Origin of the sequence: Nostoc sp. (assembly GCF_036917275.1) — a bacterium.
Taxonomy (GTDB): domain Bacteria; phylum Cyanobacteriota; class Cyanobacteriia; order Cyanobacteriales; family Nostocaceae; genus Nostoc.
Map to the genome: position 1 here is coordinate 57,672 of NZ_JBALDF010000059.1, position 57,671 is coordinate 115,342.

Annotated in this window: 48 protein-coding genes and 4 pseudogenes (1 of these 52 only partly in view); 19 read left to right on the top strand and 33 right to left on the bottom strand. The window is 41.8% G+C overall.

Annotated features, from left to right (window positions below):
• Positions 1-588, top strand: the 3' end of a protein-coding gene (locus tag V7K35_RS22545) for an HlyD family efflux transporter periplasmic adaptor subunit (RefSeq protein ID WP_335081786.1). 996 nt of this gene lie to the left of the window's left edge; 588 of the gene's 1,584 nt are visible here — the last part of the coding sequence; the start codon falls outside the window, past its left edge; its stop codon occupies positions 586-588.
• A 42-nt stretch (positions 589-630) separates the two neighbouring features.
• Entirely contained in the window at positions 631-1,128 is a 498-nt protein-coding gene (locus V7K35_RS22550; RefSeq protein ID WP_335081788.1) for a DUF427 domain-containing protein, read from the top strand.
• 284 nt (positions 1,129-1,412) lie between these two features.
• Here V7K35_RS22550 and purQ read toward each other — a convergent pair whose 3' ends face one another.
• Together purQ and purS are read right to left on the bottom strand one after the other, a co-directional pair.
• Complete coding sequence (gene purQ, locus V7K35_RS22555) at positions 1,413-2,087, bottom strand: phosphoribosylformylglycinamidine synthase subunit PurQ (protein ID WP_334795214.1); 675 nt, start codon at positions 2,085-2,087, stop codon at positions 1,413-1,415.
• Positions 2,088-2,182: 95 nt separating this feature from the next.
• Positions 2,183-2,461, bottom strand: coding sequence for a phosphoribosylformylglycinamidine synthase subunit PurS (gene purS, locus V7K35_RS22560; protein WP_273767735.1), 279 nt, complete (start codon positions 2,459-2,461; stop codon positions 2,183-2,185).
• A 144-nt stretch (positions 2,462-2,605) separates the two neighbouring features.
• On the opposite strand from purS, the gene V7K35_RS22565 reads away from it, so the two are divergent.
• Complete coding sequence (locus V7K35_RS22565; RefSeq protein ID WP_298912765.1) at positions 2,606-3,010, top strand: Fur family transcriptional regulator; 405 nt, start codon at positions 2,606-2,608, stop codon at positions 3,008-3,010.
• 279 nt (positions 3,011-3,289) lie between these two features.
• Here the strand turns inward: V7K35_RS22565 and V7K35_RS22570 are convergent.
• The 4 genes and pseudogenes from V7K35_RS22570 to V7K35_RS22585 all read right to left on the bottom strand — a co-directional run bounded on the left by V7K35_RS22570 (position 3,290) and on the right by V7K35_RS22585 (position 5,973).
• Positions 3,290-3,859 (bottom strand): annotated as a pseudogene (locus V7K35_RS22570) (Uma2 family endonuclease).
• Positions 3,860-3,894: 35 nt separating this feature from the next.
• A complete protein-coding gene (locus V7K35_RS22575) occupies positions 3,895-4,053 on the bottom strand; it encodes a hypothetical protein (RefSeq protein ID WP_335081790.1) in 159 nt (52 codons plus the stop codon).
• A 390-nt stretch (positions 4,054-4,443) separates the two neighbouring features.
• Complete coding sequence (locus V7K35_RS22580) at positions 4,444-5,451, bottom strand: SPFH domain-containing protein (RefSeq protein WP_334795211.1); 1,008 nt, start codon at positions 5,449-5,451, stop codon at positions 4,444-4,446.
• An 87-nt stretch (positions 5,452-5,538) separates the two neighbouring features.
• Entirely contained in the window at positions 5,539-5,973 is a 435-nt protein-coding gene (locus V7K35_RS22585; protein ID WP_334722522.1) for an NfeD family protein, read from the bottom strand.
• A gap of 233 nt (positions 5,974-6,206) precedes the next feature.
• Here V7K35_RS22585 and V7K35_RS22590 point away from each other — a divergent pair, with 233 nt between their 5' ends.
• The 4 genes and pseudogenes from V7K35_RS22590 (at position 6,207) to V7K35_RS22605 (ending at position 9,189) form a co-directional block, all read left to right on the top strand.
• The gene (locus V7K35_RS22590; protein ID WP_335081792.1) at positions 6,207-8,186 is read left to right on the top strand and encodes a protein phosphatase 2C domain-containing protein; all 1,980 of its coding nucleotides are present in this window, start codon (positions 6,207-6,209) and stop codon (positions 8,184-8,186) included.
• A gap of 114 nt (positions 8,187-8,300) precedes the next feature.
• Positions 8,301-8,579, top strand: a pseudogene (locus V7K35_RS22595) (2-oxoglutarate and iron-dependent oxygenase domain-containing protein); the annotation flags it as partial.
• A 31-nt stretch (positions 8,580-8,610) separates the two neighbouring features.
• Entirely contained in the window at positions 8,611-8,871 is a 261-nt protein-coding gene (locus tag V7K35_RS22600) for a hypothetical protein (protein WP_335082046.1), read from the top strand.
• 54 nt (positions 8,872-8,925) lie between these two features.
• Positions 8,926-9,189 (top strand): hypothetical protein, encoded by a 264-nt coding sequence (locus tag V7K35_RS22605; protein WP_335081794.1) that lies wholly within the window; start codon positions 8,926-8,928, stop codon positions 9,187-9,189.
• Between the two features lie 64 nt (positions 9,190-9,253).
• Here V7K35_RS22605 and V7K35_RS22610 read toward each other — a convergent pair whose 3' ends face one another.
• A complete protein-coding gene (locus V7K35_RS22610) occupies positions 9,254-9,577 on the bottom strand; it encodes a type II toxin-antitoxin system death-on-curing family toxin (protein WP_335081796.1) in 324 nt (107 codons plus the stop codon).
• Positions 9,564-10,193 carry a hypothetical protein gene (locus V7K35_RS22615; RefSeq protein ID WP_335081798.1) on the bottom strand — a complete coding sequence of 210 codons (630 nt, stop codon included), beginning with the start codon at positions 10,191-10,193 and terminating at the stop codon, positions 9,564-9,566. Before V7K35_RS22615 ends, V7K35_RS22610 begins: the two co-directional genes overlap by 14 nt.
• A gap of 779 nt (positions 10,194-10,972) precedes the next feature.
• Between V7K35_RS22615 and V7K35_RS22620 the strand changes: the two genes are divergently transcribed.
• The gene (locus V7K35_RS22620) at positions 10,973-11,860 is read left to right on the top strand and encodes an NAD(P)-dependent oxidoreductase (protein WP_335081800.1); all 888 of its coding nucleotides are present in this window, start codon (positions 10,973-10,975) and stop codon (positions 11,858-11,860) included.
• Positions 11,861-11,893: 33 nt separating this feature from the next.
• Positions 11,894-12,565 (top strand): O-methyltransferase, encoded by a 672-nt coding sequence (locus V7K35_RS22625; RefSeq protein WP_335081802.1) that lies wholly within the window; start codon positions 11,894-11,896, stop codon positions 12,563-12,565.
• A 458-nt stretch (positions 12,566-13,023) separates the two neighbouring features.
• Here the strand turns inward: V7K35_RS22625 and V7K35_RS22630 are convergent, their stop codons facing one another.
• From V7K35_RS22630 to V7K35_RS22655, 6 genes are all read right to left on the bottom strand, one after another.
• Positions 13,024-14,112: a sensor histidine kinase gene (locus V7K35_RS22630; protein ID WP_273767760.1), complete on the bottom strand. Its 1,089-nt coding sequence runs from the start codon at positions 14,110-14,112 to the stop codon at positions 13,024-13,026.
• A gap of 5 nt (positions 14,113-14,117) precedes the next feature.
• A complete protein-coding gene (locus tag V7K35_RS22635) occupies positions 14,118-14,828 on the bottom strand; it encodes a response regulator transcription factor (protein ID WP_334722529.1) in 711 nt (236 codons plus the stop codon).
• A gap of 281 nt (positions 14,829-15,109) precedes the next feature.
• Positions 15,110-15,805 (bottom strand): LabA-like NYN domain-containing protein, encoded by a 696-nt coding sequence (locus V7K35_RS22640; protein WP_335081805.1) that lies wholly within the window; start codon positions 15,803-15,805, stop codon positions 15,110-15,112.
• Between the two features lie 559 nt (positions 15,806-16,364).
• Positions 16,365-17,444 carry a fatty acid desaturase gene (locus V7K35_RS22645; protein ID WP_335081807.1) on the bottom strand — a complete coding sequence of 360 codons (1,080 nt, stop codon included), beginning with the start codon at positions 17,442-17,444 and terminating at the stop codon, positions 16,365-16,367.
• A gap of 218 nt (positions 17,445-17,662) precedes the next feature.
• On the bottom strand, positions 17,663-18,715 hold the full coding sequence (locus V7K35_RS22650; protein ID WP_335082032.1) for a fatty acid desaturase: 1,053 nt from the start codon (positions 18,713-18,715) through the stop codon (positions 17,663-17,665).
• Between the two features lie 180 nt (positions 18,716-18,895).
• Positions 18,896-19,717 (bottom strand): acyl-CoA desaturase, encoded by an 822-nt coding sequence (locus V7K35_RS22655; RefSeq protein WP_335081810.1) that lies wholly within the window; start codon positions 19,715-19,717, stop codon positions 18,896-18,898.
• An 85-nt stretch (positions 19,718-19,802) separates the two neighbouring features.
• Between V7K35_RS22655 and V7K35_RS22660 the strand changes: the two genes are divergently transcribed.
• Entirely contained in the window at positions 19,803-21,035 is a 1,233-nt protein-coding gene (locus tag V7K35_RS22660) for a methionine gamma-lyase family protein (RefSeq protein ID WP_335081813.1), read from the top strand.
• A 656-nt stretch (positions 21,036-21,691) separates the two neighbouring features.
• Here V7K35_RS22660 and V7K35_RS22665 read toward each other — a convergent pair.
• The 6 genes and pseudogenes from V7K35_RS22665 to V7K35_RS22685 all read right to left on the bottom strand — a co-directional run bounded on the left by V7K35_RS22665 (position 21,692) and on the right by V7K35_RS22685 (position 25,554).
• Positions 21,692-22,042, bottom strand: a complete 351-nt coding sequence (locus V7K35_RS22665; protein ID WP_334795198.1) for a cupin domain-containing protein — start codon at positions 22,040-22,042, stop codon at positions 21,692-21,694.
• Positions 22,043-22,129: 87 nt separating this feature from the next.
• Positions 22,130-22,243 (bottom strand): annotated as a pseudogene (locus V7K35_RS29805) (alcohol dehydrogenase catalytic domain-containing protein); the annotation flags it as partial.
• A 305-nt stretch (positions 22,244-22,548) separates the two neighbouring features.
• Positions 22,549-22,866: a hypothetical protein gene (locus V7K35_RS22670; protein WP_335081816.1), complete on the bottom strand. Its 318-nt coding sequence runs from the start codon at positions 22,864-22,866 to the stop codon at positions 22,549-22,551.
• 243 nt (positions 22,867-23,109) lie between these two features.
• The gene (locus tag V7K35_RS22675; protein WP_335081817.1) at positions 23,110-23,556 is read right to left on the bottom strand and encodes a hypothetical protein; all 447 of its coding nucleotides are present in this window, start codon (positions 23,554-23,556) and stop codon (positions 23,110-23,112) included.
• A 24-nt stretch (positions 23,557-23,580) separates the two neighbouring features.
• On the bottom strand, positions 23,581-24,276 hold the full coding sequence (locus tag V7K35_RS22680) for an SRPBCC family protein (RefSeq protein ID WP_335081819.1): 696 nt from the start codon (positions 24,274-24,276) through the stop codon (positions 23,581-23,583).
• A 180-nt stretch (positions 24,277-24,456) separates the two neighbouring features.
• Entirely contained in the window at positions 24,457-25,554 is a 1,098-nt protein-coding gene (locus tag V7K35_RS22685; protein ID WP_335081821.1) for a DJ-1/PfpI/YhbO family deglycase/protease, read from the bottom strand.
• 292 nt (positions 25,555-25,846) lie between these two features.
• Between V7K35_RS22685 and V7K35_RS22690 the strand changes: the two genes are divergently transcribed.
• Positions 25,847-26,245, top strand: a complete 399-nt coding sequence (locus V7K35_RS22690) for a DUF6335 family protein (RefSeq protein ID WP_335082034.1) — start codon at positions 25,847-25,849, stop codon at positions 26,243-26,245.
• A gap of 374 nt (positions 26,246-26,619) precedes the next feature.
• Positions 26,620-27,108, top strand: coding sequence for an orange carotenoid protein N-terminal domain-containing protein (locus V7K35_RS22695; protein ID WP_335081823.1), 489 nt, complete (start codon positions 26,620-26,622; stop codon positions 27,106-27,108).
• 548 nt (positions 27,109-27,656) lie between these two features.
• Here V7K35_RS22695 and V7K35_RS22700 read toward each other — a convergent pair.
• Together V7K35_RS22700 and shc are read right to left on the bottom strand one after the other, a co-directional pair.
• Positions 27,657-28,958, bottom strand: a complete 1,302-nt coding sequence (locus tag V7K35_RS22700; protein WP_335081826.1) for an FAD-dependent oxidoreductase — start codon at positions 28,956-28,958, stop codon at positions 27,657-27,659.
• Positions 28,959-29,077: 119 nt separating this feature from the next.
• A complete protein-coding gene (gene shc, locus V7K35_RS22705; protein ID WP_335081829.1) occupies positions 29,078-30,997 on the bottom strand; it encodes a squalene--hopene cyclase in 1,920 nt (639 codons plus the stop codon).
• A 122-nt stretch (positions 30,998-31,119) separates the two neighbouring features.
• Between shc and V7K35_RS22710 the strand changes: the two genes are divergently transcribed.
• Together V7K35_RS22710 and V7K35_RS22715 are read left to right on the top strand one after the other, a co-directional pair.
• Positions 31,120-32,325: a glycosyltransferase gene (locus V7K35_RS22710; protein WP_335081832.1), complete on the top strand. Its 1,206-nt coding sequence runs from the start codon at positions 31,120-31,122 to the stop codon at positions 32,323-32,325.
• A 511-nt stretch (positions 32,326-32,836) separates the two neighbouring features.
• Entirely contained in the window at positions 32,837-34,390 is a 1,554-nt protein-coding gene (locus V7K35_RS22715; RefSeq protein ID WP_335081834.1) for a cation:proton antiporter, read from the top strand.
• A gap of 291 nt (positions 34,391-34,681) precedes the next feature.
• On the opposite strand, the gene V7K35_RS22720 is transcribed toward V7K35_RS22715, so the two are convergent.
• The 8 genes from V7K35_RS22720 to V7K35_RS22755 form a co-directional block, all read right to left on the bottom strand.
• On the bottom strand, positions 34,682-36,271 hold the full coding sequence (locus tag V7K35_RS22720; protein WP_335081838.1) for an FAD-dependent oxidoreductase: 1,590 nt from the start codon (positions 36,269-36,271) through the stop codon (positions 34,682-34,684).
• A gap of 571 nt (positions 36,272-36,842) precedes the next feature.
• Positions 36,843-37,889, bottom strand: a complete 1,047-nt coding sequence (speB, locus tag V7K35_RS22725) for an agmatinase SpeB (protein WP_335081840.1) — start codon at positions 37,887-37,889, stop codon at positions 36,843-36,845.
• 128 nt (positions 37,890-38,017) lie between these two features.
• Entirely contained in the window at positions 38,018-39,058 is a 1,041-nt protein-coding gene (locus V7K35_RS22730) for a hypothetical protein (RefSeq protein WP_335081843.1), read from the bottom strand.
• A gap of 187 nt (positions 39,059-39,245) precedes the next feature.
• Positions 39,246-40,103, bottom strand: coding sequence for a nitrate ABC transporter ATP-binding protein (locus tag V7K35_RS22735; RefSeq protein ID WP_335081845.1), 858 nt, complete (start codon positions 40,101-40,103; stop codon positions 39,246-39,248).
• A gap of 651 nt (positions 40,104-40,754) precedes the next feature.
• Positions 40,755-42,755, bottom strand: a complete 2,001-nt coding sequence (locus tag V7K35_RS22740) for an ABC transporter ATP-binding/substrate-binding protein (RefSeq protein ID WP_335081847.1) — start codon at positions 42,753-42,755, stop codon at positions 40,755-40,757.
• A 108-nt stretch (positions 42,756-42,863) separates the two neighbouring features.
• Complete coding sequence (gene ntrB, locus V7K35_RS22745) at positions 42,864-43,703, bottom strand: nitrate ABC transporter permease (RefSeq protein ID WP_335081849.1); 840 nt, start codon at positions 43,701-43,703, stop codon at positions 42,864-42,866.
• A 70-nt stretch (positions 43,704-43,773) separates the two neighbouring features.
• The gene (locus V7K35_RS22750) at positions 43,774-45,156 is read right to left on the bottom strand and encodes a CmpA/NrtA family ABC transporter substrate-binding protein (RefSeq protein ID WP_335081851.1); all 1,383 of its coding nucleotides are present in this window, start codon (positions 45,154-45,156) and stop codon (positions 43,774-43,776) included.
• Positions 45,157-46,171: 1,015 nt separating this feature from the next.
• Entirely contained in the window at positions 46,172-48,421 is a 2,250-nt protein-coding gene (locus V7K35_RS22755; RefSeq protein ID WP_335081854.1) for a glycoside hydrolase family 65 protein, read from the bottom strand.
• 1,132 nt (positions 48,422-49,553) lie between these two features.
• Between V7K35_RS22755 and V7K35_RS22760 the strand changes: the two genes are divergently transcribed.
• Entirely contained in the window at positions 49,554-50,300 is a 747-nt protein-coding gene (locus tag V7K35_RS22760; RefSeq protein WP_335081857.1) for a cache domain-containing protein, read from the top strand.
• Positions 50,301-50,420: 120 nt separating this feature from the next.
• A complete protein-coding gene (locus tag V7K35_RS22765; RefSeq protein ID WP_335081860.1) occupies positions 50,421-51,656 on the top strand; it encodes an ATP-binding protein in 1,236 nt (411 codons plus the stop codon).
• Positions 51,657-51,853: 197 nt separating this feature from the next.
• Here V7K35_RS22765 and V7K35_RS22770 read toward each other — a convergent pair whose 3' ends face one another.
• The 3 genes from V7K35_RS22770 to V7K35_RS22780 form a co-directional block, all read right to left on the bottom strand.
• Entirely contained in the window at positions 51,854-52,555 is a 702-nt protein-coding gene (locus tag V7K35_RS22770; RefSeq protein WP_335081862.1) for a helix-hairpin-helix domain-containing protein, read from the bottom strand.
• A gap of 23 nt (positions 52,556-52,578) precedes the next feature.
• The gene (locus V7K35_RS22775) at positions 52,579-52,920 is read right to left on the bottom strand and encodes an NINE protein (RefSeq protein WP_335081864.1); all 342 of its coding nucleotides are present in this window, start codon (positions 52,918-52,920) and stop codon (positions 52,579-52,581) included.
• Between the two features lie 623 nt (positions 52,921-53,543).
• Positions 53,544-53,939 (bottom strand): hypothetical protein, encoded by a 396-nt coding sequence (locus tag V7K35_RS22780; RefSeq protein WP_335081867.1) that lies wholly within the window; start codon positions 53,937-53,939, stop codon positions 53,544-53,546.
• Between the two features lie 612 nt (positions 53,940-54,551).
• Here V7K35_RS22780 and V7K35_RS22785 point away from each other — a divergent pair.
• From V7K35_RS22785 to V7K35_RS29810, 3 genes and pseudogenes are all read left to right on the top strand, one after another.
• Positions 54,552-55,388, top strand: a complete 837-nt coding sequence (locus V7K35_RS22785) for an alpha/beta fold hydrolase (RefSeq protein ID WP_335081871.1) — start codon at positions 54,552-54,554, stop codon at positions 55,386-55,388.
• A 119-nt stretch (positions 55,389-55,507) separates the two neighbouring features.
• On the top strand, positions 55,508-57,229 hold the full coding sequence (locus V7K35_RS22790; protein WP_335081873.1) for a serine/threonine-protein kinase: 1,722 nt from the start codon (positions 55,508-55,510) through the stop codon (positions 57,227-57,229).
• A 19-nt stretch (positions 57,230-57,248) separates the two neighbouring features.
• Positions 57,249-57,340: pseudogene (locus V7K35_RS29810) on the top strand (transposase); the annotation flags it as partial.
• Positions 57,341-57,671: the final 331 nt, after the last annotated feature.

Below are 57,671 nucleotides of genomic sequence, written 5' to 3' on the forward strand. Positions count from 1 at the left end.
ATAGCTGAGAACAAACAGCACATTGCCGAAATCGATAGCCAATTCATGAAAGTTGTACTGGATAATGAGCAGCATTTGGCAGATGTCAATAGTAAAATCTCTCAAGCACAGTTAAATGTTAAATATGAAGAACTCCGTGCGCCTGTAGCTGGAACAGTTTTCGATTTACAAGCAAAAAACCCTGGATTTGTAGCGACTCCGACTACAAAACTGATGCAAATTGTCCCAAATGAAAACTATATAGCTGAAGTTTTCATCACTAACAAAGATATTGGTTTTGTGCGAAAAGGCATGAAGGTAGATGTCAGAATTGACTCCTTTCCTTACAGCGAGTTTGGCGATATCAAAGGGGAAGTGATTGGGATAGGGTCAGACGCATTACCGCCAGACCAAACACATCAGTTTTATAGATTTCCGGCAAAGCTATCATTGGATAAACAATCCTTAGTAATTAAGGGTAAAAACGTCACCTTGCAATCAGGTATGTCCATCAGTGCCAATATAAAAGTCCGCGAAAACCGGACTGTGCTTAGTTTATTCACTGAGTTGTTTACCAAGCAAATTGATACTCTTAAAGAGGTACGTTAATTTGTTAATTTGGAAAAGTGATGTCTACAACGGACTGTGACGATGGTTAATTCTCAACGCATCGAACCCGCTCCCGGACAAGAATCAGTTTGGGATTACCCTCGTCCTCCTCGTCTGGAGGACACAAGTAAACATATCCAAATAATCTTTAACGGAGTAATAATTGCGGATACCCACAACGCCAAACGTGTTTTAGAAACTAGTCATCCTCCTTCTTACTACATTCCCCCTGCGGATATCAAAATGGAATATTTGCAGCTGGCACCGCAGTCTAGCTTTTGCGAGTGGAAAGGAAGTGCTGGTTACTACACAATTCGAGTTGGTGAAAAAGAAGTTCATAATGCTGCCTGGTTCTACCCTAACCCTACACCAGCGTTTGAAATTATGAAGGACTATGTAGCTTTTTACGCTCATATAATGGATAAATGCTACGTGAATGGCGAAGAGGTACAACCACAACCTGGTAACTTCTACGGCGGTTGGATTACCAGTGATATTGTTGGGCCATTCAAAGGCGCTTCTGGTACTTGGGGATGGTGAGCCAATTTGAGATTTTGCGTAAAGTTAGAGCGGCGGCTCTCCAAGACAGATTTTGGATTAACCAGATGCGATATTAACCCAAGTTGGTAGTTATTCATTCGAGCGATCGCTATCTAAAGAAGAATCTTCATTAGGACTTACGCAAAAATTGCCAAAAAGCTTAATTTATCGAACCGCCAAGACGCCAAGAGCGCCGAGAATTCGTAAAGTGTGCGTAAGTCCTATTCATTTATCTTTCAGACAGCGATCGCTCTGTGGCCTAACATACTCGCCCGATATTTGCTCTACGCTAATGCTGTTATTTTCTCTATTAAGCCCTGAAATAACCTTAAGCCATCGCTACCCCCTAGCATCGCGTCTGACGCCCTTTCAGGGTGCGGCATTATCCCCAACACATTGCCCTGACGATCGCAAATCCCGGCAATGTTGTTCAGTGAACCGTTAGGATTCTCCCCTTCATAGCGAAACACAACTTGCCCGTGATCTTCAATTTCTGCGAGAGTGGCTTTATCAGCGTAGAATCGCCCCTCTCCGTGGGCAATGGGCAAAGTGATAACTTCACCATTGGTATAAGCTTGCGTCCATAAGAGATTAGTCCGCTCAACTTTCAAGGGAACGCGATCGCAAATAAAATGCAAATCCCGATTTCTAGTCAACACCCCTGGCAAAAGTCCAGCTTCAGTTAATACCTGAAAACCATTGCAAATACCGAGGACAAACTTACCTTTTCGGGCGTGTTCCACAACCTGCTGCATCACAGGTGAAAACCGGGCGATCGCACCACAGCGTAAATAATCTCCGTAACTAAAGCCACCAGGGATGATCACGACATCTAAATCAGCAATATCTGTTTCTTGATGCCAAACCATGCGAGTCGGTTGTAAGAGCAAATCTCTAGTTACATAAGCAACATCGCGATCGCAATTAGAACCTGGAAAAACAACAACACCAAATTTCATGATTAGTCAAGAGAGTGGGGAGTAGGGGGAGCAAGGGAGGCAGGGGGAGCAGGGGAAGAACTATTAATTCTTGACCAATGCCCCATGCCCAATCCCTAAAATACCCCAGTCTGTGTTTCGACCTCAATCAAATCAAAGCGGTAATTTTCAATTACGGGATTTGCTAGCATTTGGTCACAAATGCGATCAAGGTCTTGACGGGCTTTCTTCTCATCAGTCGAGGTGATGGTGAGTTCAATGTACTTGCCAATCCGCACCTGGTCAACGTTTTCGTATCCCAGTTGCTTAAGACCGGATTGTACAGCCACACCAGCGGGGTCTAATACTGAAGGACGAAGCGTCACGAAAATTTTGGCTAAATACTTGGTTTGCACGGGCTTTTGGTGAATGCTGCGATCGCTATACTATAACTTTCTGTTCCAACTGAGTGAAAATAAGATTACGAAGCGGTTAAAGTTAATTGATCAATTAGCCCATCTAACAGCTTCAACTACAGTGGCATATTTAAATAATTGTCTATGAGAGCCATACGCACCCGCAGTCAAGAGCGTATTTTCAACCTACTGAAAACCGTCAAAAAAGGCATTTCCGCCCAAGATATTTACGTAGAACTACGTAACACTAATCAAAGTATGGGTTTAGCAACAGTTTACCGCTCCCTAGAAGCCTTAAAACTCGAAGGCATGGTACAAGTGCGGAATTTAGCTAACGGTGAAGCCCTCTACAGCCTAGCGCAGCAAGACAAGCACCACCTTACTTGCTTGCAATGCGGTGTCTCAATTCCGATTAATCAATGCCCCGTTCATGACCTAGAAGACCAGTTAGAATCCAGCCATAAGTTTAAGGTTTTTTACCACACCCTAGAGTTTTTTGGGTTGTGCAGTCAATGCCAGGTAAATCAATCTACTGCAATTGGTCAATAGTTATATCAATTCTATGTGATGTTGCACTTGATTTTCCCACAGACTAAAGTCCGGGGCTACCAGAACGAAGCCTGCTTAGGCAGGCTAATTATGTGCATTTTCATAAATATAGGACTTACGCAAAAATTGCCAACTTCGCTTAATTTATCGAACCGCCAAGACGAGGCAGTGCGTTGGGCGGCTCTGCCGACTTGAAGCAACTGCCGTGCCAAGAGCGCCGAGAATTCGTAGAGTGTGCGTAAGTCCTAAAATAAATGGTATCAGGTAGTTGAACTTTTTTTAAGCAAAATTTAACCAACTAAATACATCTGCAACTGTTAATTGCCAATTTTCCAAAACACTCAAAACGGGTAAAATATCTTGTTTTTCTTTTAATTCGGGTAATTTATTGGGTTCAAAAATCATGATTGACTCATCAGCCGAATCGAGTAACCAACCTAGCTTTGCTCCATTTTGAATAGAAAATGTAATTTTGCGGATAACTCGGTTTGGTGATTGTTCTGGTGAGAGAATTTCAATTATCCAATCTGGGGGAATCTCAAATTTATTCGCAACACTACCTTTTGCATCAAGGGGAATTCTTTGCCATTCAAACACAGCAATATCTGGTACTATCGAAAGTCCGTTAAATGTGCAGCGTAGTTCAGTAAAGGCATAAGCTAATTTTTGTGGTTTTGCAACTTGATTTATGGCAGAAGCTAATTCAATTTATAAAGTGCTATGTTCTCCTTGTGGCATAGGTTTTTGGTATATTTGCCCGTTAAAATACTCGCTTGCTGGTTTGGTAATTGGTAGTTTTAAGAACTCTTCTATATTTAATTGTGTGGTTGGCTGAATAGATAATGTCATAATTTACAACTTATCAAAACTTGATTATTCCATCATTAGAAGAATGCGACAATTAGTGCGTAGGCGTAGCCCGTCGTAGACATCGCATTCCCCTGACTAGCCATTGTAATTTTATCAAATAGCCCGTCGTAGATATCGCACAACCAAAACCTGAGATTACACAAGTGGGACGCAAAATAGCCCGTCGTAGTCATAGCGCTAGCTTACCGTCAGGTATTGCCTAAAATTTATCCCACATCTCCCACAATTGCATTGACTCCACAATTAGCAGAAGTGCGATCGCCTAAAATTTATTCCCATCTTTTTACAGCTACAGCACTTTGCAAGTAAATGAAGTACACCCTTCTCTTGCTTGTGACTGCTGTGAATTACCCCCCTTAATCTCCCTGTTTATTGGGGGGAAAAATAAATCTAGTTTCCTCCCCAATATATCGGGGAGGGTTAGGGTGGGGTATTTTTATATCTCACCAACTCGCAATCTGCTGTATTTTCAGGTAAATACACCACGCGGTAGGGGCGCAATACCTTGCACCCCTACGACAGATGTGGTTCAAATACTTGAATTCTGCTGTATTAGAAGAAAGTTAACTAGGACGGTTATTTTCTAATCCTGGTATTTGCTTAGAAAATAACGGGTTAGAGTCAACCTGACTATTTGAGATAACGGAACGCATACCCTCAAAAGCAGCAGGGATTGTGCGCGGATCTATAAACAAAACCTTGCTGCTATCGCTTCTACCAATTGTCGCGCCCATATCCAGATAGCCCAAGGCAAACAGAACTTCCACCGCTTTATTCGCATTGGGGTTAGTCTGGATTTTTTGGGCAACAATTTCTGCCGACTCTGCGATCGCCTGTGCTTTTAGAACCTGCTGCTGACGTTCAGCTTGAGCTTTCAGAACGATCGCCTTTTGTTCAGCTTCTGCTTGCAGAATTGTCGATTTTTGACGAGCTTCGGCATCTAATATTTGCGCTTCAGCTTTACCTCTGGCACTATTAACGGCAGATTCGCGTTCCCCCTCAGAAGTTAAAATTGCTGCCCGTTTGCGTCGTTCTGCCGACATTTGCAATTCCATCGATTCTCGCACTGCCTGAGAGGGAATAATATCTCGCAGTTCTACCCGTGTCACTTTCACACCCCAAGGATCGGTAGCAACGTCCAAATCCCGTAACAAAAGTTCACTGATGTGGGAACGAGCAGTAAAGGTTTGATCCAACTCCAGTTGTCCCATTTCGGCGCGAATTTGAGTCAGCACCATGTTTACCATTGCCGACTGGAGATTTTCTACCTTATACCAGGCTTTTTCCATATCTACGATCCGCCAGTAAAACACTGCATCCACCTCAATACCAACGTTGTCACGGGTGATGCACTGTTGGGGAGGAATATCTAAGACTTTTTCGCGGATAGTTCCTTGGTAAACAATTCTATCTACAAAAGGAATGACAAAGTTTAGTCCTGGTTCCAGTTTTTTGTTATAACTACCCAATCTTTCCACCAAAGCTTCATTGCCTTGATTGACAACTTTCACAGACCCTGCTACAGCAGAACCACCAAGGGCTAAAAAGACTAGCAAAAAAAACTGTTCCATTGTGAATCTCCTGATTTTTAAGTATTAAATGTCAAAGAGAAGGGAGATGGGGAGATAAGGGGAATACCAATGCCCAATGCCCAATACCTAAGAATTCAACAAATTTTCTGGTATCACAATCAAAGTAGTACCTTCTCTCCTAACCACATAAACTCTTTGATGGGGTGGTACGGTGAATTTGTCATCATCACATCGTGCTTGCCAAGAATTTCCCTCATACAGCACCCGCCCTGTTTTCCCAGGCGGAATTTCTGTTAAGGTTTCAGCTATAACTGCATCCCGAATTTTAGATTTGCGTTGTCGCGGTTGCAAAAACCGGCGGGAAAGCAAAACCAGTGTGGTGGAAAGCAACAGCCAAACTATAACTTGCAACCATACACTTCCCAAACCCACTCCAGACAGCAGCGCCACCACAAAAGCGCTAATTCCCATCATGAAGGCGACAAACGCCGATGGTAAGAACAATTCCATTAAACACAGAACTGCTCCTGCCAGAAGCCAGATTAAGGTAAAACTTGGCATAGCGCCATCCTAAACTTTACATTGACGTAAATGCATTTATACGATTAGATACACCCAGACGTAAGTTATTTACAGAAAGCAAAACTTGGTCTTTTTACCAATAATTTTGATTAATTTCAGTAACCAGGTGTAGCTAGCAGTACACGAATCCAGTCTATTCTAGCCTTCAAGTCATTGCCAGCTAAATGTAATCGAAATTCATGAGTTGATTGGTTTTTTAAATTTATACCTTTATGATTTCTACTCAACTGATAATTTATTGTATAAATCCAGCCTGTAATAGCCCGATTAATCCTATGGGAGATAGTGTTTGTGCCAGTTGCCAAACTCCCTTGGTTCACCGCTATCTTTGGGCTACTGGCTCATTGTCTGCTCAAATTCCACCAGGCACAAAGGTAGCAGATAGATACGAGGTAATTAGTCCTCAGATTTGGCTGGATACTCAACCGGGACTTTCGCCAGATGCACCTGAAGAATTGCCAAAGGAAGTAATTCCTTATCTACGATTATATCAAGAACGGTTACACCTGCCTCAAGCTTATGGGTTTGCTAGTTACCTTGAGGGAGATCCAAGTGATATCCTCTTATTGGAAAATGTGCCAATAAATGAGATCGGAAATATCTATCCAACTATTGTTGAGGCATGGGAGCAAGCAACGGCAGTACGACAAGTTTATTGGCTGTGGCAAATTCTCCAACTTTGGACACCTTTATCAGAATTGGGACTTAGCGGCAGTTTACTGGTAGTAGACAACTTGAGAGTCCAAGGTTGGTGTGTGCGGCTGTTGGAACTCTACCAAACACCAGCAGATGAGAAGCTGAGTTTACAGAATCTGGGGCAATGTTGGCAGTTTTGGGTAGCGTCTGCAAAGGCATCAGTAGCCAAAGGTTTACAGAACATAGTCCAGCAGATGTGTGAAACTGAGGTTGAGTTAGAGGCTATTAATGTTCAACTCAATAATTTACTATTAGCATCGGCGGCAGAATTGCCATTAGTCCTGAAGGTGGCAGGCTCTACAGATATTGGCCCATTGATGGTGCAAAATGAAGACGCTTGCTACCCCAATTCTTTAGGTGACTTAGATGAACCTTTATTGCCCCAGTTGTCGATTGTTTGCGATGGCATTGGCGGACACGAAGGCGGCGAGGTTGCCAGTAAGTTGGCAGTGCAGTCTGTAAAGTTGCAAATTCGCGCTTTACTAACGGAGGTAACAGAACAAACCCTACTTGTACCACCAGAGTTGTTGCAGGAACAACTAGAAGCAAGCTTACGGGTGATAAATAATGTGATTTGTGCCCGCAATAACGAACAAAAACGCCAAGGCAGAGAACGCATGGCTACAACCATAGTAATGGCGTTGCAAGTTCCGCAACGAGTGCAGACGAGTACTGGGTGGCAATCAAATAATACCCACGAACTTTACTTAGCTAATGTTGGCGATAGCCGTGCCTATTGGATTACTCGCAATTATTGTCAGCTACTGACAGTAGATGATGATGTCACAACGCGGGAAGTCCGCTTTGCTAAAAGCTTGTATCGACAGGCACTCCTTAGACCAGATGCTAGTGCCCTAACTCAAGCATTGGGGGCAAGAGATGCAGAATCTTTACGTCTCAAGGTTCAGCGATTCATTGTGGAAGAAGATGGCATCTTGCTACTGTGTTCTGATGGTTTAAGTGATAATAACTGCGTGGAACAATCTTGGCAGGATTATGCTAAACCCGTGTTAACTGGTCAATTGACAGTTGAAGATGCTGTTCGCAACTGGATTAACTTGGCAAACGAAAAAAATGGGCGTGATAATACGTCGGTTGTTCTCACTTATTGCCGTGTCTCCCCAGAATACTTAGTACCTGTGACTCCAGCGTTGCCAGAAGAGATTATAGAAGCAGAAATACAAGAAGAATTAGAAGAACAAGAAGAACTAGAAGAACCAATTACCTTCACAGAAAGTTCGCGATCGCTGCTAGATTTGGATCTAGATTTGGATCTTCCAGAAGAACCACTTATAACCCCAGAAATTCCACCAACGTTAATTACAAAACCTAATCGGGATAAACGCTTAGTAATGCTGGGGGGGGTATTGGCGTTGCTTGTGGGGGGTACAAGTCTGGGATTATTTGCTTGGTGGCAATTTAATCCTCAAGGATTCCAGCAAATATGTCGGCAACTTCCCCAAAGAGGGCAGCAACTTTGTCCGCCTGGGAAGTAGCAAATAGGACTCCAACTCAACATTCAGTACTCTACTTAACTACTCACCGTTGAAGATTACTGATGTGAAAAGACAAATAGTCTGGAGCCAAGAATATATATTGCTAAGGTGAACATGAAAAACTTGCAAGTTGTGGATAAAGGGTTTTCATCCGTCCCGATTATTGATATCAGCGCCTTGATTTCTGGAAAAGGCGATCGCTATTCCATCGGATCTCAAATCAAACAAGCGTGTCGAGAATCGGGGTTTTTCTATATTATCGGACATGGTGTAGACGAAAGTTTGCAGCAGCGACTTGAAGAACTCAGCCGCCAGTTTTTCGCCCAGGATTTGGAAACTAAACTTAAAATCCGCATGGCTTTGGCAGGTATTGCATGGCGAGGTTATTTCCCCGTTGGTCGCGAACTGACATCTGCTAGAAAAAATGACAGGAGGTTTGTATCGTTCTACACCTCATCGTGTACAGAACCAGTCCCAAAATCATCGTCTTTCGTTCCCCTTCTTTTTCGATCCCAATTTCGATGTGGAAGTCAAGCCGATTCAATTAAATAAAATAGTAGCGAATGATAATATAGGCGATCGCTGGGATAAAGCTAACGTTCATGATTTTTGCGGAACTTATGGTGATTATGTGTTGAGTAAGGTGTCTAAAGTTTTTCCAGAGTTGCAGCGATCGGTATTATAGGGTTTATCCCTCTTCTGTCACTCTCCGGGAGGGCAATCTCTAGAAGCTTTATCAGTGAAGCAATACAAGCTATCTTATTACAAAAACTTGGTTATTGTATTTGTTATTAGAAAAAAATCTTGCGATGCCTGCGGCGGGCTACGCCTACGCTTCGTATATAAAAGCTCTAGAATTCAGAAATGGCAAAAGTTTTCGGAGAGTGACAGAACAGGGGTAAATTGCGGCATCGATTCAGTGACTGAAGGCAAGCAGATAATCGCAAGGCTGATTGCAGAGGACAGCGAATGCGTTGATGATTTTGTAATCGACGCTAAATAAGATTTGTCATGTAATTTTTCAATATAGCAGGCAATTCTTCCTTGCTTATTTCATGCGTAACCACCTATACCATTAATTTTTCAGCTTCTTCTTCTGTTATTTCAATATCATAATCATTGACATTTAAAAAAGTCACCATAGTAGCAAAAGCAGTGCGTTTGTTACCTTGCTCAAAAGCGTGATTGCAGGCTATGTGAAATAGGTATGCAGATGCCTGTTCATAAATTGTGGGATGCAAATACTCTCCCCCAAAAGTTGCTTGAGGCGAGTAAACAGCAGAGTCCAGCAAGCCTTCGTTAAGTATGTTTAACGACTCGCCAGTTTCACTGACGAGTTCATCATGTATAAGGATTACGTCTTCTTTCGCAAGAAATTTAGGATGCTGCAAGTCTCTTGTAAATCGGTTCCCATTTTTTCATTGTTGACAGGAAGATCAACACAGTTTCTGATTCTTGAGGAGTTATGTCTCCTAAATCGAATGCCTTAACCTCCTCTTGGGAGAACGCGTTGACTCGTAACCCTGCTTCAATCATTGACTTTAGTCCATGTTTTAGGGTTTCTAGGGCAACATAGTTGCCGTCTTTTTTGGGAGTTTCAGGGCTAACTGCGTTTTTGATTTTCTTGTATATAACAACGGAACCTGATGTTACGTTTTTGATTGCTTCTCTTTTGTCGTTTCCTAGAAATAAATCCCAGTCTGCCTCTAAAATTTCTTTTAAAAGGAAAACAGATTTGACAAAGTACAGTAGTACTGCTAATTCGGCTTTGTTCGCTATTTCGCTAATTTTTTCAACCAGCTTCAAAAGTCTATCAAGTTTTTCTTTAAACTGAACTATCTCTTGCTTAAGTTCATCCTGCGAGATCCCTCTAGTGCTGGCTATTTCGGCTAGTTCAGCACTGAACTCATATTGTGCATTAGGAAAATGCAGGCATTGCTCAAACAGCTCTACTTGTGTTTGAAATGTTGAGATTGTTTCCTGTGTGAGCATGAAGCTTAGTGTCATTGCCTTACCACCCTTACAGTCAGAAAATTGGGTATTTATTTCCCCTACTCAGAACAACTCTTTAACCTTACTAGAAATACTAGGGATACAGGATTGTTATATCTCTAGGATATATCCACTATATCTATTAACGAGACTTAAACATTTTTGAGGCATAAACAAGCCTCAAACCCATGCTGGGTAAAGAAAATCCACCAAAGGCTCAAAAAGGCTTGAAACCTAGATATATCAAAAAATTAGGCAAAACAATGTCAAAGTGTCTCTGTATATACGTTTGATAGTTTTTTCTGGTTACTTTTTGTTTAAGTCCCATTACAATGATGTCACTAGTGCGATGTAATTAATGCTGTGTCACTATCTTGCTGTTATCCGCGTGCTTGTACCCCAAAATGAAGGCGATACACTATAAAAGTGACTTTTATGCTGGCTTGGGGGAGAAGTTGGAAATTGATCAAAATCCCTGTAAGGTAGGACTTACGCAAAAATTGCCAAAAAGCTTAATTTATCGAACCGCCAAGACGCCAAGAGCGCCGAGAATTCGTACAGTGTGCGTAAGTCCTGTAAGGGATTAAAACAACTTTCTGAAAATTGGTACTCTAAGCCAGATATGAAGACTGTTTTACTCCAGACTCCTGCTGTAGCTCTCAGCAGATAGCTTGCTTGTTAAGCTTATCCGTGGTTTAATTTCAATACGGCATATATATCAATTTATCGTAGTTTATTGACGACTCAATTACCGGAATTAACTTGTCAGCCACAAAGTAAATATAAAACTTTCCATGTCTATCCAAACTATTGGTATTTTAAGTCCAGGTGATATGGGACAGGCGATCGCAGCTGTTCTGAATCAAAATGGATTGAAAACTATTGCTGCTCTAGACAATCGCAGTGAACGAACTCGGCAATTAGCAGCCGCAGCCAACATCCAAGATGTGGGTTCCCTGACGCAACTGGTAATTGAATCTGATGTAATTTTGTCAGTTCTAGTCCCCGCAGCAGCGACTGAAGCAGCAAAACAAGTCGCTGAGGAGATCAGCAATGTTGGAAAACAGATCCTCTACGTTGACTGTAATGCGATCGCACCCCAAAAAGTCATAAATATCGCCAAACTCATCGAATCAGTTGGCGGAATATTCGTAGATGCATCAATCATTGGCGCACCACCGCGAGTTCCCAATCGTACCCGCATATATACTTCGGGAAAACAAGCAAGTCAACTTCAACAACTGCGAGATCATGGCTTGGATGTGCGCGTGATTGGTGATGAAATTGGTCAGGCTTCCGGGTTGAAAATGTCCTATGCAGCTCTGACAAAAGGACTTACAGCAATCGGCACAGAATTACTGATTGCAGCCCATCGTTTGGGGTTGGATAAGGAACTATGGGATGAAGTGTCTAGTAGCCAAAAGGAACTTGCTAGCATATTAACCCGTTCGATTCCATTGATGACACCAAAAGCGCATCGTTGGGTAGGAGAAATGGAAGAGATTGCAGAAACATTTAAAGAGTTAGGTCTGACTGAGCGGATTTTTTATGGAGCAGCCGACGTTTACCGTTTGGTGAAAGAAACCTCTTTGGGTAAGGAAACACCAGAAGAATGCGATCGCGATCGTTCATTGAATGAAATTATTACGATTCTCTCGAATGAAGCAATTTCTGACACATAATCAAGACTATTTTATTGCGGGTTAATATATGGGATGACTCAGGAACAATGGACTGCGGTTGACGCTTACTTTACCGATCTGCTTGTGCCGCCCGATCCCGCACTGGATGCGGCTCTCCAGACTAGCGCTGCGGCCGGACTGCCACCGCACAACGTTTCACCGAACCAAGGCAAGCTGCTACTGCTGTTGGCACAAATCCAAGGAGCGCAAAGCATCCTGGAGATTGGCACTCTGGGCGGTTACAGTACTATGTGGCTGGCGCGAGCGCTACCCAGCAACGGTCGTCTGATCACCCTAGAGGCTGACCCAAAGCACGCCGAAGTCGCGCGTGCCAACATTGCCCACGCTGGTCTGTCCGATATTGTTGACCTGCGCCTCGGACAAGCACTCTCTACGCTGCCACAGATTGCCGCCGAGGGTCACAGTCCATTTGACCTGATTTTCATTGATGCCGACAAGCCAAACAATCCAGATTACCTCACATGGGCGCTGAAGCTTTCGCGTCGCGGCAGCTTGATCATCGCCGATAATGTCGTGCGTAACGGAGCGGTGGCTGATCAAAGCAGCAGCGATCCTAGCGTCCAGGGGGTGCGCCGCTTGAACGAACTGCTTGCCTCAGAGCCGCGCATCAGCGCCACGGCAATCCAGACCGTGGGCAGCAAAGGATACGACGGCTTTGCGATCGCGATCGTCACTGCTGACTAATAGGGTATTGAGCCGAGATCCGTAAACCAAAAATAGCAAAAGATTGTTATTTCCTTAATCTTGGGAACGATTTTGAGGGAACAGGTAAGCGATCGCAACGTAACCCAAAATACTGACTAAACTGACCAAAAAAGCAGCCAGAACAATAGTAGACATACATAATTCTACCCCAATGCCAAATTAACGTTATATTCTATACAATTTCAAAATCTCGACACCCATCAAAAAATAAGATTTTAGATTAATCCGCTAAGGCTTTGGCTTGCTCCTCCCTAACCCTTCTTAAAAGGAGGGAATTAGAGCCAGCCTTTTTAAGGGAGTTTGGGGGATCTTCCTGGGCAAAATATCACCAACACCAAGCGGATTGAATTTTGGATACTTTCAAACTAACAATTGCGTATGACACAGTAGTGACTACCTTGTGTCAATCCCTTGTATCTCAAGCATTTTGACTAAACTTAAGCCAAAGGCAGAAAAAACCGAAACGTACTGCCAATTCCCAACTCGCTTTCTACCTGAATCTGACCGCCTTGTAGTTCAATTAAACGACGGGAAATGGTTAAGCCAATGCCAGTGCCTCCCGAATGGCGATCGCGCGATTGGTCAGCTCGCCAGAAGCGCTCAAATACATGGGGCAAATTTTCTGGAACGATACCAATACCTGTATCGATAACCGCAATCCAGAGTTGAGATCCTTGAGTCCCAGCCCGAATCGTAATTAAACCTTCATTAGTATAATGCACTGCATTACCTAGCAGATTAACCAACACCTGTTCTGTGCGGTCAATATCCGCCAATACAGGAGGTAGCACAGATGCACATTCCAAAAGCAGAACTGGCCCATCCTCTAACAGCTGGTCACTAAATTTCTCCACTAATGACTCTAACAATGGACGCAGATTTACCCGTTGTATATTAATTGGCAAATAACCAGCTTCTGCCTTAGAGAGTTCTTGTAAATCGTTTACCAAGCGCTCTAAACGCTTAGTTTCTCTAGCTAAACGCCGATAAATCTCAGGAGACGCTTCAATTTCCCCATCAGCCAGTTCTTCCAAGTAACCACGGACAACTGTTAACGGTGTCCGTAGTTCATGGGTCATGTCTCCAATCACTTCTCGCCGCCGCACTTCCACCCCTTCTAAACTGGCTGCCATCCGGTTGAAACTAGCACCAAGCCCATTAAGTTCTGGAATGTCAGACATCGGTAGTCGTGCATCCATCTGACCAGCAGCAAATTTTTGGGTAATTTGTTCCATTTCTGTCAATCGCTGCATAATCCGTCTAGACACCCAGTAACTTAATCCTCCAGCAGCGGTAGTCCCGACTAAGACTGACCAAATTGTGCTTCGTTGCCAAGCCAGTTCAAATCCTGTAACCAATTCAGTCCGAACATCGATTAAGTCGAACCCCTGATTTTCTAATCGTTCTAAATGCAAGACAAACAAGCGGGGGGAAGAGATTTTGCTGATACTCACCAAACTAGCTACTCCCACGATCATTACTACTAAGTGGGAGAAAAATAGCCGCCCTCTCAGCCCCATCTTCATAATATTTACGCTACCAGGGGATCTTCAAATTTATAGCCTACCCCAACAACAGTTTTAATAAAAGTGGGAGTTGCCGGATCAGGCTCAATCTTTTTTCGTAACCGAGCTACATGAGTATCCACCACTCGTTCATCGCCAAAAAAGTTATCTCCCCAAAGTTTATCAATTAGTTGAGTGCGGTTCCAAACTCTACCAGGATTGCTGACAAAGGTAGTTAGCAAGTTAAATTCTAAGGTAGTTAAGTCCAAAATTTCCAACTCCTGAGAATTTATCTGACGACTGGCAGTGCGCTGGTCTACATCTACAATAAAGTGTTGGGTACGATTGACTTGATGTTGTCCCCCTTGGCGGAGGCTACGCCGCAATAGTGCCCGCACCCTAGCTACCAACTCTCTAGGGCTAAAGGGTTTTATCATATAATCATCAGCACCAGTAGACAGACCAATGACGCGATCAATTTCCTCACCCTTAGCCGTGAGCATCAAAATGTAAGGATCTTTTGCACCTGGTTTCTGGCGAATTCTGGCACAAACTTCCAACCCATCTAAACCAGGAATCATTAAATCTAGAATGATTAAATCAGGTGGTTGCTCCTGAAACATCCGTAAAGCATTCATGCCATCGCGGCTAATCCGACAAAAAAATCCTTCTTTTTCTAAAGATAGTTCGATTAAATGAGCAATTTCTGGTTCATCTTCAACTATTAAAATATCCATTTCAATATACGGTTGAGCAAAATAGGCAGATGGGATTGGGGATTGGGGATTGGGGACTGGGGAAGGTGGGACCCTTGAAGGGGATAAGGGGTAATGGGGATTAGAGATTGGGGATTAGGTAATCAGCTTAAAAATGATGTTCGGGGCTATTACCCACAGCAAATTTTGGAATGTTTTCCCAGTCCCCAGTCCCCAGTCCCTCTTAATAGAGCGGCGTTCCCACCGCAAAGCATCAAGGTATAGCGCGGGACTCCTCGCCGCGACCAAGTTGAAATAGGATATTAAAGGTTTGAATTTGACGGCGTGCGATAACTATAGCCAAGATTAGAATCTTTTTGAATGTGTGCTTTAATACTTTCGAGGTCAATGAAGCAGTCAGCAACATCAATCAAGCTTTCACTAGTGGTCGTTTGCAGGCTGACCACTTCCACCCGAACCCCCATTCTGCTGACAGCGTTCACAGCATATGCTAAATCTCCATCCCCACTGACTAAAACCGCAGTATCATAGTAAGGAGCTAAAGTTATCATGTCTACAGCAATTTCTACGTTCAAATTTGATTTCTTTAAATTCTCTGCTGGCACAATGAGTTCTTTTGCCACTACACGATAGCCATTACGACGCATCCACAATAGAAAACCCTGCTGCTTTTCATTGTTAATATCAACCCCAGTATAAAAGAAAGCACGCAACAGTCTTGAACCTTTGGTTAAACGACAAAGCAATTTAACGTAGTCAATTTCTATGCCAAGTTGTAAAGCTGTATGAAATAGACTTAAGCCATCAATAAAAATTGCAACTCGACCACGATTCAAGTTATTGATAATCAAACTATCAGGTGCAGGATCTTGCATCTTGGTATCTTTACTTTTGACAATAGTATCGCTTAAATTTTGTCCTTGCCAATGTGGTTTAGCTTTGAGTACTTTAGTTTCCTTAAATTCATTTGTTTGTTTACTAAAATTAGTTATAATCATTGATACCTCTGATTTTAAAGCTGGAAAGAGTTTTGAGTAAATTGTCTATAGTATAGTTTGTGCTGATTTATAACCTTAGCAGGTAATGATCTTAAGTCACTACATGCAGATAGACTTAACCGACGCTAAACGGAATCAAAAGTACATAGCCCAACGGTTTTTCACTGTGCTAAGGGTTGGTTTGACGAAACATTGCATCTGCCCACAGATATGTTAATCTTTACCCACCCAGACAGCAAGAGTTTGGAGAAAATAAATCTTCCTGTAAGGGTAGGGCAAGAATCCGCGAACGTCATCTATCTATTTTATTTTACCGCAAGCTAAGGAAGCTCGAATACTGACAAGAGCTAGAAGCATTAATAATGTAATATGCGACGCCTGCGGCGGGCTACGCCAACGCCCCTCAAAAGGTAAGTTTACTTAAAATATTTAGGTAATCTTTAATGCAATTATGATAACAGTTTATCTTAATCAGGAAGTGGTCAACGGTCAATAGTCAGAAAACACTGACTAAAATACAAGATTCCCGACTTCGTTAACTAAGTCGGGAATCTGAGTCTTAGCCTTTAGCTAACTTATTATGGGATGTGTAGTAAACTTTACTACCAGTATCAGGGACAAAATGGCAGCTGATACATGAATTCCATAATGACTTCCAAATTGGTTCTTCCGATTTGTGGAAATACTCACCCATCACTGGTTTTATTGCCTCAGTTGCCTTCAGCAAATTGTAGTGAGGGATGTTAAGGAATATATGGTGAGCAACATGAGTACCGATATCATGATGGATATGATTGATCAAACCATAATTACGGTCAATGCTAGAAATCGCACCTTTCAAAAAAGTCCAATCTTCTCCACGATACCAGGGAAGGTCTGGCTCAGTATGGTGCAAGAATGTTACTAAATCTAGCCAAATTATGAACACAAGGTAGGGCACAGCGTAATATTTTAGCAACCACATCCAACCCCATTGGTAGGTCAGAAAACCCAACAAACCTACCATGCCAATCAAAAGTACAGTACTGGTAATAACATCCAATTTTTCTGATGGTTTGAAAAGCGAACTGCTGGGCAAAAAGTGGGAGCCTTCCTTATTAGGAGAACGTTTAAACAGATACACAGGATAAGCCAATAGAAAAACATAATATCGACCTATCTTTTGTGCTAAAGGCATCTCCTTGTATTCTGATTCCGTCACAGGATACCAGCTTTCATCGTTATCGATATTGCCAGTATTTTTGTGATGGGTTCTGTGGCTAATCCGCCAACCATGATAAGGAACAAGTATTGGTGTGTGAGAAAGATGTCCAATCAAATCATTGAGCCATTTATGCTTAGAAAAAGATTGGTGTCCGCAGTCATGTCCGACTACAAACAAAGCCCAAAACATCGTTCCTTGCATTAACCAAAAAATTGGGAAGAAAAGCCAAGAATCCAGGTAATGAGCAACTGCATAAAGCAGACCGATAATCAAGATATCACGAAAGAAGTAAAAAAGTGATTTTATCACATTGGGTTGAAAGCATTCAGCAGGAATTGCAGCTTTTAAATTCTGAAGAGTGAAAGGTAATTTAGTCGTATCCTCAGATATTTCGCAGGCAGGAGGAATGTTGAACGTGGTGATATTTGATTGCACTGGATTCTTTTGATTGGATAGAAATTGGAACTTTATTTGAGAGAAGATAATCTCACTTCTAGGATGCCCACGAAACTAGCGATCGCTAACACACAAGAGGATCAATTCTGGCAATTTACCTAAAATTTTAGTCAGTAAAAAATTGCCAGATTCTATTTAAACACAGCATAATAAACGCTCTTGCACTAACAAGAGCGTAAGTGTAATCACAGCGCTATTTATCGCTCTGTATAATATTCGTTGAAAGTCTTATAGCCAACATCAGTTGTGTACAGTTGACACTGGTCTGTGATCTGCTTCATTAAAGGCCAAGAAAACTGACATTCATCATGCAGATAAGTCCCCCAATTTTCTTTGATGCTGCTGTAAGCTAGCCGCAAATTATAAGAAGGAATCGCAGTGGAAATATGATGAGGGACATGAACATTGATATCATGGCACAGAATTTCTATCCAACGCGGATAATCACAATGGATAGTGCCAAATAGCTGTGCTAAACCCTCGTTCCACTTGTTCGCTGTTACAAAAGGAACATCTGCGGCAGTATGGTGAACAATAGTAAAAGTACTCATCCAAAAATGGTAAATCATCCAGGGCACTAGCCAAAATTTGACAAATCCCCAGATACCAGTTGTGGCGATGAGAATCGGGAAAGCGATCGCTGCAAACACAATTACTACAGCCACAGAAAGCTTGATACTTGATTGGTCTTTAGTTTTGAAGTTCCGCCAATCAAAATGCACAACTGCCCAATGTCCAATGGAACCTACCCACCAGAAGCGTTTACGCATGAACAGTTCAAAAGCAGACTGCCGAGTTTTATCCCAATTTTCAAACACTTCTGGTCTGATTGGATGCCAAGCGTTGTCCTCATCCAGCTTGTTGGTATGAGTATGGTGATAATTATGCTTAATCCGCCAACTGTGAAAGGGGTAAATTAACGGCATCATGAAGAAATGCCCCACTAAATCATTAACCCAACGGCTTTTGGCAAAAGACCTGTGACCACAATCATGGGCAATTACAAAAAAACCTGTTAAAGCAGTACCCGTAAAAACCCAAGCTAAGGGCAAAAGAAACCAAGGAGTGATAATCAAGCTGTAATAGCCCAAAGCAACTGCCAAGACACTGATTATTACTTGTGTCCAAGCTTTGCGACGGTTCTGTTGAAAACATTCCCGTGGCAGGGTTTTGACAATATCTTTGAGCCTTAGATCAGAATTACCAGGCTCGTCACTTAGTTTCTGGCTGTTAATTATTGATGTAGTCATGAACACCTGAAAAACAACAAACTCCTCCACCAAGTCACTAAAAAAGTGGCTTGCCGCAAAATTTCTTAACATTAGCGCTTCGGATTATAGCAATCTAACCGACACAAGCGCACCAGTAAATAACTTTTTGAAAAGTCAGGAGTTAGAAGTGATGAGTTACGAGTTAAAACGGTACACATCCTAACTAGCTTTTGTTGGAGCCAACTTCACATTAGTAGCTAGACCAACTGCTTGTAGCAATTGAACAGTCATCCAAGTTAAATCGATTTCCCACCATTCCAGTCCATGACGAGCTGAGTATTGAAAGGCATGATGGTTATTATGCCAGCCTTCACCGAAAACTAATACGGCTACCCACCAGCAATTAGTCGATCTATCACCAGAATCATAACTGCGATAGCCAAATTTATGAGTAGCGCTGTTCACCAACCAAGTGCAGTGGTAAACCCAGACAATGCGAACAAAAACTCCCCAAATAACGAAAGGCCAGCCACCCAGAAGCAAAAGTAATACACCTAGAGCAACCTGGATCAAAATGAAATATTTTTCTAAAAACTGATAAACTGGGTCTTCGGCAATGTCTTTGGTGAAACGAGGAACTTGAGCGTGAGCCGGACAATAATGAATCAACCAATCCATGTGGCTCCACCAGAAGCCTTTATTAGAATCATGGGGGTCAGAGTCCGTATCCGAGTTTAAATGATGAATCCGATGTGTCCCTATCCACTCAATTGGGCCTCCTTGACAGGAGAGTGTGCCGAAGAAAACCAGGAGATACTCTAGCCACTTGGGAGTTTGAAAACTGCGGTGGGTAACAAGGCGGTGAAATCCCAGAGTAACGCCTAAACCACCAGTCACCCAGTACAGTAAGAAACCCACACCAACTGCTGTCCAGCTAAAGTTACCAGGAACAAAGGCAAACAAAGCGCCGATGTGCAGTCCAATGAAAAATAGGGTATTGACCCAGTTAATTTGAGGTTTTGTTGAGGTAGCTATTGTCATGCAGTAACCTGAATTTGAATTTTCCAGCCTAGTCTGTGCGATCTAAAAATCCGCATATCTATAATTTTTTTTGAACGAGGAACTGATGAACAGCTTAGAACAGCTGCGGCAAGCAGAACAGGCACTATTAGAAATTTTTTCTGGAATTGACACTCAGGTCAAGCATAATCTAAAACGAGTGCTGGATGCCTTTCGTAATCACCGTGTAGGCACACACCACTTCGCTGGTGTAAGTGGCTATGGTCATGATGATTTAGGACGAGAAACTTTAGATAAAGTTTTTGCCGAAGTTATGGGTTCCGAAGCTGCGGCTGTGCGAGTGCAGTTTGTTTCGGGAACCCATGCGATCGCCTGTGCTTTGTTTGGTGTCCTCCGTCCTGGAGATGAAATGTTAGCAGTGGTCGGTTCTCCCTACGATACGCTTGAAGAAGTTATTGGTTTACGGGGTCAAGGTCAAGGCTCCCTTATTGAGTTTGGCATAAATTACCGCCAATTAGAGCTAACCCCCGAAAATACTATAGATTGGCAAGCAATAAGAACTAATGTGGCTGAAAACACCCGTTTAGTGTTTATTCAGCGTTCTTGTGGCTATTCTTGGCGTCCTAGTTTATCAATTACCGATATTGAAAAAATCGTCCACTTAGTCAAACAGCAAAACCCGAACACCGTTTGCTTTGTGGATAATTGCTACGGCGAATTTATTGAAACCAGGGAACCTATAGCCGTAGGTGCTGATTTAATTGCAGGGTCATTGATTAAAAATCCTGGTGGTACCATTGTCAGCGCTGGCGGTTATGTCGCTGGCCGCGCCGACTTAGTGGAAGCAGCCGCCTGTCGCCTCACTGCTCCCGGTATCGGTAGTTATGGCGGTGCTACTTTTGACCAAAATCGCCTGCTGTTCCAGGGACTATTTCTGGCGCCGCAAATGGTAGGAGAGGCGATGAAAGGGACTTACTTAACTGGTTATGTATTTGACAAACTCGGTTATCCAGTGAATCCTGCACCCCTGGCTCCCCGTGGGGATGTAATTCAGGCAATTAAACTCGGTTCTGCTGAAAAGCTAATTGCCTTCTGTAAAGCGATACAACAGCATTCTCCTATAGGTTCTTACTTAGACCCTGTTCCAGATGAAATGCCGGGATACGAGAGCCAAGTGGTTATGGCTGGGGGGACATTTATTGAAGGGAGTACCTTGGAATTATCAGCAGATGGGCCAATGCGATCGCCGTATGTGGTTTATTGCCAAGGTGGGACTCATTGGACTCATGTAGCGATCGCCCTGGAGGCTGCGATTAATGCAGTAGCAAGTGCTGATTGAATATCATAGCACATTGTTCCGTAGCGGATGAGGTTCATTGATAAATTAGTGAAAGGCGTACGCATTTGCTATTTCGGCGTACGCATTTGCTATTTCGGCGAACGCATTTGCTATTTCGGCGAACGCATTTGTTATTTCGGGATACGCATTTGCTATTTCGGCGAACGCATTTGTTATTTCGGCGAACGCATTTGTTATTTTGGGGTACGCATTTGCTATTTCGGGGTACGCATTTGTTATTTCGGGGTACGCATTTGTTATTTCGGCGAACGCATTTGTTATTTCGGGGTACGCATTTGTTATTTCGGCGAACGCATTTGTTATTTCGGGGTACGCATTGTTCTTAATTAGGACTTACGCACACTCTACGAATTCTCGGCGCTCTTGGCGTCTTGGCGGTTCGATAAATTAAGCTTTTTGGCAATTTTTGCGTAAGTCCTATTAATCTATCAAACTACCAAATAGGTGCTAGCTGATAGATGTTCAACTGGCAAAAATACCCCCAACCCTCCTTTGCAAAGGAAATTAGGGGGAGCACGCAAAGCACAGTAAAAAAGGGAACAACACTCTTGTTCCCCTGCGAAAGCTCTATATTCCATGCAATTGAAAACGGCTAAAAATTTTTAGCGATCGCAAAATTGTCAGATAACTGCAAATTAGTTTTCGTCTCGCCCGTGAACTTCAGCAGGTGGACTGGTTGCCTCAATAGCAGTGAATGATTCTAAAATTTTATAGGTGTGGCTGGCTCCTTTTGGGACTACCCATGAACTCCCAGGCTCCAGCAAAATCGTTTGCCCTTCAATATGCAATTCTGCACGACCAGTGATTACATAACCAACAGTTTCGTATTCTCGCGCTGCTGGCTCTTTAGCTTCATTCGGTTGTTCATTCTCCCATAGGCGCATGGAAACGGTTTTGCCAGATGCAAGATATTTCTGACCAAGTTGACCTTTTGGGGAATGGGTAGAATCTACTTTGATAACGGTTTTATCAGATGTATCAGACATATTTTTTGCCTCTTTTAGTTTTAAGTTTGATTATTTTACCAGTGCGAGCTGCTTGGTAAATGAGGTGCATTAGCCTGACATTTAACTTGTAGCGATGTAGGCGTTGAAAATATGCAAATCAGAACCACAAATTGCCGTGTAAATAATTTTACAAATTGCATCACGCGAGTTAATAATTTTTGGGTAGGTAGCTGTTTCTACCTACGCATTGTTTGCTCCATGCTAGCAAACTTTTCATAATTATTTAGTCCTTAATTATGATTTCGGCTGGTTAATATTAATAGGACTTACGCAAAAATTGCCAAAAAGCTTAATTTATCGAACCGCCAAGACGCCAAGAGCGCCGAGAATTCGTAAAGTGTGCGTAAGTCCTAATTAAGATAAATACTCGATTTATCCTAATACTGAGACGTAATAATTATCACGTCTCAGTAACTACTCAAATCTTATTCAACAATCTACGAGTCAAAAATTTAGACTCAAAATTTGCTACAAGTCTGGCTTCTCTATCTCAGTTTTTTGTTAGAAGGATTTTGGTAATAACCTTCTTTCTCTCCAGTCAATGGCTCAACTGATTTTTCAACTTTCTTTTCTGTAGACTTAAGAAACTCTTTTGTAGCTCTAGGAGTTTTTTCATCCAAGTTTAGCTTTTCACGGATATTATCAGCAGCGTTTTTTAATGGATTTTGAGAATTTCTTGTTTGGTTCTCGTTTCTAATTTCACCTTGCTCATTTGGGGTTACTTTATAATAAGTACCCTCTGGAGTTTTTACATCAGCTTGTGCTATGTTAGGGTAACTAAAAGCCTGACCCAATAAAAACATAAATCCTACTAGAAAAACTACAAGGATTTGGGAGATCCGAATATTCCGCAGCCATGAAATTACTCGATTCATAAAAAGCCTCAATTACATTATGTTAGGTGGACAATTTAAAAAGCTGAATGACTATTTACCATTCAGGGCTTAAGAACAACTTTGATCTAGTTATTCTTTTTTTAGTGAAAAATCTAGTAGCCGTGGGGTGCTTCGTCTAAAGGCAATTGATGGGTAACAACCAAGGATAGATCAAGTTTTCCATCCTAAGTCATCTACAATCAAAAATATATTATTTTTGATATATTTTTGTCCATGCATTTGTCCCATCCTAAAGGTTAGTCCTTTACTGAATGCTGCACCAAATGGTATTTTATCAACAAAAGCACCATTAACACTCATAATTGAAAAAGTCCCACTTTTACGACAGGCCACCATCATTTCCCGCAGAAGCTGGGGACAGTCGGTTTCCAATCTGAGCTTTTGTTTTGTCTGGTCGTAGAAGTGTTTTAAACCAAGGTCTTCGATGCAAGCATTGGGGCCACGGCCACCTGTCGTCTTTTTCAACGTTTCGCCAGCATTAACTTTTTTGTAGTTAATCACTTCTGCTTTGGCAAACTTTTTCGCCATTTCTAGGCGTTGGGGAAAGCAATCAATAGCGATCGCTTTTTCGGCTGCGATGATGTAGGCACTAATCATCTGGCGTCATTCATTGGGCAAAAACTACTTGCGTCCACTTGTTTGACCTTCGGTGGTGGCAATTTCGCCTGCTTCCATTAGCATCTTGAAGCGGCCCAATTCATCACCAATTTGCTGTTTTGGTTCCTCACCAAAAAGTTTAGCTACGGTAGCTCCCAATGCTCCACCTGGTGGGTTATACTCCAAAACAACCTTTACTTCCGTGCCGCGATCTGATACTTCTTTGAAGCGGACAAAACCAGAATTATCAACATCGGCACCTTCTACAGAAGCCCAAGAAATAAATTCATTTTCCCGGTCTTCAAGAATTTCTGCATCCCATTCTACACTGTTACCCAAGGGCGCATTTGCAACCCAATGAGAACGTTTTTTGTCATTCACCTTGACAGATTTGAGATGCTTCATAAATGTAGGCAAATTCTCAAAGTTGTGCCAATAGCGATAAAGTTCATCTGCTGGTTTATTTATCGTTACCGTCTTTTCAATTCTGATGGGTTGGTTTATACCTATTGCTTCCTGTGCTTGCTGGATTGTGCTTTGTTTAGTTGCACCTTGATAGATTAAACCACCACCAGCTAAAGCCGTCAGTACACCCCGCAATGAACCTTGCTTTAAACCCATCAGCACCATAGCACCGCCACCGAGAAGAGATCCCCAACGCTCTACTTCACTAGCTTCAGACTGGTTTGCACTTGGTTTATCCCCTGAGGTCGAAGTCACTTTTTTATCTCCATTACAGTAAATTAACTACAGAGGTGCAAATACTCTCTTCTTTCTACCTCTGTGTTCTTCTCTAGAAGACGCTATGCGAATCGGCAAGCCCTACGGATTCCTCAGTTGCTTTAGGCTGGGGAACCCGTCCACCGGACTAGCTCACCAGTGTCTACGTTTAATAAAACCTTACATTGACACAGCAGCCCCTGTAGTTGGCTTAGGAGGCTGAACCTGAGCGCTTACCCGCGCCCGATATAGTTCTACCAATTGCTGTTCGTATTTCGATAAATCTTGGTAAATTTCTTTGAAAATAGCAGTTACTGCTGGGTCAGTATACATTGCACACAAATTGCCAATATCGCCAATACCAGTTTGTACATCTCCTAAAGCAGAACGTAACTGATATATGTCATCACTACCTGTCAAGGCAGTTTTCACCTTGGCATACTGATTGGCAATATTTGCCCCTAAAGAGGGTTTTTCACCCAATTGTTGAAGATAGGTTTCCAGCTTTTTAATGTGGCGCTGTTTACTAGCAATGATTTCTTGAAAGACTGATTTTACTTGGCTATCTGATTCCTTTTCCAAGTAGTTCTCAAATGTTTCTAGCGAATAACGTTCACCAGTAAGGGCAGTATTTAAACCTTTGCTGATATCACCTTTAGTTGATCCACCCCAAGCATCAGCCAGCTTCCACCATTCAGCACTTGTGTCTTTTTCATCTGGCAATGCGGCATCTTTGCCACCATAACCCAAACGGCTTAAAATAGCTGTGGTGAAAATTGGCAAGTCTCCGGGTTCACGAGATGTAATCAAATTCCCGTCAACTACCACAGGCTCATCTAGATAATTTGCGCCAGCGTTAATGATGTCCTTGGCAATAGCGCTAAAGCCAGTAACTTGCTTACCTTTGAGCAAGTCGCCTTCAATCAAAACTTGTGGGCCGTGGCAAACCGCAGCTACCAATTTTCCTTGTTGGATAGCTTCTTGTACAAAGCGGACTGTGTTAGGGTTGCGCCGCATTTTATCGGGAGCCACCCCACCAGGAATCACGACTGCATCGTATTCGGCTGCGATCGCTTCTGTGGTAGTACCATCAGCTTGGATGCTAAGTTTGCCCTGTTTACCTTTATATTTTTCATTCATTCGGGAACCGAGGACTACTACCTCTATTCCTGCTTGTTTTAGTCCATTATAAGGAACTGTAAATTCTGCATCCTCTACTGCCTGTTCAATGAGGATGGCAACTTTTTTATTAGCGGAATAATTGTTATGGTCAGTCATAGATGGTATTACCTAAACTTAAAGTTTTGTTTTTGCTAATTAATAAAAAATAGTTATGAGTGAGAAGTTGGCTACTGATTAATTTCCCTTTGATAACCCCTAACTCATAACTAAAAAGTTCAACTACAAGTTGCTTAACCATGATTTCATATTTCCAATCCTATGGTGCGATCGCTCGTTTAGCTTCGTTCCAAGGGGATAGATTATTTTATTTCTAAAGCTATACATCTCTAGTAAGACAAATTATTGACAGAAAAGCGTTATTGTGAGAAGGCAGAAAATGGCTAGCATCATGGCAGAAAAAAATCATAACGACGAAATTAAAACCAATGATTTGCCGCAGGAGATTACCGAATCCTACGGCACTGGCGTGAAAGAGTTGCCGGGATACAATATTGGCGGGCGCTCCATACAGGACGAAAGGCGCGAATATACAGAAACTAGTCCTGAACTTACTGGTGGCGATGTTGATGCTTATTGGCAAGATGCAGATGCAGTTGGGGATGAAGCTGTTGGTGGTAGTACTTCCACTCCTGATAAAAATGTAACTGAGGAGCTAGAAGCAGCAGTGGGGCTAGAAATGGCTGATTCTGAGTTTTTGCATACCAACGATATTTTAGAAGATCGTGACGGCGATCGCTGGGAGTTAGATCCAAAGTCTTCTGAAGATTATCAAGATCGGCGAGAATAAGCTCAATAAAAGCAGAAGCCGTATTCCTACTGTATATTCAAAAATTGGATGTCGCTGAATTGGACAGTGCTTTTACAAGCACTGTCACATTAAAACTAACATCTATCTACCGACATACCTCGTGAGAATCTCTCAATTTTGTAGTATTGCAATTGTCAACTATTCACCTTGCCTAAGACAAGCATTATTTTGGCTCTTCTAGGGTATTTATCTAGCTACAATGCTTTTAACGCAGGACTACAGCCCGATTTATGTTCTCTTTATAATTGTTATTCTTTATGATTCCAAGACATCTGTCTTCAGTAGGTTAAAAGTGCAGATGTACATTTGATAACTTTGTTATTAACACTGATGAATTACAATTGGAGTTAATAATGACATCTACCCAAACAGGCGATCCAACTATTCGTGAGCATGTTCAAGCTTGGCAACAGTTGGGTGTGGATCAACAACTGGCTTTGTTTTGGTTTATTTACAAAGAAATGGGTGGCTCAATTACGCCAGCTGCGCCTGGTGCTAGCACTGCTTCCCCAGAAATTGCTGAAGGTTTGTTTAATCAAGTTAAGGAATTATCTCACGAGCAACAATTACAAGTTCAGCGTGACTTGATTAATAAAGTGGATACCGAAATTTCTCGTCAATATGGCTCTTTGGGTGATACCACTAAGCTACTATTTTGGTATCGATTATCTCAAGGTATGGATGATGGTACTATCATTCCTGTACCTTCTGATTATGAACTTCCCCCAGAATCTAAACCATTGTTTGGCAAAATTCAAGTATTAGAGTTTGAGCAACAGATTACTCTTTTCCGTGATTATGTTTCGCCACTGGGTGCCGAAGCAGCAAAGGCTGGAATTTAGAACTTTTGAACTTTTTAGGCTACTTGAGGCTACTTTTTTAGTCTCCCGATGACGATGTTTTATCTGTCTTTTGATTGATTTAAATCTGCTTGCCTTATACCTTCTGAGAAAGCAACAGAAGTATTAGATTTAGTTTACACACTGAACATTGAGGATTTAATGACTTTCTTCAAAGAGGTGCTGTGACAGTTTTGAGTTAGTAACCAGAGGTGGGGCTATGCCTCACCTTTATTTTTTCAAGCTAGGAAACACTTGCATTTTTAAGTTGATTGTTATGGTATATTCTCTCAAACAGAGGAAAAACGTAGATTAGAACTTTAACAGATTTTTATTAACTGATATTACTGGTGCTTTTGATGAACCACTGAATATCTCAAACTTAGCAAAAGCGATCGCCTCACTTGGTGGTAAATATACAACAATCTATAAGTCACTTTAGATAGAGATATAGCTGTGGGGAAATCGTACCTTCAAAAAAGGTGATATCTTCAATACCAAACTGAATATTCCCCCAGGTTATCTTTTTCATTTAGGACTTATTGACCGCATCAATTATGTAAAAACTTTTCATTTGCCCGCTTCACTTTTGCAATCCAATTCTTATAGATATTCAAAATTTCAGAGTAGGGAACCGTGGTTTCAGAAAGGAGTTGCAAGAATGAGGGTGAGAAGTATTTAGGAAATAGTTGATGCAAAATTTGAGCAGATCGCAATATGATGAAAAACTCTAAAAATAACAGTTTACCGGATAATGGAAAGGCATTATCACTTAGCTCGACTAAGGCATGAGCATCTGGCTTTCGACGTAGAGAAAATTGCGCGATCACTTTTGTAATATCATCAGAATATTCATTCAATAACTTATCAAAGAAAGCTACATCCTCAAAGGAAGCATTGCAACCTTGACCCAGCGAAGGAGAGGTGGCGTGAGCTGCATCACCAATCAGTAGCACACTATCACCATGATGATAACGATTACAACGAATTGTTATAATGCTTGAGATGGGTCGATTTAAAAATGCTTCGGCTTCCGATTCTGGTAAAATCTGAGCAATTTCTGGAAACTGATCGTTAAAGAATTGGGATACTTCCTCTGTAGTAGAAAAATTTGCAATCAGGTTATTCTCTTTGGGAAAGCTAATGGTTCCGCTTAACGAACCGTCTGTACGATGCACCAGTATGGCTGCGATTCCGTCACCCCCTCTCCAAGTATGAATGTAGCCTTGTTTGAGGGATGTTACATTCGCAGGTAAAAAGATAGATTTATAAGCTGAGGGAACATATTTCTGCTCCACCTCAAATTCATCAGTTGAGAGAAATTGCTCTCTCACTTGCGATCGCGCTCCATCTGCACCAATTAATAAGTCATAATTAACGGTGACATTTGTTGGATCATCTGTATTGCCAACGTTTGAAAATATTACTGTTTTTGTCTCAAAATCAACTACATTGCATTGATTGTCAAAATAAATCTTCAGGCGATCGCTATTATATTTTGCGATCAGCGTTTCCAATAACATGATAATTAGTTGGATCCGATCAAGAATATAAATAGGTTTACTTCGAGGTATTAATTGCGTTTTTCCATTTTTCTGATGATTTAAAGAGCCAGTACTCTCAATACTTACAGATTTGAGGATTTCTAAAAGTCCTTTAATATTGCTGAGTGCAGTAATTCCTCGCTGATTAATAACAAGCGGAAATGTTCTAGATTTTGACAGGGGAATTGAGCGCGGATCGTTACGTCGTTCATAAATTTCCACCTGATAGTCCTGATTACGTTGCAACAAATAGTGAGCCAGAAGAACTCCACTCGGCCCAGCACCTACGATTACAACTTTCTTAGCCATTCTCAATCCTCGTTTACTAAACTGTTGATAGAAAAATCAGGCTATTTTCTAATTTCAATGTTTAATTTCCATTTACTTCTGAATCCTATACAGAGGCGATTAACCGTGTCTGCTGAATTCTAAGTTAAATTGTAAATCACTGTTTGATAACGACCCAGAGCTATCAAAGGAAAGTATTGTTGATACATATGATATTTGAGATAAAAATGGCAGGGGAAACCAGTACCTGTAAAATCTGCCTCATACCAAGTACCATCGGGCTGTTGAGTTGCCACTAGGTAGCCAATTCCCCGCTCAATGGCCTCAAGAGCTAATTTACCAGTTGCTTCACCTGCTGCCAAGAGGCCAATTAAAGCCCAAGCAGTTTGAGATGCAGTACTATTTCCTTTTCCTTTGAGACTGGGATCATCATAGCTACGGCAAGTCTCACCCCAACCACCATCTAGATTTTGACATCCAATTAACCAAGCTGCTCCCCGTTCTATACTGAGTTTGTGCTTTTGAGGGTCAATCAAGGCCAAGGCTGATAAAACGCCACTGGTACCGTAGATATAATTTACACCCCAACGACCAAACCAACAGCCTTCGGTTTCTTGTTCCCGCAGAAGATAACTAAGCGATCGCTCTAAATTATCACTATCAATTGTCAAGTTACAAGCACCAAGCATTTCTACGACTCTAGCCGTAACATCTGCGGTGTTTGGATCAATCATCGCTTTCAAGTCGCCATAGGGGATGGAATTGAGCCAATCTTGGTCATTGTCCAAATCAAAAGCAGCCCACCCGCCTGGTTTACATTGCATAGATGCAATCCAATCTAAGGCACGAGCGATCGCAGCCTGCTTGATTTTTTCATTAGGGAGTTTTGCAACATGTAGTGCCATCACCACAACAGCTGAGTCGTCTATATCAGGATAAAAGCGATTGTCAAATTCAAAAGCCCAAGCCCCTGGTTTTCCCTGGCGATTTTTGACAGCCCAATCTCCGTAATCCAAAATTTGTTTTTGCAGCAACCATTCTCCAGCCTTTACCACAGCCGGATGATCTGGTGCAAAGCCGGATTCTACCAAGGCACGCATCGCCCAAGCAGTATCCCAGACGGGTGAAACACAGGGCTGTACTCGGTAGCTATCCTCTGTTTCAATCGCAAAGTTATCAATTGCTTGCAAACCTCGTTCCACAATCGGGTCGTTTGGGTGATAGTCCAGACACCGCAAAGCCAGCATTGAATTCAGCATCGCCGGAATAATGCCGCCCCAGTCGCCTGTAGCTTCTTGCCGCTCTAAAATCCACTTTTCGGCAGCTTTGATACCTTCTTGGCGCAAGGGTACTAAATTCAGGCGTTCTGCCAACTTGAACCCATGATCAAGGGTGAGGAATAAATCTGTCCAATCGCCACTCTGGGGTAATTCCCACCGGACTTGATCAATACCTTCAACGTATAGCTGATCTAGGTTGATAGTTGGGTTAGTGATAAAAACAGGTTTGCGATCGCATACAACCAGTAGCGGCACTGTACTGGAACGTGCCCAACTAGACATTTCATAAATATTAACTGGAAAAGCTTTGGGCAACAGCATTATCCAAGGTGGTAGCGAGGGAATACCGCGCCAGTTATAGCAGCCAATCAAGGCTAGGTGCAACTTGGTAAAAATCCGAGTTTTGCTGATCCCACCCCGTTGGAGAATAAAGGCTTGCGCCCGAATCATCGCCGGATCGGTTGCTGGTACACCTAGCAGTCTTAATGCCATGTAGGCTTCAACCGAGGTGCTAAGTTCTCCGCCATCACCGTAGTAAAGTTCCCAGCCGCCATGCTCCCGTTGCTGTTGACGCAAATATGCTTCAACTTTGTGCAACGGTTTTGCTTGGTCTGTTCCCCAAATTTTATGGAGGAGGACGACTTCAGCAGTGATGGTGACATTAGATTCTAATTCTGCCCACCAATAACCTGCCGGATTTTGAATCGAAAGCAAATATTGTTGACTGGCTGCGATCGCTTCTGCAACTTGATTGACTTTTACCCTGTCTTGTGTTCGCATCAAATACTATTTAACCTCAACACTCAACACTAGTTATGAACACGGCAATACAATGAAAAAATTTTTTCTCTATTCAGTAGACATAGTATTCTGTCTGAGTTACTGAGAATTTGCAATAGCTCATGGGTGTAATTGTATTAGGATTGATGCTGTTATCCTTGACAATTTGGTTGGGATTACTGTGTTTTTGGGGACAATTTTGGCGGACAGACCAGCAATTAGAGGTTACAGAAACTCAGCTACAGTCGTTACCTACGGTTTGTGCGGTGGTTCCAGCCCGTAACGAAGCTGAATTGCTACCAACTACACTGCGATCGCTCCTACTCCAAGATTATCCTGGTTCTTTCAACGTGTTTTTGGTAGACGATCGCAGCACAGATCAGACAGCAATTTTTGCCGAAGGGGTTGCCCACGCTGTCGGTAAAGCCCAGCAATTGCATATTATCTCTGGCGTTTCACTGCCTCCTGGTTGGTCAGGCAAACTTTGGGCGGTTGAGCAAGGTATAAATAGCGCCAGTTTATTTGCACCTGACTATTTTTTGCTGACCGACGCAGATATTGAACATGATCCTGGTAATCTCCGCCGACTGGTTGCCAAAGCTGTCCAAGAAGATTTAGACCTGGTTTCAGTAATGGTGCGACTCAGGTGTGAGAGCTTTTGGGAAAAACTTTTAATTCCAGCTTTCGTCTTTTTCTTTCAAAAACTCTATCCCTTCCGCTGGGTTAATAATCCCAACAATCCCACAGCCGCAGCTGCTGGGGGATCTATTCTGATCGCCCGTGCAGCTTTAGAGCGAATCGGGGGTATTCAAGTGATTCGCAAAGCTTTAATTGACGATTGCGCCCTTGCTAACGCTGTTAAGCAGATTGGAAGACAAAGTAATTCTTTCCCCCCTGCCTCCCCCGGTCGGATCTGGCTAGGGTTGAGTACCTTGACTCAGAGTCTGCGTCCTTATAACTCGCTGGCGACGATTTGGGATATGGTTGCCCGTAGTGCCTATACCCAACTGAATTATTCTCCATTACTACTATTGGGAACTTTAGTAGGAATGCCTCTGATTTATCTAGTTCCACCGATGTGTGTAATTCTGGGTACAGTTTGGGGCAATTGGGCGATCGCATTTACAGGTTTATTAGGATGGCTATTAATGACCTTGGCTTACTACCCGACAATCCGCTTTTATAAATGTTCTCCCTGGTTAGCATTGAGCTTACCTGCGATCGCTTTTCTCTATACCTTGATGACTCTAGACTCAGCACTCCGTCACTGGCAAGGGCGCGGCGGCGCCTGGAAAGGAAGAGTTTACCCTAACCCAGATAATTTATAGTTGGGATAAAATTAAATTTCAAAATCGGTAGTGCTAATCTAAAATCAAAGTTAAGCCTAAAGTGGTTGATTAAAAGAGTTATGACACTGACTGGCTACGCTGATTTGGTAGTTTAGCGGTAACTGCGATATCTCACAACAAGCCACTCTGCGTCTACGCTATTGCCCTCATGCCCCCATCGGTGTGATTGGCTTAGGCTCCGGGCAAGAGAACCTGTCACACCTCGACAAGTAGATAGGACTTACGCACACTCTACGAATTCTCGGCGCTCTTGGCGTCTTGGCGGTTCGATAAATTAAGCTTTTTGGCAATTTTTTGCGTAAGTCCTAGTAGAGTTATTAGAAGAATTTATCGAACGATAAATGGGGCAACCATTCACTCTAATTTTTTTTGAAGTTGGTCAAGTGGAGGAAATTCGACATTCCAAATCCACACGCTGAAGTTGCTAATTTGGCATGAATGAGGAGAGAATCTATCAGTCAAGTACAAAATAACTTTCCAAAACGCAATAGTGGATGTTACAGAATTAGTCAAAGTTTTAATTATTCTCCTAATCGTTGCTACAGGTGTAGCTTTGCTATCCCGGCGGTTGCGAATCCCTTATGTTGTGGGTTTGGTATTAGCCGGTTTGCCGATCACTGAGCTATTATCTCGTCCGATTGGTTTAAATCCAACCCTTGTTTTGAATCTTTTTCTGCCAATTCTCCTCTTTGAAGCTGGTATTAATACAGATGTCAGCCGCCTACGCAGCACCTTTAAACCAATTGCCCTTCTAGCTGGGCCAGGGGCTGTACTTTCCAGTGGTATTATTGCCGTCCTGTTGAAATTTGGGCTGGATTTGAGTTGGATACCTGCCTTATTTGTAGGAGTAATGCTGGCAAATACTGATACAGTTTCAATGATTGCCATCTTTAAGGAAATACCGGTGCCCTCCCGGCTTTCTACCATCGTTGAAGGAGAAACCCTATTTAACGATGCTGCTGCCCTAGTTACGTTCAACCTGGTTTTGCAAGTATATTCGACAGGTTCACTCACCTTACTACAGGGAATCCAACAATTCGTATTTATCTCTCTAGGAGGCTGCCTCGTGGGGTTAGTCTTAGGCTACTTGAGCATACCTGTATTCGCCCGTTTGGATGATCCCCTTAGCAGTCTATTACTGACGGTAGCAGTTGCATTAGGGACTTTCCAGGCTGGAGAATTTCTCGATGTATCAGGTGCTGTCGCTGTAGTTGTGGCTGGATTAATTTTCGGGAATTTAGGGCTGTCTGGCAATACTTCTGCTTCTAGTCGCATCACCTTATTGAGTTTTTGGGAATATGCCAGTTTTACCGTTAACACCTTTATTTTTCTGCTGATTGGTGTACAAATAAACCTGGTAATGCTCTGGAGGACTTTACCTGCAATTCTACTTGCAGTTTTGGCTTATCAAGTCGGGCGAGTTCTTACGGTCTATCCACTGTTAGCAGTGGTTCGTTGGTTTGACCGCCCAATTCCACTGCGCTGGCAACATTTACTCTTTTTAGGCAACATCAAAGGTTCACTTTCAATGGCTCTGGCATTGAGCTTACCCACCACATTACCAGGGCGAGAAGTCCTCATCGCTATAGTCTTCGGCAGTGTACTGGTGTCGTTAGTTGCACAGGGTTTAAGTTTGCCTTGGGTGGTAAAACGCTTAAAATTATCTAAATTTTCAGAAGTTCAACAACAGGTTGAAGAATTACAAGCCCAGTTGATGACAGGTAAGGCAGCACAGGATGAATTAGATAGCTTGTTGAAATCAGGGGTGTTACCAAAAGCCGTTTATGAAGAGATGCGTTCAGCTTATCAGGTACGAATTGCTGGTGCAGAAAAGATACTGCGAGAACTTTATAATCGTCGTCCTGATGAGGTGGAAGGTAGAAGTGGCAAGACCAGTAAACTTGAAGCTATTCGCCGACGTTTACTGCTGGCAGAAAAAGGAGCACTCAATGAGGCAATGCGGAAGCGAATTCTCTCAGAAGAAATTGTGCGCGGGCGGATACAGACTCTTGATGAACAATTGCTGAAGTTAGAAGATGATTGAGGTAATTCATAATTATGAAAATAGAGATTAAAACTTACGCTTATTCATGATTAAGGTAAACACATCTAAATATTGACGAACCTAGATAGGAGGAGAATGCACTAAGACCGCAATTACATAGAACTTTCAGAAAATTAAATATTTACTCTCATATAGCAATCCTAAATCATTCGTGAAAAGTTAAATCCGCGACTTCTATAAGAAGTCAAGGATCTGGACACCGCGAATTTGAACGAAATCAGATAGGACTGCTATATGTCAGGAGTTAGAACTGCCTCCTGTTGTATGTATCTACAACAGCCCCTCTATCAATTGATCGAAATTGCGGCGATACACTTGTTGGGCGTATTCTTGCCACACTTTGTCTGACGAGTAGGGTGACAGTTTTAATGTTGCCTGTTGGACGTATGCCATTAATGGGTGACGAAGACACTCATATTTATCAAAAGCTTTGGCTATAGCTTGCGGATCATCCCAGTTATTCTCCTCAGCAATTTTAGCGATCAGTGTTGTAACTACTAGTGCATCTTCAAATCCTTGATTAGCTCCTTGAGCCATGAAGGGAGGCATTCCATGTGCGGCATCGCCAACTAATACAATTCGACCTACACTCCAGGCTGGTGGAATTTTGGCAGGATCAGCTTCAGTATTGAGGTCAATTGGGTTAGAAACTTGTAGAGAATCCGAAATGGTAGCGTGGTGAATATAGTATGGCCGCTGCTGCATCTTGGCAGGAGGAGATATACGTACTAATTGCTTAAGTGCATCAGGAAAGCCTGCCTTCTCCAACTCCTGCAAAGCTAAGTCAATTAAAGAACTTTCAGACTTTCCTTGCAATGAGTCTAAAGGCAAAGCAAGATGTATTGTGTACCCTAGTTGAGTAGTTGATCTATTAAATAAAATCATCCTGATGTTATTTATACAAACAGAATTTCCAGATATTTCATCATTAGCAATTGTTACAATTGGTGAGTCTTTAAAGAAATATTCTTCTAATTTAGTCCGCAGTTCCTTTGCTATCTCAGCTTCCCTACAAAATATAGCTGCAAATCCAGAGTATTCAGGTCGGGCAAAATTATGGTATTGACTATCTGTGTAAAGCAGCCTCCGAACTGTAGAATTAATCCCGTCTGCTGCAACAATTAGTTTAGCTCTAATCGATTTTGTTGCTAATTCTTGGGGGGCAACGTTTGAGTTTTGGGGCTGGGTGTCATTATGTTTCTGCGCCTCTGTCCAATACGCATAGGGGTTGGCTTCTATTCCTGTGTTAGCTACACAATCTATGCGTACACAACCGTTTTCCGGCTCATTCACAACATTAATACAACGGTGATTAGCTTTAACTCGGTCTTGGGGAAGTAGCTGTCTAAGGGTTGTCTGCAAATTGTACCAAGAAATTGACACTCGACCCTCGCCATAATCTTTAAACCAGTCATCGAAACTAAGCGATATTGACCGAATTATCTGCCCCTGTAAATTTTTATAAGCCCATTGAGGTGAAGTCTTTGGAGGTTGCTCTTGAGTAGGTTCAATAGTTTTCTGGCCATTAAACTGATTGGAATTCAAGAAACCAAGTCCAATTTTTTTGACTTCTTCGTAAGCGTTAGGATCTAAATGTTTGAGAGCTTGTAATCCATTGGGGAGTAGATCCAATCCTTGTCCAACTTCACGAAAGGCGCGAGTTTGATCGACGACAAGGACATTTTCAATACCACGTTTACGTAAGCCAATCGCAGTTGCTAACCCAATAGGACCAGCGCCAACCACTACAACATCGTAGATTTCCTGAGGAGTAGAAGGGGAGACAACAGAGCCAGGCAAGGTATCAGCTTTTGTTGATGTGTTTGTATATGTATGAGGACTTGATTTAGTTTCTAGCATATTTCTACACAGGAATCTTAGATAAAAACTGGGCAATGTGGAAAGCTATAGCCATCAAGTTATATAGCAGCACACAACAATATTAAAATCAAATACAAAAAGTTAGATATTTTGCGGCGATCAAACTTTTATCTAAAACACCAACTATGACCAATTCTGTATGAAGATGCGTCAAACTATATGAGGAAGGAACCACAAAGGGCGCATAGACACGAAGTGGCTTCTTTAAAATCTTGTTTCCAGCCTCTAGCTGGAAATGGTCTTTCATTGCGGTGCCGCTAGTCTTGAGGCGGAGCCTCTGATTAGGCATTCCCAGTTTGAGACTGAGAACGAGACACCTCTAAAAGCTTTTTCTAGGCAAGCTTGCTTTTACGTTAAGTTGACATGCATGAGCAATGCTGTGCCCCTAACCAACGTATTTGTATGATTACTCCACTATTCGTCTTCCAACTACAAATTAGGATATATTTTCTACTGATACCAATTCTGTATGAAGATGCACAGAATATTAAACGAACCGCCAAGTACGCCAAGAGCGCCAAGAATAGAGAGTTACTCATTTAGTGCAGCTTCACATTAAATTGGTATGAGATAAATCCATCAAGTTTGCCAGCTTGTAAACTACCCGCGCTCCAACATTGCCATCCCACTCCCCATCACCAACTTCGCAGATATCAAAGCCAATAATTTTTCTCCCACTATTGACTAATTCCCGGAACAGACAAAAAGTCTGCTCTAATTCCAACCCACCGGGAACAGGAGTACCTGTACTCGGACAGAGTTTTGGATCTAGACCATCTGCATCAAAGCTAATGTAAACGGACTCAGGTAAATGACTGATAATTTCTCGGCATAAATCAATCCAAGTTGTTCCAGAGTAAAGCTTTTGCTTAATGGCTGGGTCGTAATATGCAATAATGCGATCGCTAGATTGGTCAATCATTTGCACTTCATCATGACTAATATCACGCAAAGCCACCTGCACTAGCTTGGAAATTTGCGGTATTTTCATCGCATTAAACATTATAGACGCATGGGAAAACTCAAATCCTTCATAGGCATCGCGTAAATCTGCGTGGGCATCAATGTGCAAAATGCCATAGTTCGTGTACTTAGCCGCTAATGCTTGGAAATAACCTAACGGCGAACTGTGATCTCCACCAATGACTGCAACTCGCTTACCATTGTTAATTGCTTGTTGACAATTTTCAAACAGCCATTTATTAACCTGTTGACAAGCCTGATTAATTTCTGTCAGCACAGGTGTTAAATCTGGTGTATCTGAGAGTTGCTTCCCTTGGGCTAATCGCTCGATAATTTTTGCTGCCAAGGCGCGGTAGTATGTATTCTTCTCTAAAATATCCTGGGGAATTTCCACCATGAAAATTCCCTGCTTCCAACCATTAGGGTTATCAAAATCAAACAAATCTAATTGAGTCGAAGCATCTAGAATTCTCTGTGGGCCGTTAACTGTGCCTGCGCCATAGGAAACAGTGACTTCCCAAGGCACACCAAAGACAATCAAGTTTGCAGACTCGTAATCGCAGGGCAAACCTAAGAGGTTGCCATTTATTTCACCTACGCCGCTAGGATTGTAGTCTTGTAGTTGATTACTCATCGATTATCTTCTGGATTTACGTGGATGGACAGCAGGACATCTGTATTGTAATAGAGCTAATGCTTGAAGGGGACATAAGTATATCCCTGTTTGCCTCTTGGCGCCCCCACATCTTTTTTAGTTACCTCTTAATCTCTCGGTAAAATTTGTCTCAATTGTTCTGGTAGTAAGCCTTCAAAGAAACGCTCAATAGCTTGGCTGTTGCGTTGATACAAAATACCCAAATAGATCACAAATATTCCCAGAATAGTCAGCACAACCGGAAATAGTACAGCATTATTAAAAACTGTAGAGGCAAGGTATCCCAAATATCCAAATACACCTATTGCCCCAAAGACGATAAAAACTTTTCGTCTCAACAACACCGACAGCACCATTAAGCCTAAATTAATCAAACAATATATAAATTTTTGGAATTCGTTACCGTCTCCCATGAAAGAAAGACTAAACCAGAAAGGGATTAATCCAAACAGATACAGCCAAAAAGCAAAATCTCCATCCCGCCTGCGAGTGCGAATATCGACTAGGTACGCAACGATTAAACACGCGATACCAAACCACATAGAAACTAATGCTTGTTGCTTCCAATTAAAATCAGTTTTACCAAATAGCAGTGGTGTTAAATCCATCGATATGAAGTACAGCGAAAAAGCAATGGGAGCAGTCAAAAACGGAAACCGCACAAACTTGAGTGCAACTAAAGCTGCAATGATAGTTCCCACTTCCATGAAAAACCAGCTGCCTTTGATCCAATGATAGTAATCACGATACGTTCCCGGATCGGCTTGAATCCAAAATCCCGTCCATCTTTGCAGTCCATAAATCGCCAGGGGAGTCATGCAAACTGCGATTGTAAATAACAATCCTCCAGGAACTTTCAGATTTTGGTCGAACCACAGTCTTCTACCCATAATGACGAAGCAAAAGGCATAAATGCTGGCTAGGAGAAAAATTCCGCCACCGCCAAACGACTCCCAAGCTAGTACCATAAACCAAGTCATGGCAGAGATCACAATCAATGCGCCAAAGTAAAAAGCTACATTGGCAAAATTAAATTGAGGCCGATCGCTGTTACGCTCAGACAGTGCATCCCAAAGTGCATTCACTTGTTCCAAGGAGATTAAACCTTGGGAAGCAGCCCATTGCAAATCTTCTTTATAAACTTTCATATTTAAGATTTGGTTCGATTTTCTATATCCAATGACGCCAGTGGTTGACAAAAGTCACCATTTTTCTTTTATGGTATCGGGTCAAAGCGATCGCAAACCAAATATAAACAAACAATGCACAAAACGTCAGCAATGTCAAAAGCGGGCATAAATGCAGCCCCCTAACCTTTATCAAATTGAAAAGCTGCTAGTTTACATCATCATGGGCAAAGCGATTAAAGAGGAAATCTAGGGCATAATTACGCAGTTGGTAGTATTGTGGATCTTCCATAATCCGGGCGCGATCGCGTGGACGAGAAAAGGGAATTTCCATGACTTCGCCAATTTTTGCATGAGGCCCGTTAGTCATCATTACCAATTTATCTGCTAAAAATAATGCCTCATCAATGTCGTGGGTAATCATTAGCACTGTGCAGCGATTCTCATTCCAAATTTTGAGCAATTCTTCCTGTAATTCTTCTTTGGTGATTGCATCCAAAGCCCCAAAAGGTTCATCTAAAATTAAGACTTTAGGACGAATCGCCAAAGCACGGGCAATAGAAACCCTTTGTCTCATACCGCCTGACATTTGCATTGGTTTCTTTTCCATCGCATCAGCTAGTCCCACCATTGCCAAATGATCGCGCACGATCGCTCTTTTTTCGGCTTGTGGTTTGTTGGGATAAACGGCGTTAACAGCTAAGTAGATATTTTCAAAAGCTGTTCGCCACGGTAACAAAGCATAGTTTTGGAAGACAACCATCCTGTCTGGGCCGGGTTGGGTGATTGGCTGTCCTTCTAGCAATACTTGCCCAGAGGTAGGAAAGTTGAAACCAGATACCATATTTAAGAGCGTGGATTTACCACAGCCAGAGTGACCGATGACACAAATAAACTCCCCCTGTTCTACGTTGAGGTTAACGCCATCAAGTACGGTAAAAGGGCCGTTCTTTGTACGATAAACTTTGCTAACGTCTTTAATCTCTAGGAAAGGCTGGCGGCTGGTGGTTGCAGTGGCTAATGATTTTCCTAGTGTATTTGTAGCTTTTGAGTTGGGGTTTTGCATGGTATTTGGGGATTAAAAAGTACAACTCGATATTCTGACCTCTCTCCTTCTAAGGGCTACCGTGTACACACAAGTCTGAAATAGTTGATTAACCAGGGTTTTACCCCACCCTAACCCTCCCCTTGTAAAGGGGAGGGAACTAGATTTCTTTTTTCCCCCCTTTGCAAGGGGGGATTAAGGGGGGTAATGCGACTTATGTATACACCGTAGCCCCTAGAGGGAACTAGATTTCTTTTTTCCCCCCTTTGCAAGGGGGGATTAAGGGGGGTAATGCGACTTATGTGTACACCCTAGCCCCTAGAAGGTACTAGATTTCTTTTTTCCCCCCTTTGCAAGGGGGGATTAAGGGGGGTAATGCGACTTATGTGTACACCCTAGCCCCTAGAAGGTACTAGATTTCTTTTTTCCCCCCTTTGCAAGGGGGGATTAAGGGGGGTAATGCGACTTATGTGTACGCCGTAGCCCCTAGAAGGGGATGAGGCTTTGAGTTTTCCTCCTTTCCTTGTAGGGAAGGGGGTAGGTCTTTTGTTAATTTTTCCACATGAGGTGAAAAGTAAGATCATTAATGGAGTTCAAAGACTCATTAATGGAGTTCAGAAGTTCGCGCTTGATGTCCTACTTCTTCCACTTCCTCTTTCTCTCACGATTTTTTTATGAGGCGAGTCTTCTTCTAGGTGCATCAAGAACAACTTCCGCGACTGAAAAATCACGTTTAATCTGCAAACTGTTGAGATACGCTATTGGATCATCGGCGTTAAAGGGAGTACCATCGAACAGTTTGATGGGTTGGCGAATGTAGCTAATATCTAAACCTAATTCTCGTGCAGCAGTACTGAAGACACGAACTTGGCATACCCTTTCCACAACTTCTACCCAATTTCTGGGAAACGGAGTGTCACCCCAACGCGCCAATTGACTCATAATCCAAATTTGTTCGGTGCGGCTGGGGCGGTTAATGGCAGACTCAGAATAAAACTGGTGATGGGCATAGTCCCGCAATGGATGGTCTAAGTCACAGGTAAGACTATCTGAATCTTCAAGTTGAATGTATTCTAAATCAGTGCTGACGTACTCTCGCCCTGCTAAAATTTGGCGAATCTCTTGGGAATTATCGGGATTTGCACAATACTGGCAAGCTTCTAACAAAGCTTTGGTTAAGGCAATATGCGTATTTGGATAATTTTCTGCCCAATCTTCCCGCACTCCTAGAACTTTACCGGGGTGTCCCAGCCAAACTTCTAAGTCGGTAGCGATGGTAAAGCCGACACCTTCCACAGCCGCGCGGTAATTCCACGGTTCGCCGACGCAGTAACCATCAATGCTTCCAGCTTTTAAGTCGGCTACCATCTGCGCTGGGGGAATGGTCTTCATATCAACGTCAAAGTCGGGGTCAATTCCTCCAGCCGCTAGCCAGTAACGCAGCAGCAAGTTGTGCATAGATGCGGGATGTACTACCCCCATTGTATGCCTTTGTTCGCGGGTGAGAATCAGGTGATTTCTGAAGTCTGATAAGGTTTGTACACGTTGGTCGTAAAAGCGTTTTGCTAAGGTAATGGCGTTACCGTTGCGAGTCATGGTAAGGGCGGTGACAACAGGCAAGGGTTGGTTATTATGTCCTCCCAGTGTTAACCACATCGGCATTCCCGAAGGCATTTGAGCCGCATCTAAGTAACCGCCAGTCATGCCATCAACGATGCCGCGCCAGCTACTTTCCCGCACAAGGTTGACTTCATCTAAACCATGCTTGGTAAAGAAACCTTTCTCTTTGGCAACAGCTAAGGGGGCGCAAGCAGTCAGTGGCAAAAAGCCAATTTCTAGATTAACTTTTTCCAATCCATGACGAGCGATATCCGCAGTTTTTCGTGCCCGAATTTTCTTGATGCGTTTCTGCTGATTGAGGAAGTAAATCATTTCACTCCGCAAGCTGTAATAGCTGGGATGTTCTACAACTTCCATGCGTTTGCGGGGTCTAGGAATATCCACTTCCAAAATCTCCGCAATTTTGGATTCGGGGCCATTGGTTAGCATCACAATTCGGTCAGACAACAGCACCGCTTCATCAATATCATGAGTAACCATCACAGCAGTGACTTGATTTTCTTCGCAGATTTGCATGAGTTGTTCTTGCAAATTACCGCGTGTGAGTGCATCCAATGCACCAAAGGGTTCATCTAATAGTAGCAACTTGGGGCGAATTGCTAAAGCGCGGGCGATCGCAACTCGTTGTTTTTGTCCCCCAGATAACATTCCCGGCTGTTTGTCAGCATGGGGACGCAAACCCACCATATCTATATGTTTTTCAGTAATCGCTAGGCGTTCATGGGCTGGCAACCCTTTCATTACTGAATCTACCGCCAGGGCAATATTTTCTCTAACTGTCCGCCAAGGTAGTAGCGAATAATTTTGGAATACTACCATCCTGTCTGGGCCTGGTTTGATGATTCTTTGTCCTTCTAAAGTCACAAGACCTTGAGTGGGCAAATCCAAACCGGCAATCATATTTAATAAAGTGGATTTACCACAACCGGAGTGACCAATTAAAGAAATGAATTCTCCTTTTTTAATTTGGAGGTCGATTCCTTTAAGGGCAATATATTTGCCACCACCAGTTAATTCAAAAACTTTTTCAATTTGATCAACAGCTACAAACATAATTTATTTATCTTTTATCATTAGTCCTTTGTCTTTTGGTATTAGTTCTTAGTAGGCGGTCATTAGTCCTTAGCTTTTTACAAATGACCAATGACCAATGACTAATGACTATTTCTGTTCTGCTGGTAAAATCTTGTTTTGAAGCCAAACCATTGCTTTATCTAGGATTAAACCGACAACGCCAATATAAATTAGAGCCAATATCACTTCGCTGACGTTGTTATTTTGATAGGCATCCCAGATAAAAAAGCCAATTCCGACGATACCGGACATAACAATTTCGGCGGCAATAATCGCTAACCAAGCTAAACCAATTGCAATTCTCAAACCAGTGAAAATGTAAGGTAAAGCGGCAGGAATCAGAATATTAATAAAATATTCTTTGCGGCTAAGTTGCAGGACTTTGGCAACGTTGTTGTAATCTTGGGGAATTTGGGTAACGCCGACGGCAGTATTAAGTAAGATTGGCCAAATTGCAGTAATGAAGATTACGAATAAGGCGGCTGGTTCGTTTTGTCGCAGGGCTGCTAGAGAAATGGGAACCCAAGCCAAAGGTGGTACAGTCCGCAGTAGTTGAAAGATGGGGTCTAAAGCTTTGGACATGGTTTTATTCACCCCAATCAAAATGCCCAAGCCAATACCAACGATCGCTGCTAGGGTATAACTGATAGCAACTCGTTGTAAACTAGCCCAAATCTGCCAAAACAGACCTTTATCTATGCCACCTCTGTCATAAAAGGGCCAGAAAATTAGTACCCAGGTATCTTTAATAACCTGTATTGGGCCTGGTAATGTCGCACCGGGAGTGAAAGCGAACAGTTGCCAGATAATCAGGAAGATGAGGATGGCGATCGTTGGCGGTACAATGTCAGGAAATTGCTTTTGCAGACGAGATATAAAGCTGTTATTAAATCTAGGGGTTACAGGGCGTTTTTGGGCTATTGTCATGATGCTTTATTCTCTTGATTATTTGTCATTGGTCATTTGGCTTATAGAGACGCGATTAATTGCGTCTCTACTAAACACTAACTTTTTTGATTTTGAGACTTTTCAAATATTCTTCTGGCTTTTCAGGATTAAATTTGATGCCATCAAAAAATTCTTCTACACCGCGAGATGTATTTGTCGGAATATCGGCAGCGGCAATACCAGCTTCTTGAGCAGCTGCTTTCCAAATATCTTCACGATTGACTTTATTGATTAGTTCTTTAGCTTTTGCAGCATTATTCGTAATGTAATCTTGTGGTAAAAATCCCCAACGGACGTTCTCGACTATAAACCATAAATCATGACTTTTATAGGGATAAGAAACATTACCTTTCTCATCTTTCCAGTAATAAGCTGCCATTGATTTATCATCAATTTTGCGCCCATCTCCCATGTCATACTTGCCTTGATATGGAGTTGCCAGAATTTCCGGTGAGGGAAGATTAAAATAATTTCGTCCAGCCAGAATTTGCGCTGCTTCTTTGCGGTTATCAAAATTATCCAACCACTGCTGTGCTTCCATGATGCCCTTAAGTATCGCTTTCGTTGCCTTGGGATTTTTGTCAACCCAGTCGGCTCTCATGGCAAGGTATTCTTCAGGATGATTCTTCCAAATCTCTGCGGTTAATGCTGCTAGGTAGCCAATTTTCTCTTCAACAAGACGATATGGCCAAGGGTCGCCTGTACTGAAGGCATCCATTGTTCCTGTTTTCATGTTGGCGACAGTTTGAGCCGCAGGTACTGTAAGCAGCTTGACATCTGCATCAGGATCTATGCCGCCTGCGGCTAACCAGTAACGAATCCATAAATCTTGGTTGACATGGGGGAAAGTAAATGCAGCAGTGAAAGGTGTTGAGGATTTGAGTTGGGTTAACAGAGATTTAGCACCAGCAAGCTGCAAACTGATACCTTTACCTTGGTGTTTATTGGCGATCGCAATTCCGTTACCATGTGTAATTAACTGACACAGCACATACATCGGAATTTTTTTATTGCCTTTGGTAATTAAACCTTCTGTAATTAAATGCGGCATTGGCATTTGCCATTGACCGCCATCAATACCACCCCCCGCAGAACTAATTTCTACATTGTCCCGTGCTGAACCCCAAGAAGCTTGCTTAGAAAGATCAACATCAGTCATACCATACTTAGCAAAAAAGCCTTTTTCTTTAGCAATAATTAAAGGAGCAGCTTCTACAATCGGGATATATCCCAGCTTGACTTTCGTAGTTTCTGGTTTTTGTTCAGGGCTAATATTAGCAACTGTCTGAGCAGTTGGGACAACTTGAGAGTTATTACCAGTAAGGTTGTCAGGGGGATTTCCTAAACAGCCTTTCAGGAACACAGCACCCGCAGATACTCCCGCAGTTAAGATTAATTTGCGGCGGGAAATTTGATTAAAAAATTCTGTCATCAAGTCTCCTTCAAAATGAATTTTATTGTTTATAGCTATGACAAATTAGGCAAAGATAAACAAATTTATCTTGCATTATCAATAGATATATCAAGCTATGATAGTCGTGCCAATTCAACCTTTTTTGAAGAAAAGGCAATATAACTATCTTTAATAAACCTAATGACTTATATTAATTGATTGAAATCTACCGAGGAGGTAACTTTCCCTTGTTCAAATTAGTTTACTTGCTTTTAAAACAAAATAGTTAATTCCGAAAGGGAAATTATTAAATAAATATTATATTGCAGGTATAAGTAAAAGCTTATGTATCGCAGCCAACTATCTAAGTAAGTACTATTAAATAGTAATAAATCTATAGTTTATATAATCTTTTATTTATGATTACATCTCTAAGCAAGAAACAATAACATTAAAAATAAAATACGAAGTTTCGACTTTGACTTCTATAAATATTGCTAAGGATTCAGGTATAGCCCCTTCAAGGTGACTCGAAAATCTCTTTTTCTCTCTCTGCGCCCTCCGCGTCTCTGTGGTTTAAAAGTCTTTTATTTAACCACAGAGGACGCAGAGGACACATTCATATAATTCATAATTTCTTATAGCGTGTTAGCTCTGAACTCTCGATGCTCTGTTTTCGACCACTGATTATACAGTAGACCTCTTGCAAAATCCTTGAATCACCCCTCCCCAACCCTCCCCTTGTAAAGGGGAGGGAGCAAGATTTCAGGTTTCCCCCCTTTATAAGGGGGGATTAAGGGGGGTCTATTCGACTTATGCAAGAGGTCTAGTGTCTAAAATTTATGAATTATGAATTCATGATTATTTGGTCAAAGGTGGGCTATTGAGTAACGCCCTTTTTTAGTCAATACAGCGGTTTTGAATTGAAAACCGCTGTATCGTTGGCAATTAGACGGACAACCTCACAAGAATTAATCAACTTTTAAACTGTCGCTTTTACTAATGAAACTCTTAGCTATCGGTTAAAACTCCATCCAAGTCAAAGATAACCCTACTAAATTTCCGAGCGTGTATCTGCCAAGGTGGGAACTTGGACTTCTGTTTCAGCTTGTAAGTCGAAGTCATACCACTCGTTACGCCATTGCAGGCGAAACTTCAAACGCGTCCAGTTAGGTGGTAGGTTGGGACAGGCAACGGGGCCAAATTGAGTCATCCGAATCCCGCCAAACCCGAAAACTACCGCTTGCCATACTCCTCCAGCACTGGCGGCGTGGATTCCTTCGCCTGCGTTACGCCTGACATCCTCCAAGTCTACCAAGGCCGATCGCATAAAGTGCATATAGGCTTCGGTTGGTTGATTCATGTCGCAAGCTAAGATGGCGTGAATGGCTGGGCCTAGTGAAGAACCATAACTGTGGTCGGTGCGCTGGTTGTAATAGTCCCAGTTGGTAGTAAGGGTGTTATAGTCGTAGCGATCGCGCATTAAGTACAGAAGCATCAATACATCTGGCTGCTTGAGAATCTGCTTTTGGTTTGTGGCTTCAATTCCCAACAAACTTTGCAGAGATTTGCTGCGCGGTTCATAATCAGCGAAGTTAATGTCTTCTAACTGGAAAAAGCCTTCAAACTGCTCAATTAAACCTGTTTGGGCATCTTCATTCACAAATAGACGCTCTTGAATTTCCACCCATCGGTGCAGACGCTCTGTGGTTAAGTTGAGTTTTTGCCCCAGTTGGGCTGAGGTTTCAGGGTAAGCTTGCTTGAGCCAGTCCCACAGCGCTAAAGCTGACTGCAAATGCCACTGTACCATCAGATTGGTGAAGGCATTATTATCGACGCGATCGTGATTTTCATCAGGGCCAATCACATCTAAAATATCGTAGCTGTGGCGCTGTTGGTTCCATTGCACCCGACTTTCCCAGAAAACAGCCGTATCAAGGATAATTTCCGCGCCATAATCCCGCATCCAATCATCATCGTTGGTAGTTTGCCAGTAGTGTAAAACTGCATAGGCAACATCTGCGGTGATATGCACTTCAATGTCACCGCACCAGATGCGGATTAATTCGCCGTTGGGAGCTGGTACCCAGCGCGGAGTCACTTCATCCCCAGTAGTGGCACTTTCCCAAGCAAACATCGCTCCTTGATAACCTGCTTCTTGAGCTTTGCGTCTAGCTCCTGGTAAGGTGTGGTAGCGGTAGGTGAGCAAGTTACGTGCTAGGGCTGGTTGAGTTAAGGTGAGGAAGGGCAGGATGAATATTTCCGTATCCCAAAAGATGTGTCCGCTATAGGCAAAACCGGAGAGGGTTTTGGGAGCGATGCTCACCCGGTTATCGTGACGCGGTGTGACAGCTAGTAATTGGAAGAGATTGTAACGGACGCTTAATTGAGCCAAGCGATCGCCTTCTATAATAATGTCACTGTCTTGCCACACTTGATCCCATGCAGCAATGTGAGCTGCCAATAGTGTAGTATATCTGGGTTCATCAGCGAGTCTTTCTAAGGCAGCTGCGATCGGGACTTCTGTTTCTCGTGAAGTAAACAGGGTGACAATCTTTTCAACAGTCGCCGTTTTTCCTGGGTATAACTCAAAGGTGGTTGTCAAAGTAGGAGAACTAGAAGCATTTTCGATGCTCACGGGTATAGTTTCCTCACCATCTACTACTAACTTAGCTGCCATCCCAAGTTGAATATCTGAGTAGAGGGTTTGACTATTTAGCCAGATAATCTGATCTATGCCACCTTGGTTTAAGGTTCGCCAATGTTTAACGCCTTGGGTATCTGGTTCGCTGTCAAATCCTGCTTCGACGGTAATTTCACCCTGAAAGTCTACGGATGTAATTTGAGCGCGAATCGCCAAAACGTGTTGATCTGCTAAACTGGCGAAACGCTCGAAGTGAAAATCGAGGGTATGACCACTAGGACTACGCCACCGCAAATCACGGCTAACTAAACCTAAACGCAGATCAAGCCGACGTTCGTAGTTGAGAATTTCACCACTGTCCATGCTAAAGCAAACGCCTGCTACTTTAACTACCAATGGTAGCCAGTTGGGACAGTTTACAAGTTCAGTATGAGCAATTGTCACATCATCATAAACACCGTGGATGAGTGTAGCTGGTAAATCCTGGGAATACCCTTCTTCAAAAGTACCCCGCACTCCTAATAACCCATTACCAAGAGTGAAGACGGTTTCTTTGTGATGTAACTGCGTCGGGTGAAACTCCGTTTCAATAACGTTCCAGTCAGTAGTGTCAATCAGTTGTTGGTTTTGTTGAGAATTGTGAGTGGATACGTTGAGCATGAGTAATAAAACCTATGTCTTGGGGCTTGCTGTGGGTAGGATGCAGTACAATTAGGAGTAATCTTTTAGTGATTAACTCCTTTTCTCTAGCGCCTAGACTTGAATGTTGCCTAAACACCGAAAAAATACGTTAGTAATAACAGTAACGTTTCAAATTTCATCTGTCTAGAGTTATATTTACTTAATAACGTAAGCAAGAAGTAATAAATTTTAACTAGAAACGAATTGATCAGGTTTTTGCTGAATTTCTTTTATATTCGTCAGCTTTAGAATATAATTTATTGCACTGACAAATAGGCAGTATAATCTTAAATTATTTTTGTTTTTTATTTTTAATTTAAATTAGCAAGAAGCGATTAGATTCAATTCGGTTTATATCAAACCTAGAGCATCAATTCAGTACTCAAAAACCTAACCCCCCAGTCCCCAACGCTAGTAGTGAAGGGTTAGCTTAACTGCCCTCTCCTACAAAAAGCTACGGTGTACACATAAGTCTGAAAATAGCTGAAGAAGACAGGTTTTACCCCACCCTAACCCTCCCCTTATGAAGGGGAGGGAACCGGAAATCTTATTTCCCTCCTTTATAAGGGGGGTGATACGACTTGTGTATCACGGTAGCCTACGAAAAGAGGGGTAGAAGGAGAGGTTCTTGCACGATTACTGAATTGTGGTGTTCTAACTTAATATTTCTCCCCAATATATCGGGGGGATTAAGGGGGGTGATACGACTTGTGTATACACGGTAGCCTACGAAAAGAGGGGTAGAAGGAGAGGTTCTTCCAGGATTACTGAATTGTGGTGTTCTAACTTAATGAGGCTTTTCCTCGTTCCCATACTCTGCATGGGAATGCATTCATCAAGGCTTTGCCTCAATATTTAACTGCTGAAATTATTATCTCATCTCCACTATAACAGTTTTGGCTTTGATTCTTGCTCCTTAACGCTACAAGGGTTGGGGGTTAGGTTTGAGAGAAAGTTGCACACGGCGTAATGTTTTGTTCTTTTACCATAAGTGGTATATTGGCACTTGATCTGACGGAGTACAAACTATGCATAAGCCCACACGAGTGCCAAGTCGAGGTGTTGTACTCAGTACTACAGGACAGTCAGCGGGAGCAGGGGGAGTGGGCAGATGAACAAAAATTTTGGAAAAAGTAGTGTTTCCCTGTTTAAAGGCGTACCCCTAAGTTACATCTTGGTAGCGTTGTTTCTGCTGCAAATCTTCCTAGCTGTGGGATTAACTGCATACTTATCAATTAGTAACGGGCAAAAGGCAGTCAATGAGGTAGCTAGCGAATTGCGTCATCAAGTCGCCAATCGAGTAGAGCAGAATTTACAGACTTATCTTTCAACCCCGCGTCAAGTACTACGCGGTAATCAAAATATTATTGACATCGGATTGCTGAAGATGGAAAATCTTGCAACCTGGGAGTCATACTTAATAAAGCAGTTAGAGATTTTTCCTGATGCGATCGCCTTAACGGCAAGCAACGAACAGCAAGAATACTTAGCAGTCCAGAAGCTCAACGATCGCCAATTTTTGCTAAGATATGCCGGAAAGTCAACTGGCTACGACCTCTACACTTACAGAATTGACAATCAAGGTCAACGCACCCAACTACCAGAGGTGATCAAAAACTATGATGCGCGATCGCATCTTGATTATCAAGCAGCAGTTACCGCCAAAAAATTCACCTTTAGTCGGATTTTTACACCCCTCACCGAACCAACGCTTCTAATTAGTGCTTCTCTTCCTATATATAACTCCCAAGGTCAATTACTCGGAGTCAACAGCACTCTAACTCATATATCACAGATTGGGGATTTACTGCAAAATATTAAAGTTGGTAAATCTGGGCAAGTTTTTATTATCGAGTGATCGGGGCTATTAGTAGCAAGTTCCACAACGGAAGAACCATTCCGCCTCCAAAATGGTAAACCCATTCGGTTAGCAGCTTCTCAGAGCGGGAATTCTTTTACTCAAGCAAGCGCTAAATATTTGGCAACTAAATTTAGTAACTTTGACCAGATTCAAAGTTTAAAGCAACTAGATTTCTTCTTTGACGGCAAACGACAATTTTTAGAAGTTAGACCGTTACAGGGCGAACCAAATGTCAATTGGTTGATTATAGTGGCTGTCCCAGAAGCAGATTTTATCGGACAAATTGATCGCAACACTCAAAACACAATTTTTCTCTGTTTGGGAGGATTGGGACTAGCTACTTTACTGGGGATTGTCACCGCCCGGTGGATAACTCAGCCAATTCTCTACTTCAGCAGGGTAACAAAAGATTTAGCCGATTTTACCAATAACGAAGACTCAGTGGTGATAATACAGGGCATTAGAGAACTAAAGGTGCTGGGTGAATCTTTCAACGAGATGATGGAGCCGTTACGCAAAACCTTTAATGTATTGTCTACCAAAAATGAAGAGTTAGAATTGCAAGTTAAGCAGCGAACTCAAGAATTAAAGGAAGAGATCCAAGAACGGATTAACAGTGAGCGAAGATTAAGCCAGCATAATCAAGCACTAGCAGAACTGGCAAATCACAGGGCGATTTCAGAAGGAAATCTGGAAACAGCATTCAAAATCATCACCCAAAAAGCAGCAAATGCCTTAGAAGTAGAACGAGTAGGTGTGTGGTTATTCAATGGCGATGCCTACGGCGGGTTGCGCCAACGCACCAAATTACAATGTATAAGTCTCTATGAACGTCACAACCAGATACATTCGGCAGGTTTAGAACGCAACCTTGCAGATTATCCCATCTACTTTAAAACCTTAGTATCTGCCCGTACCATCGCCGTTACCGACGCTCGCACTGATCTACGAGTACAAGAATTATCGGATGAATTGATAGAACCAAAGAATATTATATCCCTAATTGATACCTCTATTTCGGTTAGTGGCGAAGTAGTAGGAACAGTATTGTATGAGCAGATTGAGACTCCCCGGACATGGGAACTGAGTGAGCAAAACTTCGTTAGCTCAATAGGGGAATTTGTCGCCCTGACTTTTGACCTTTTCAAATTATTTCAACCTTTTGTGCAAGTTGAAAATTCCTCTATCGGTCGAGCAGCGGGCACTGGTTTAGGATTAGTGATGGTGCAAAAAATTGTCGAGTTGCACGGTGGGACTGTCCATGCCGAAAGTCAGTTAGGGAAAGGTAGTCGATTTACAGTCAAACTCCCTTGGAAAAAGGTTGGGGAGTGGGGAGTTAGAACTAATTATTAATTCATCGTTTTGATAATCTTTAAGAGGATGTTTGAAAAGTCCATAATGATGTATCAAATATTTTTTACCCCTCCCTAACTCTCCCCGATGTATTGGGGAGGGAATCGAATTTTTCTTGTTTCCCCCCAATATATCGGGGGGATTAAGGGGGGTAACAACGCAATTAAAATTACACTTAACCACTTTTCAAACAACCTCTAAGCTATGTGACGATAAGTAGTAAATGGTAATCCAGTACGCTGCTTTACATCAATCAATGATTTATAGTCACCTCGTTGTTGCCTTTCTGCAACAATTTGTTCTGCGATCGCTCCATCTAGTCCACAGGTAATTAATTCTTGAGTTGAGTATATGTTTAAGCGTTTCCAAGAATATTCAGCTTCTTTTTTGTAGTTGTAGCTAAAAGTAATTAACGGTGTAATTCTAGCTACTTGCTTTTCGGGAATTCCGGCTATTTCTATTAACTCTTCTACATGAGTGAAAACATATCCTTCATTCATTAGGGATTCAATATTATTTGCATAAACTATGGGTAGCCCTAAATAGTTAACTAGTTCATTTTTTGAGCATTCATTAATATCTACTTTGTTACGAGTATTCGCAACTAACTTTGCTAACTCTTGTTCTTCAGGAATTGCTAAGTTTTTCGGATAACTTTTGACTAAAAAAGCTTTTCTGAGGTAGAAAGCAATACCAATTTGAGCTATCCAAATTACAAATGCTAAACTATTTGCAGATAAAGCAAAAGCTAAAACAGAAGTGCTAATTCCTATTACAATCCAAGTATTAGTCTTGGATTTATAACCTGCATAGGCAATAGCAAATCCCCCCAATGTTGGAATTAATGATAACCACACCCAAGCAGGAGTTTGTTGAAACCAAGATTTAGATTGTGACACAGTAAATCAACTAATGTTTTAATTTACAAATATTTCAGAAGGTTTTGCCGTTTTTCTTCATACTCTTCTGCGGTAATTACACCAGATTCAAAAAGATTTTTTAAATCAGCTAACGCACTGGTTGCATCTTTAGCAGATACTACTCCACCTGCGATTGCTATACCTTGATTATACTTTGTATTAAATTCTGTATCTGACATGAAAATTAGCACAAAAAACTCAACGAAGGCTATTAATCCTGGGATAAAAGTCCAGGAAAACAATAAGTACAAAATACCTGCTACATTTTGTCCTAGATAAAATTTGTGAATTCCCACCCAGCCGCAAAAAAAACAAAGCAGAATAGCTGTAGATTTAGTTTTCATAACATTTCCTTTCTTGATTAACTATAATAAATATTTTCTGGCATTCAATCAAAACAAAAGTTTTGGACTTCCCAGATTATTTATGTGATTTACTACTAAATTTGGTTGTAATAAAATAAATAAAGATTATACATAGCTGAGATTCCATTAAGACTAAATATCCTTTGACTAGGTAATTAAAATCTAGGTTGGAATTGAAATAAAAAATCAGACAACCAATTGCTATATATGGAACCAGACGCAACCGATGAGAATTTAGTATTAATCTTTGGTTTTTCAAGTTGCTCATCAGGTGATAAAGTTATGTTGACAAAAAATTGCTGATAAACAATTTATAGGTCACTAAAAAGTTGCTTGATTTAAGAGAAACTTGATCTACAGGTAATTTTAGTTAAATTCTCTCTTTAAAACCTCACAAAATTTACCTATTTTATTTTAATTTAAATCAACATATTTCCGTAAACTTTCTGATGACTAAAGTAAATTCAAAAGCAAAAAAACTCATTGAAGTTTTGCATTTATTGCTGTTTTAAACAACAAAAGAATGCAAAAATAAAATATTATAGATGGGGATCAAAGAACAATCTTGTGTCTTTAATCGTGTAGTTTAAATACAGACGGGACTATGCAGTTTTAGTGTTATCATTAGCTGGTTCCTTTGGAGTCGCCCTCAAGGGTGTTATCTTGGTTTTACGGGTGCGTTTGCTTTTGCGAATACCCCCAGCTATTTCATATTGACTGCTGTCTGCACCGTAGGTAAATGCAACTGCAATTAGCATTTTATCAGTAAGGTCAGTTAAAGTTTTTTCCAATTCATCCATCTCGCTTTTAGAAGAGTCAATCACAGACAGAGCAGTGTTATAAGTATCAATTTTTGTGCGTAATTGCTGACTGACTTGTGTTATATATTGCAAGTTGCGAACATCTCCAAAATCCATTTCAGGATTAATTGCTCTGAGTCCAGCAACTCTTAATTCAGCTTTTTCTAAAGCGCGGTATGTACGTTTTTGACGAGGCATACATATATTGTTTTAATTGTGTTCTAGAGCTAGCTTGCCTTACTAAGGCTAGATTTAGGCTCAGTAGAATCCACAAAAATTACTAACAAGTGTAATATTAACTTCAGCAATATTAACGACAAGCATTTCGTTCAAATTCGCGGTGTCCAGATCCCCCACTTATTTTAGAAGTCGGAAATCTAACTTTTCACGAATGATTTAGGATTGCTATAGTAACAAAAAAATCGTGATTATAAGAAAAAAATCATGATTATAAGAAAAAAATCATGATTATAAGAAAAAAATCGTGATTATAAGAAAAAAATCATGATTATAAGAAAAAAATCGTGATTATAAGAAAAAAATCGTGATTATAAGAAAAAAATCGTGATTATAAGAAAAGAATCTTAGATATAAGACGCAATGAGTTGAAAAACCAACGCTGGGGTATCTTAAATCTGAAATACTCAGATAAATCTAAATTTTTTAACTTAAATGCCGAATTTAGCTAATAGGGTGCGTTATGCAATAAAATTGGCAAGTTTCTCGTCACGTTCAAAAAACAGTCTCCCCATCTGCTTTGGCAGTAATATATAAACGCCAAACTATCTCTTCACTAGTGGATGTGCAATCATGCCTGTACGTCAAACTTTATCAAAGCCTGATATCCAACTTTCTTATTTAGAGTGGAACCAAGGTCAAGAACCTTTACTACTGTTACACGGTTTAGGCGACCATGCTCTAGTGTGGTCTAGTTTAGGAAATTATTTAGCGGCAGACTACCACATAGTTGCACCAGATATGCGCGGACATGGCCAAAGTAGTAAGCCTGAGAAAGATTATAGTTTTGAAAGTGCGATCGCAGACCTTGAAGCACTCATGGATCATCTCGGATGGACTTTTGCCCATATTGTAAGTCATTCGTGGACAGGCAAATTAACCCCCATCTGGGCAAGGCAAAACCCAAAGCGTTTGCGGAGTATAATTCTGGTCGATCCAATTTTCATCTGGAAAATGCCTAGCCTTCTCAAGGTAAGTTTTCCCATGTTGTATCGCTTCTTGCCTTTTCTCAAAAGCATGGGCCCCTTTGCCACTCATCAAGAAGCCGAACAACAAGCACGCCAATTAAAGCAATATCAAGGATGGAGTTCCTTACAGCAGCAAGTTTTCCAAGCCGGAATAGAACAAAAACCTGATGGTAGTTGGGGCAGCAAATTTACCATAGCCGCCCGCGACGGTATTTTTGAAGCAGTAATGCAAGTGCCTGGTTTTACAATTCCTCTTAACACCCCCGCCATCTTCGTCCAACCAGAACAAGGACTGAACCGCCAAGATTGGCAAATTAAACCTTACAAAACCTATCTTAAAAACTTACGCATTTGCCAAGTTCCCGGCAATCATTGGCCGTTTTTGACACAACCAGACGCATTTAACCAAACTGTAGCAGCTTTCTTAGCAGAACACAAATAGAAAATCTCATGATTATTTGGACGGGATTATCATCCGGCAACAGAAGAATTAATAGGAGCGATGTCTAGCGACAAACCCTTTTGCATCTACGTTCCCCTTCAAGTACGGATAAGCCAGTCATGAGCCTTTGTATCAATCCCGTTTGCCCTAAACCAAATCACCCGAATAATCATCAAAACCGCTTTTGTCAAAGTTGTGGTTCCCATTTGGAATTGCTAGGACGTTACCGGGTGACATGCCTGTTGAGCGACAAAACAGGATTTAGTAAAGTTTATGAGGCATACGAACAAGATACCCCTAAAATCCTTAAAATACTTAAAAAAGATGTATCATCCGATGCCAAAGCAGTAGAACTATTTCAGCAAGAGGTAACTGTGCTGGGACTCCTCAAGCATCCCGGTATTCCCAAGGAGGATAGTTACTTCCAGTATCAAACCCGAAATGGTTTAGTGCTGCATTGCATTGCAATGGAAAAAATCGAAGGCTACAACTTAGAACAGTGGCTACAGCAGCAGAGTTACCCTATTTCACAAGAACAAGCTATAGCCTGGTTAAAACAATTGCTAGAAATTTTGGATTTAGTACATGCTAAACAGTACCTGCATCGAGATATTAAGCCATTTAATATCATGGTTCGCTCTCCCCTTGGGAAGGGTTGGGGGAATTTGGTACTGATTGATTTTGGTACTGCCACTGAAATTGGCAGAACCAACCCAGACAAACTCAGCAATGGCGACGGAATGACAGCACTGATGTCATCTGGCTACAGCGCTCCAGAACAAATGAATGGTCAAGCAGTACCGCAATCAGATTTCTTTGCCTTGGGACGCACCTTTGTCTTTTTGCTGACGGGACACCATCCTTTAGATATGTATAATGTCCAGCACAATTTATTGCACTGGCAAAATCATGCCATCCATATCTCACCTTTACTATTGAATTTAATTGATTGGCTAACAGCACCGGATATAAAAAAGCGTCCTGCCAACACTCAGCAAATTTTACAGCGCCTAGAAGAAATTGAAACCCAACTAATAGAAACTAATCCTGAAAATATTAATTTAGTAGAAGATTGTAACGTCGAACAATTGCTACCACCAATTACTCAAACTTCATTGACTCCACATAAACAGCCACAAGAAGTACCACTACTGGCATTTTTTACAGCCCTGTTAGTGATATTAGGATTACTTAGTATAGTGGCTTTAGCAACACGGACATCAAAATTTACTGGGATGCAAAATTACGAACAAGCTCCCGAAAAAAAAGGTAAGATTGATTATTTTCCTTATCAAGAAGGTAGGGATAGTCAGGGAAAGGTAGCCGAATTTAATATAGCTATTTTATCAGTAGAATATAAATGGCTTTTAGGTAGCAATTTTCAAATTAAACATAATGATGAAATTATTAGTTTAGACCTTTTAAAGTTGAACCTAGAACAAGAAGGTATAGAGAAGATAATGGAAGCCCCCAGTGAGATTATCGCTGTAGGTACAGTTTCTTGTAAGGCAGATATAGCAGTTCAAGAACGTATGGCTTTAGAACGTTCCAAACAATTACAATTTTTAGTAAAAAATTTATTTATTAATACACCAAGCGTCAAAAGTTATCGAATATTAAATATAGGACAATTTCAACGGAGTGATTGTCAGGTAAATCAGGATTTAACCAAATATCAGAGAAGTCTTATAATTATTGGAGTTAAAAAAAAATCAGCAGGTTTAATTCTGGATGAGGCATTACGGGATAGGTTACAAAAGAAGCCTTTTGCTGATTTTAAGTTAGAAGATTATTCTTTGGGGTCAGTAGAAAAGTTCAAGACGATACCAAATAATTTGTAACATTTCTAGCAAAATCTAACAGGCATTGCAAATTCTTTGCGCCGATGAGCAATTGAGCCAGTTAGAAACTGTTATGGCTTTTTTACTAGCTTCGTATTAGACAGCGCTTTATAGCGGTTCCCATTCAGATGCGGTGCAAGATTATATCGCGAGGTGTAAGAGGATGTTTGAAAAGTCATGATTGATGTATCAAATATTTTTTACCCCACCCTAACCCTCCCCGATATATTGGGGAGGGAACCGGATTTTCTTATTTCCCCCCTTTATAAGGGGGGACTAAGGGGGGTAATAATTCGATAAAAGAATTACAACATATCACTTTTCAAACAACCTCTAAGGGCACGGCATTGCCCATTGGTGTCAACTTAAGCCAAAACCCTTTTCAAACCTCGTTTCCAGGCTCTGGCTGGAAATGCTGTTCATTGCGGCTCTGCCGCGAGTT

What these genes read in the sequence shown, in the direction of transcription:
- V7K35_RS22550 (WP_335081788.1), top strand. Translation starts at nt 631, where the DNA reads ATGGTTAATTCTCAACGCATCGAACCCGCTCCCGGACAAGAATCAGTT.
- purQ (WP_334795214.1), bottom strand. Translation starts at nt 2,087, where the DNA reads ATGAAATTTGGTGTTGTTGTTTTTCCAGGTTCTAATTGCGATCGCGAT.
- V7K35_RS22565 (WP_298912765.1), top strand. Translation starts at nt 2,606, where the DNA reads ATGAGAGCCATACGCACCCGCAGTCAAGAGCGTATTTTCAACCTACTG.
- V7K35_RS22575 (WP_335081790.1), bottom strand. Translation starts at nt 4,053, where the DNA reads ATGACTACGACGGGCTATTTTGCGTCCCACTTGTGTAATCTCAGGTTT.
- V7K35_RS22580 (WP_334795211.1), bottom strand. Translation starts at nt 5,451, where the DNA reads ATGGAACAGTTTTTTTTGCTAGTCTTTTTAGCCCTTGGTGGTTCTGCT.
- V7K35_RS22585 (WP_334722522.1), bottom strand. Translation starts at nt 5,973, where the DNA reads ATGCCAAGTTTTACCTTAATCTGGCTTCTGGCAGGAGCAGTTCTGTGT.
- V7K35_RS22590 (WP_335081792.1), top strand. Translation starts at nt 6,207, where the DNA reads ATGATTTCTACTCAACTGATAATTTATTGTATAAATCCAGCCTGTAAT.
- V7K35_RS22600 (WP_335082046.1), top strand. Translation starts at nt 8,611, where the DNA reads ATGACAGGAGGTTTGTATCGTTCTACACCTCATCGTGTACAGAACCAG.
- V7K35_RS22615 (WP_335081798.1), bottom strand. Translation starts at nt 10,193, where the DNA reads ATGACACTAAGCTTCATGCTCACACAGGAAACAATCTCAACATTTCAA.
- V7K35_RS22620 (WP_335081800.1), top strand. Translation starts at nt 10,973, where the DNA reads ATGTCTATCCAAACTATTGGTATTTTAAGTCCAGGTGATATGGGACAG.
- V7K35_RS22625 (WP_335081802.1), top strand. Translation starts at nt 11,894, where the DNA reads ATGACTCAGGAACAATGGACTGCGGTTGACGCTTACTTTACCGATCTG.
- V7K35_RS22630 (WP_273767760.1), bottom strand. Translation starts at nt 14,112, where the DNA reads ATGAAGATGGGGCTGAGAGGGCGGCTATTTTTCTCCCACTTAGTAGTA.
- V7K35_RS22635 (WP_334722529.1), bottom strand. Translation starts at nt 14,828, where the DNA reads ATGGATATTTTAATAGTTGAAGATGAACCAGAAATTGCTCATTTAATC.
- V7K35_RS22640 (WP_335081805.1), bottom strand. Translation starts at nt 15,805, where the DNA reads ATGATTATAACTAATTTTAGTAAACAAACAAATGAATTTAAGGAAACT.
- V7K35_RS22650 (WP_335082032.1), bottom strand. Translation starts at nt 18,715, where the DNA reads ATGACTACATCAATAATTAACAGCCAGAAACTAAGTGACGAGCCTGGT.
- V7K35_RS22655 (WP_335081810.1), bottom strand. Translation starts at nt 19,717, where the DNA reads ATGACAATAGCTACCTCAACAAAACCTCAAATTAACTGGGTCAATACC.
- V7K35_RS22660 (WP_335081813.1), top strand. Translation starts at nt 19,803, where the DNA reads ATGAACAGCTTAGAACAGCTGCGGCAAGCAGAACAGGCACTATTAGAA.
- V7K35_RS22665 (WP_334795198.1), bottom strand. Translation starts at nt 22,042, where the DNA reads ATGTCTGATACATCTGATAAAACCGTTATCAAAGTAGATTCTACCCAT.
- V7K35_RS22670 (WP_335081816.1), bottom strand. Translation starts at nt 22,866, where the DNA reads ATGTTTTTATTGGGTCAGGCTTTTAGTTACCCTAACATAGCACAAGCT.
- V7K35_RS22675 (WP_335081817.1), bottom strand. Translation starts at nt 23,556, where the DNA reads ATGATTAGTGCCTACATCATCGCAGCCGAAAAAGCGATCGCTATTGAT.
- V7K35_RS22685 (WP_335081821.1), bottom strand. Translation starts at nt 25,554, where the DNA reads ATGACTGACCATAACAATTATTCCGCTAATAAAAAAGTTGCCATCCTC.
- V7K35_RS22690 (WP_335082034.1), top strand. Translation starts at nt 25,847, where the DNA reads ATGGCAGAAAAAAATCATAACGACGAAATTAAAACCAATGATTTGCCG.
- V7K35_RS22695 (WP_335081823.1), top strand. Translation starts at nt 26,620, where the DNA reads ATGACATCTACCCAAACAGGCGATCCAACTATTCGTGAGCATGTTCAA.
- V7K35_RS22700 (WP_335081826.1), bottom strand. Translation starts at nt 28,958, where the DNA reads ATGGCTAAGAAAGTTGTAATCGTAGGTGCTGGGCCGAGTGGAGTTCTT.
- shc (WP_335081829.1), bottom strand. Translation starts at nt 30,997, where the DNA reads ATGCGAACACAAGACAGGGTAAAAGTCAATCAAGTTGCAGAAGCGATC.
- V7K35_RS22710 (WP_335081832.1), top strand. Translation starts at nt 31,120, where the DNA reads ATGGGTGTAATTGTATTAGGATTGATGCTGTTATCCTTGACAATTTGG.
- V7K35_RS22720 (WP_335081838.1), bottom strand. Translation starts at nt 36,271, where the DNA reads ATGCTAGAAACTAAATCAAGTCCTCATACATATACAAACACATCAACA.
- speB (WP_335081840.1), bottom strand. Translation starts at nt 37,889, where the DNA reads ATGAGTAATCAACTACAAGACTACAATCCTAGCGGCGTAGGTGAAATA.
- V7K35_RS22730 (WP_335081843.1), bottom strand. Translation starts at nt 39,058, where the DNA reads ATGAAAGTTTATAAAGAAGATTTGCAATGGGCTGCTTCCCAAGGTTTA.
- V7K35_RS22735 (WP_335081845.1), bottom strand. Translation starts at nt 40,103, where the DNA reads ATGCAAAACCCCAACTCAAAAGCTACAAATACACTAGGAAAATCATTA.
- V7K35_RS22740 (WP_335081847.1), bottom strand. Translation starts at nt 42,755, where the DNA reads ATGTTTGTAGCTGTTGATCAAATTGAAAAAGTTTTTGAATTAACTGGT.
- ntrB (WP_335081849.1), bottom strand. Translation starts at nt 43,703, where the DNA reads ATGACAATAGCCCAAAAACGCCCTGTAACCCCTAGATTTAATAACAGC.
- V7K35_RS22750 (WP_335081851.1), bottom strand. Translation starts at nt 45,156, where the DNA reads ATGACAGAATTTTTTAATCAAATTTCCCGCCGCAAATTAATCTTAACT.
- V7K35_RS22755 (WP_335081854.1), bottom strand. Translation starts at nt 48,421, where the DNA reads ATGCTCAACGTATCCACTCACAATTCTCAACAAAACCAACAACTGATT.
- V7K35_RS22760 (WP_335081857.1), top strand. Translation starts at nt 49,554, where the DNA reads ATGAACAAAAATTTTGGAAAAAGTAGTGTTTCCCTGTTTAAAGGCGTA.
- V7K35_RS22775 (WP_335081864.1), bottom strand. Translation starts at nt 52,920, where the DNA reads ATGAAAACTAAATCTACAGCTATTCTGCTTTGTTTTTTTTGCGGCTGG.
- V7K35_RS22780 (WP_335081867.1), bottom strand. Translation starts at nt 53,939, where the DNA reads ATGCCTCGTCAAAAACGTACATACCGCGCTTTAGAAAAAGCTGAATTA.
- V7K35_RS22785 (WP_335081871.1), top strand. Translation starts at nt 54,552, where the DNA reads ATGCCTGTACGTCAAACTTTATCAAAGCCTGATATCCAACTTTCTTAT.
- V7K35_RS22790 (WP_335081873.1), top strand. Translation starts at nt 55,508, where the DNA reads ATGAGCCTTTGTATCAATCCCGTTTGCCCTAAACCAAATCACCCGAAT.